Genomic DNA, 47063 nt, shown 5'->3' with positions numbered 1-47063 from the left:
CTTCACCAACACTAGTTGACGAAGAGCCTATCTTTCCTGTTAAAATAAATATTTCACATGATACCATACACGTTAGGCGGTACATTCAACCTCCACGCATGCGTGGATATTTTCGTATTTTACTAATAAGCGGTTTTGTAATTCGATGACCGCTGCACGATCAGATGGTGCACAAGAAACAACGTTGATTAGCACCGTATTGTTATAAAGCTGTTCAACAACTCCCACAACTTCCTTTTCTATGCCAATTGCCTGGCATTCATAAGCAAGACCAATTTCAATAGTTTCCATAATAAATCCCCCTTTAATTCTACGTTTTTATAATAACACAATGAGAATAAATTGAAAACGTTTTTTATTAGTTTTTTTGCTTTAATACCAAGGCAAAAGTCGCAATTGTTAGAAAATTCGCAAAACACAAACATAAACAACCTTGGTTATTTTTAATCTGACGTTCATTTTTTATTTATCTTTATTTGTTTAAAACCGATTTCATTTTCCTACCATTATGTTTTTTATCATTAATTTTGATTAGCTGTAAATTAATTTTACTATACCAATTAAAAAAAGAGCCCTCGCGATGCGAGAGCTCTTTCATCCATTTTATAGACGATCATTCAATTCTTTTGCTAAATCTTCAAATCCTGGTTTTCCAAGTAGAGCAAACATATTTTTTTTGTATGCTTCAACACCTGGTTGGTTGAATGGGTTCACACCCAATAAGTAACCAGAGATACCTACTGCGATTTCAAAGAAGTACATTGCATAACCTAAAGTGTAAGCATCCATTGTTGGAATGTTCAATACGAAGTTAGGTACGCCGCCATCAGTATGGGCTAATAATGTTCCTTCATAGGCTTTAGAGTTAACAAAGTCAACATCCTTGCCTTCTAAGTAGCCTAAACCATCTAAGTCAGATTCTTGTGATGGAATTGCCACAGATTTGCGAGGTTTTTCAACTTTCACGATTGTTTCGAAGATGTTACGACGGCCTTCTTGGATATATTGTCCAAAGGAATGCAAGTCAGTTGAGAAGTTTGCACTTGATGGGTAGATACCTTTCAAGTCTTTTCCTTCTGATTCGCCGTATAATTGTTTCCACCATTCGTTAAAATATTGCATACCTGGTTCGTAGTTGACCAAGATTTCAGTCACTTTGCCTTTACGGTATAGAATATTACGAAGTGCGGCATATTGATACGCTTCGTTTTCGTCTAAGTTTTCGCTTGAGTATGCTTCGCGTGCATCTGCTGCACCTTGCATCAACGCATCGATATCTGCACCGCTTGCTGCGATTGGTAGTAAACCAACAGCAGTAAGTACTGAAAAACGTCCGCCAACATCATCAGGAATAACAAACGTTTCCCAGCCAGCTGCGTCTGCTTCTACTTTAACAGCTCCACGTGCTTTGTCCGTTGTTGCGTAGATACGTTTGTTGGCTTCTTCTTCACCATATTTTTTAATCAATAGTTCTTTGAATACGCGGAATGCAATTGCTGGTTCAGTTGTTGTTCCAGATTTAGAAATTACATTCACAGAGAAGTCGCGGTCGCCGATTACTTCGATTAAGTCAGCGATATATGTTGAGCTGATTGAATTTCCTGCAAAGAATACTTGAGGAGCTTTACGATCTTCTTTATCTAATACATTGAAGAAACTTTGGTGCAAGAATTCGATTGCTGCACGCGCTCCAAGGTATGAACCACCGATCCCGATAACAACTAATACTTCAGAATCAGATTGAATTTTTTCAGCTGCTTTTTTAATGCGGGCAAATTCATCTTTATCATAGTTTACTGGAAGATCGATCCAGCCTAGGAAGTCATTTCCTGCGCCAGTACCTTCGCGTAATTCTTTGTGAGCTAGAGCTACTTCAGATTTGATGTAGTCCATTTCATGTTCGCTCACGAATGGTGCTACTTTCGAATAATCGAAATGAATGTGTGCCATTGTTTTTCCTCCTTGAAAATCACTTCGTAACAATCTATACTTTACGTTTCTTTTGCATATTTTTCAAGCTTAAACCATTTAAAAAATTAAACTGTTCCTTGAGCTAACATTGCAGCAGCGACTTTTTCAAAACCAGCGATGTTGGCTCCGGCAGCGAAATTATCTTTATCAGCATATTTTGCAGCTGTGTCACGGCAAGTTTCATAGATATTTTTCATGATATCATCTAATTTACCGTCCACTTCTTCCTTCGACCATACCAATCGTTGAGAATTTTGGCTCATTTCTAGTGCTGATACCGCTACACCACCCGCATTGGCTGCTTTTCCGGGACCGTAAAGTACACCTTTCTCATGATACAGCTTAATTGCTGCCATCGTACTTGGCATGTTCGCTCCTTCAGCGACTACTTTTACCCCATTTTTAACTAAGATTGCAGCTTTTTTATCGTCAATTTCATTTTGTGTGGCACATGGTAAAGCAATATCGGCAGCTTGTTCAAGCTCCCAGACAGATCCTTCATGGTATTCTGCTGAAGGACGCTCTTTCGCATATTCTGTTAGACGAGCACGACGAACTTCTTTGATATCTTTCAATAATTCAACATCAATACCATCTTTGTCATAAACATAACCATTTGAATCAGAACATGTGATAGCTGTTGCGCCAAGCGCTTGTGCTTTTTCGATCGCGTAAATGGCGACATTTCCGCTTCCAGAAACAAGAACTTTTTTGCCTTCAAAGGAATCATTGCGATCTTCTAATAAATGCTTCACGAAGTAAACCGCACCATAGCCTGTCGCTTCCGTCCGACCAAGACTACCATTAAAGCCTAAAGGTTTCCCTGTTAACACACCCATATCATATTCACGCAAACGTTTGTATTGTCCAAACAAATAACCAATCTCACGTCCGCCAACTCCAATATCACCAGCAGGTACATCTAAGTTTGGTCCGATATGTTTTGATAATTCCGTCATGAAGCTTTGGCAATAACGCATAACTTCTGAATCAGATTTGCCCTTCGGATCAAAATCTGAACCACCCTTACCGCCGCCAATAGGAAGACCTGTCAAACTATTTTTAAAGATTTGCTCGAAACCTAAAAATTTCAAGATACTTAGATTCACACTTGGATGGAAACGAAGTCCACCCTTGTATGGGCCAATCGCTGAATTGAACTGAACACGGTAGCCTCGGTTCACTTGCCAATTGCCTTCATCATCTTGCCAAGGCACACGAAATTGAACCAAACGCTCAGGTTCAAGGATCATGCCTAAAATATTCTTTTCAACGTATTCTGGATGTTCTTCTAAAAACGGAATCACCGTTGGTAAAAACTCATCCACCGCTTGTAAAAATTCTTCTTGATTCGGATCCTTTGCCTCTAAGTTCTTTTGAATCTGTTCAACATATTCTCGTACTTCCATCAAATTCCTCCTCACAGTTAATACTCATAGTTTACATCATTTTCTAATAGAAGTGAAAAAAAATTCATGCTACACTGCAAGTTGAACGTAAAATGTTCGTTTTTGAGGTATGATTATCCAAACTATCTAAACAAATTTATAGCTAAATGAGGGTTTGATGAAATGAGTAAAAACTTTGATGTGATTGTGATTGGCGGAGGGCCAGCAGGTATGATGGCTGCCATCACAGCTGCGATGAACGGCTCCCAAGTCGCTTTGTTCGAAAAAAACAAACGACTTGGAAAAAAATTATTAATGACCGGCGGAGGACGTTGCAACGTTACAAACAATCGTCCCGTTGAGGATCTGATTACTCATATTCCTGGCAATGGTCGCTTTCTATATAGTACCTTTTCTCAATTTGATAACCAAGATGTCATGAATTTTTTCAGTGAACGAGGCGTAGCTTTAAAAGAAGAAGATCATGGACGGATTTTTCCCGTCTCTGATAAATCAGCGACAATCGTCAATACTTTGAAGGATGAACTAGAAAAATTAAATGTCTGTCTTCATTTTAAAGAGCCGGTTGAAAAGATTATTACTGATGGCTCATCAATTCAAGGCATCCGCACCGCTGAGAGAGACTACTCCGCAAAAAGTGTAGTCGTAACAACTGGCGGGATCACCTATCCATCGACTGGCTCACAAGGAGATGGGTACCGTTTTGCGAAAAGCGTGGGGCATCACGTTACTCCTTTATACCCCACTGAATCGCCAATTTATCTAATCGATTCGTTTGTTGCAGAAAAAACGTTGCAAGGTCTTGCTCTTCAAGATGTGAAGCTCTCTGTTCTTGATGAAAAAAACAAGACAGTGACTAGCCACGAAATGGATTTACTTTTTACCCATTTCGGTATATCTGGTCCAGCAGCTTTACGCTGCTCAAGCTTTGTCAATCAATTGTTGCGTAGTCAAAAAACAGTCACTCTAACACTCGATAGCTTCCCTGAAAAAACAGTAGAAGAATTGAGCGAAATAATGCACCAGCGTGCAGCCGCGTCTACAAAACAACTTAAAAATGCGTTGACGGGGTTCTTGCCTGAACGACTATTATTATTCTTTTTGGAGAAAGCCGATATTGACGAACAAACATATGCGCAAACATCAAAGGAACAGCTAGAAAAATTTATCTCCTATTGTAAGAGATGGACGTTGACCGCAAACAAGACATTTGGATTAGAAAAGTCTTTTGTTACCGGCGGGGGTGTCGAACTGAAGGAAATCAATCCAAAAGAATTAGCCAGTAAAAAAATCCCCGGCTTGTACTTTGCCGGGGAAGTCTTAGATGTTAACGGATATACAGGCGGCTATAACATCACCACCGCTTTTTGTACAGGGTTTGTCGCAGGTACGCATGCCGCCTATTATGCGTTTACTTAATGAGTTAATTCAGCAAATTGTCCTCGTGTCAGCTCTTTGATGGCACTGGGGGCAATTTCCATTTGAAGCCCTCTTTTTCCTGCTGATATCGCTATCTGCTCATATTGTTCTGCTGAAGCATCTATAAAAGTTGGAAAAAGTTTTTTCATCCCAATTGGTGAACAGCCGCCACGAATATACCCCGTAGTCGCTTCTAGATCACGCAAGTGCAGCATTTCTACCTTTTTATTGCCACTGACCTTTGCAATTTTTTTCAAATCCAACTCATGATCACTAGGAATCACAGCCACTACAGGACCCGTCTTGTTTCCTACTGCGACTAACGTCTTAAAAATTCGTGCTGGCTCGATCCCCACTTGTTCTGAGACATGGCCGGCTCCAAGATCATCTTCGCTCCAAGAATATTCATGTTCCTTATATGAAATCTTTTTTTGTTCGACTAAACGAATCGCATTGGTTTTTTGTATTTTCTTCTTCGCCAAGTCTATCCCTCACTTCTTTTATTTTCTAAAGTCTAGCAAAAAAGCAGAGAGGAAACAAATTGGTCGTTTTGTTTGGTCTTTTTTCTTAAAAGTTCTACACTGATTATGTAATGGAAAGGATGTAGTCATCATGAAAAGAATTTCAAGAGGAAAGTTTGAAAAGATGCAACAATTGTCAAATGATCAAGGGGTCATTGCAGCCTTAGCAATCGATCAACGTGGCTCTATGAAAAAGATGATGCAAGCCGCTGTTGGCGAAGAAAAATTTTCTATGGATCAAGTTTATGAATTCAAGGAATTGGTATCTCAAGAATTAACCAAGCGAGTCAGCGCGATTTTATTGGATGAACAATACGGATTTAAAGGCATTCAAGCGAAGGACCCAAATTGTGGATTAATTTTATCCTATGAAAAAACTGGCTACGATGCCAATACACCTGGTCGTTTACCTGAACTTCTACCAAACGAATCCCTAGATCGCCTGCTAGCTAAAGGCGCAGATGCGGCGAAGGTGTTGGTTTACTATGATCCAGATGAATCACAGGAGATCTTAGATGTAAAACATGCTTTTCTCGAACGTCTAGGCACAGAAGCATTAGCTGCTGATATTCCAGTATTCGTAGAACCCATCGTCTATGATTCAAAAATCACTGACGACCATTCTCCGGAGTTTGCCAAAATAAAACCACAAAAAGTAATCAGTACAATTAAGGAGTTTACTAAAGAGAAATATCATATTGATGTATTAAAAGTAGAAGTGCCCGTTCTATTTAAATATGTTGAAGGGTTTACTAAAGACGTCGACCCCGTTGTTTATACACAAGAGGAAGCCGCAAGCTACTTTAAAGAAGCGGGTGAAGCTGCTACTCGGCCTTTCATTTATCTAAGTGCAGGGGTTCCAGCAGATATCTTCCGTGAGGAATTGAAATTTGCTGGCGAACATGGCGCGAATTATTGCGGAATTTTAGGCGGACGTGCCACTTGGCGTGATGGTGTACAAATTTACGCAGATGAGGGCAAAGACGGGCTAATCAAATGGTTGGATACACAAGGTCGTGAAAATGTCGAAGAATTAAATGATATCCTTGCGAAGTATGCAAAACCTTGGTATGAAATCTACGGGGGATTGGATAATATCGACGTTTTTGATATTGATGTAATGGACTAACCGACAGGCTATCATAAATAAACAAAAACAGGCATCACTCCCGAAAGTTGAGATCGATGCCTGTTTTACTTTGAGTTCATTTTTCGTTCATTAAGTAGAAAACTCTTCCTATTTTAACTCATTGATCATCATTACTAATTTCTCAGCCTCAATCTGAGCATCCTCATAAGGTTTCCCCTCTAAACAACCATAGGTCATACAGGAACCATCTAAAGAGCCGCTGATTTGCGAGAATTTTCCGAGACGTCCTAAAGAGACTGAAACGACGGGTAATGTAACAAAAGTCTGGGCTTTCATTATAATATCCATTTGACGTAATACATCCGCCTCGTTTTCTGGATACACAACAATTTTCGCGATGTCCGCTCCCCAATGCTCCATTAAATTCAAACGGAAAAGTACCACAGCATCTTCCGGTGTTTCCTTAAAATTATAATAGCTTAACATCACACGTACATCTAAAGCTTGCATCCATTTGATAAAGGTCGTCGATAATTGATCAATAATAGAAACTTCAACATCTGCTAAATCAATTGCTCGTGAAGAAACTGCAAACTCATATATATGTCGATATTGGTTCAGAGAAATTTCGAGCTGTCCGCCAGCTTCCATTGTTCGCAGATTGAAAATCAACGGGATATCTCGAATTTCATCCCTTAAGGCTAGTAGGGTTGAATTAAGGCAATCGTCATCAAAGATATCCTCATAAAAATCAGCACGCCACTCGATTACTTCGGCAACCTTCTTTGCTTCATTCGCTTGTTCAATGATTTCGTCGAAAGTCTTTCCAACAATCGGTACGCAGATTTTCGGTTTTCCTGCATCAAATCGCACCTCTCTTACTTGAACATCCATCATACGCATCCCATCCTATTTTCTTCTATTTTTTTATTGAATAAAACAATACCTTCAAATAATTACTCTCTTCAAAATGACTAGCTGGAAAATCAGCTGGCAAACGGTAGCTTTCAGTCAGTCGGTAACTCACGTTCTTGTTGTTTAAAGCCGTTTCGATTGATTTCTTAAATTTTTTGAGGGGGAGATTTGCCGCATTAGTTGAGGCGATAATCATTCCTTCTTCAGTAAGGATATCTACACTATCTTCAATTAAACGTCCATAATCCTTTGTCACAGAGAAAGTTTTTTTCTTATTGCGAGCAAAACTAGGTGGATCTAGGACAATCAAATTATAACTTAAATTCTTCCTTGCTGCATAGCGGAAATAGTCAAATGTATCCATTACGATAATTTTTTGTTGTGCCAATGGCAGACCATTCACTTCAAATTGCTCCTGTGTCTTTGGTAAACTACGTTGTGCTAAGTCCACACTTGTCGTCTCTAACGCACCGCCATATGCTGCTGCAACAGAAAAAGCGCCTGTATAGCTAAACATGTTTAACACCTTTTGGCCTGCAGCGAGACCTTCTGTCAGTCGTCCGCGAACTTCTTTTTGATCTAAGAAGATGCCTGTCATGTACCCTTCATCTAAGTATACGGCATATGAAACGCCATTTTCCAGTACAATTAGCGGTTCTTGAGGTTTTTCACCAGCTAACCAACGACTTTCAACTAGTTCACTCTTAAAGCGGATTTTTTCAACTACTCCCTTTGCATTTGGAAACACTTGAAGCAGACTATCCACAATCATTTTTTTGAAATAATGGATTGTTTCGTTATACCAGGAAATTACTAGGTAATCTGCGTAATAGTCGATGGTTATGCCGCCAACTCCGTCTCCTTCGCCATTAAATAAGCGAAAGGCGGTTGTCGTCTCATCTGCAAAAAAGGACTGACGTTTCGCAATCGCCTGTTGAAATTTCTCCATAAAAAAAGCCTGATCAATCGGACGCTGCGTTTGATCAATAACCCAGCCAAACCCTTTATTTTGTTTCCCTAAATAACCTGTCGCAATATATTTATTCTTATTATCAACAAAGTGAACCCATTCTAAGGGAATTTTTTTTATATTCACTTTTAGATCTTCTGCTTGGATCAATGGATTGCCTTGCTGAATTCGTTTGATTCCATAATTTGTTAATTCTATTTTCACTCTCATCCCTGCTTTCTTCTATAGTATATCAAAAAAAAATAGTATTTTTCGCTTATAAAGTTTTCTTTAAGCATGATTGCTCAAATTTCAATAAGAATTGACTGCATTGGTGTAAGCGAGTAAACTGTTAACAAGTGAACATATCGCAATTTTTTTGCGGCAGAAAGGAAGTTACTATTGAAAAAACTAAAAGCTCCTGCATTTTTGAATAAACGTCTCGGCTTTTATGCGTTACTGACATTCTTATTATGGGCGAAAAGTGTTTTTGCATACCTATTTGAATTTAATTTAGGGATCGAAAGTATGACTCAATACTTCATCCTGTTTATCAATCCAATCGCGTCGACGATGTTCTTATTGTCGATCGCTTTATATGTGCGTCGGTCGAAGGCCTCTTACATCACGATGATGGTCATCTATGCACTGGCAAGTTTCTTACTTTTCGCCAATGTTGTATATTATCGTGAATTTACTGACTTCATTACGGTCAATACCTTCTTAGGTGCTGGGAAAGTTGCCAGTGGTTTAGGGGAAAGTGCTGTTCGGCTTTTCCGTCCCTATGACGTGTTATATCTAATTGATATTGTTATTTTACCGATTCTTTTATGGAGAAAAGGGATTAAGCGTGAGGAGCGTCCCGTTCGTGCCCGTATGGCCTTTGCAATGACGGCTCTTTCAATCATGATTTTCTCAGGAAATCTGTTCTTAGCAGAAGCAGATCGTCCAGAATTATTGACTCGTACCTTCTCTCGTGACTACTTAATTAAGTACCTAGGTGTTAATGCCTTCACTGTATATGATGGCATCCAAACCTATAAAACAAACCAAGTTCGTGCAGAAGCGAGTCCCAATGACTTAAAAGAAGTTGAATCTTATGTGAAAGATCATTACGCTGCCCCAAACAGTGACTACTACGGAATTGCTAAGGGACGTAACGTAATCACGATTCATTTAGAAAGTTTGCAACAATTTGTGATCGACTACAAACTAAAGGATGAAAATGGACAAGAGCATGAAGTCACGCCTTTCTTGAATAGCATTTTCCATAGCAATAGTACCTTTAGTTTTGATAATTTCTTCCATCAAGTAAAAGCTGGAAAAACATCCGATGCTGAAACACTGATGGAAAACTCATTGTTCGGTTTGAATCAAGGTTCATTGTTCTCACAATTAGGCGGCAAGAACACATTCCAAGCTGCGCCAGATATCTTGAAACAAACTGAAGGCTATACAAGTGCTGCCTTCCATGGAAATTCAGGAAGCTTCTGGAACCGTTCAGAAACCTATAAGAACCTTGGGTATGACTATTTCTTTGATTCTTCTTATTATGATGTAAACGATGAAAATTCATTCCAATATGGTCTGCATGATAAACCATTCTTCCAACAATCGGTGAAGTATTTGGAACGTCTGCAACAGCCTTTTTATTCTAAGTTTATCGCTGTATCGAACCATTACCCTTACAGTGAGTTCAAAAACGATGAAGCAGGGTTTCCAATGGCGAATACGGGCGATGAAACAATCAATGGATATTTTGCCACAGCAAACTATTTAGACAAAGCGGTTGAAGAGTTCTTCAACTATTTAAAAGCTTCTGGTTTGTATGACAATTCAATCATCGTCATGTACGGTGACCATTACGGGATCTCAAATTCAAGAAACTCTGACCTAGCACCATTACTTGGTAAATCAAAAGAAACATGGTCAAACTTTGATAACGCGCAAATGCAACGGGTTCCTTACATGGTTCATATTCCCGGACAAGATAAAGGCGGAATCAACCATACGTATGGTGGTGAAGTTGATGCTCTCCCTACTCTATTACATCTTTTAGGTGTAGATACAAGCAAATATATTCAATTAGGACAAGATCTCCTATCCGAAGATCATGACCAAATCGTGGCCTTCCGTGATGGAGATTACGTTACTCCAGAATATACGTATTATAGCGGAAGCTTGTATAATAATAGCAATGGTATGGCAATTACAGAACCAAGCGAAAGCTTACAGCAACAAACCGAGAAATGGAAAGAAGCAGTCTCCACTCAATTAAGCACGTCAGATAATATTAATAACGGAGACTTATTACGCTTCTATTCAGCAAGTGGTTTGAAGCCGATCGATGCTTCTCAATACGACTATAAAGATGGTCTGAATAAGATGGAAAAAATCGAAAATAAATTGGGGGATAAATCAACCAGTCTGTATGATCAGAATGGGAAGAAATCCACTCAAGAGCTATACAAAACTGAAACATATAAGCAATATCAAGAGCAAAACCAACAATAAGTTGAAAGGCCAATCTTCATTTATTCCGTGAAGATTGGCCTTTTTTTCTACATTTATTTCTTCCGATAGAATTCATATTTCTTTCAAATTAGGATTCTATACTTAATAGTAAGGGGTGGAAATTCATGGAACTTATTTCAACAACAATTACAACAATTAAACGGCATCGCATTCAATTCTCGATTTCATGGGTGATCTGCTTGATCGCTCTATTTGCCTTGACCAGTTTGAGTATGTTAAAACTTGTGTTGAATCAATTGGATTCCTCCAAGCAAATTCAATTATTTACATCAAAGGAAATTCAACAATTGCAGCACTATTTTTCCGAACGATTACTAGTTTGTGCGGTCGGACTGTTTATTTTGCTGGTGGTCTTCTTTGTGTTTAGAATTCAACGCCAAAGAAAAGCGGCGATCTCAATGAAACAATTAATTTATTCTACAGGTCTAGAATTTTTTATAGGGTTAATGGTTGCCTCTATTTGCTTAATTCTATTGTATACACTTTTTGAACCTGCCTATGAAGCGATCCTTCAATCCTTTTATCATCAAGGATTGAATCAATTTAAGGAACTCCCAAATTTTGTTCTGAGTAATGGAACTAGTGGAATCGCCTACTCCGTTCGTTCTTCGATTTCCTTTGAACTTTCTTCAACAACCCTGCTTGACTTGTTTTTTGTTTCTTTAATCAAAGCCGTTGCCTATATCTTTTTCTGCTTATGTTTGTTAATTATCTGTTTTCGCCTGATTAACTTCGCCTTTAAAAAGAAGAATGTTCGCTAAACACGAACATTCTTCTTTTTGTTCGTTCTTTTGTTAAACTAATTCTTGAAAGTCGATCGTTCCTTCATTATACTTAACAAGTATTCGGTTTTTGCCGATATAATGAACTTATTTTTAAGGAGCGTTTAATTATAATGGAGAAATTCTTTAAATTAAAGGAACAAGGTACCAATATTTCTACTGAAGTAATGGCTGGGGTTACTACATTCTTTGCCATGAGTTATATTTTATTTGTTAACCCAACGATTTTATCAGCTTCAGGGATGCCCTTTCAGGCGGTGTTCTTAGCAACCATCATCGCGTCTGTTATCGGAACTTTAGTTATGGGATTGTTCGCAAATGTCCCTTATGCGCAAGCTCCAGGTATGGGACTGAATGCATTCTTCACTTACACTGTGGTGTTCGGATTAGGATATTCTTGGCAACAGGCTTTAGCAATGGTATTTATTTGCGGGATCATCAATATTTTGATCACTGTTACTAAAATTCGTAAATTGATTATTCACGCTATTCCAGAAAGTATGCAGCATGCAATCGGAGGCGGAATCGGAATCTTTGTCGCTTATGTAGGAATTAAAAATGCCGGCTTGCTTTCTTTTAGTGCGGATTCTTCTGCTATTACTAGTAGCGTTGTTGAAGGCGGCAAAGCAACCAACGTAACCATTAACAGCGGAATCGTCCCAGCATTGGCAAACTTTAACAATGCGCCAATTTTATTGGCTGTTATCGGTTTGGTACTTACTACCATTTTAGTCGTTAAAAATGTTCGCGGAGCCATTTTGATTGGTATCGTGATCACTACTTTATTAGGTATCCCTATGGGCGTTGTTCAATTAGGCTCGATTGATTGGCACGCAAATTCATTGGGGAGTTCGATTCAAGAATTGGGAACAACATTTGGTGCAGCCTTTGGTCCAGCTGGAATGGGATCTCTGTTTTCAGATTCCTCTAAATTGCCTCAGGTATTAATGACAATTTTAGCATTTAGCTTATCTGATACGTTTGATACGATCGGAACCTTTATTGGCACTGGTCGCCGAACAGGTATTTTCTCTAAAGAAGATGAACAAGCATTAGATGATGGTTCTCGAGGATTTAAAACAAAAATGGATAAAGCTTTATTCGCGGATGCCATCGCAACTTCAATTGGTGCTATCTTTGGTACATCAAATACAACCACTTATGTCGAATCCGCAGCAGGAATCGGTGCTGGCGGACGTACAGGCTTAACTTCTGTTGTTGTTGCTGCCCTATTTGCTCTAAGCAGCTTGTTTTCCCCGTTAATCGCTATTGTACCTGCTCAGGCAACGGCGCCTGCTTTGATTTTGGTCGGTGTAATGATGTTAGCGTCTTTCGCTGATATTAACTGGTTGGATCTAGAAGAAGCTGTCCCTGCATTTTTCGCAAGTGTCTTCATGGGGCTTTGCTACAGTATTTCTTACGGAATTGCTGCCGGATTCATCTTCTATACCATCGTTAAAGTAATCAAAGGAAAAACAAAAGAAATTTCACCTATTCTTTGGATTGTAGATCTTTTATTTATTCTAAACTTTATTATTCTAGCTGTTTTATAATAGTAGAAAAAGAAGCGTAAAACCGAAAAATGGTTTTACGCTTCTTTTGGTTCTTCTGTAGATTCATCTTTTTCAGGCTTATCTGGAAATACAACAGTAAATGTCGTCCCCTTCTCTAACTCACTCTCCACTTTAATTGTTCCGTTGTGCAGCCGCACTAATTCTTGAACAATCGATAGTCCTAATCCGGATTCTCCGTACTTTGTATTCTTTCTTGACGGATCAGCTTTATAATACCGATCCCAAATATTCTTAACTTGCTCTTCTGACATACCGATACCCGTATCGGAAATTTTTATCTCAGTAGCCTGCTCTAATTTATTGATTGCTACTGTAATTGTACCATCATTAGTAAATTGAATCGCATTTTGAATTAGGTTTACCATGACCTGTACGAATCGATCATAGTCAGCGTACACATCAATCGGTTCTTCCGTCTGCAGTATCAATTGGTCCTTTGAAGCCTCGGCTTTCCCTTGCAATTGTGAGACTAATGTAGAAACGGCTTCTGTAGCATTGAACGTTTGCAACAGGATACTGATTTGGTTCGTTCGGATCTTTTCGTAATCTAAATTTTCATTTACCAATCGAATCAAACGTGAGGTTTCATTTTGCATCAGCTTGATCGCTTTTTCCTTTTGGTTTTCCGGGATCGCATTATACTGCATTCCCTCAAGCAAGCCATTAATTGTGGTTAAGGGGGTACGCATCTCGTGAGAAGCATCCGCCATAAATTGCTTTCGCCGCTCTTCCTGTCTTTCAATTTCATCCTGAGATTCCTTCAGTGATATGGTCATTTTATTGAAATCCTCTGCCAAATCATCAAATTCATCACGGTTTCGATTCGGCACAATAACATCGAAATTCCCCATGGCAACTTCTTTAGTTGCTGAGCGCATACGATTAATTCGTTTTACTTGTTGCGTAGCAAAGAAATAACTGACAATAATCGCGATAATCGAAGCAATGATAAATGCCTTGAATAAATCAGTGACAATCGAGTTTACACTCGTCTCGACATTCATAGCTGGCTGACTAACCAGCAAGACACCGAAGAAAACACCATCTGTAAAAAATGGAACCATGGCGTAAGAAGTCGTTTGGTTTTGTCCCATCACATTTTTTGAGCTTGTTTCCTTTTGCTGCTGTCCAGCTTTCAATGCTCGCCATTGTTCATTGCTAACTAGATGCTGATTCACTTTTCCTGATTTATCAGGATATTGAACATTCTTGTCCTTATCAATAAAGACAAAGGAAACGTCCTGTTGATTTAGACTGGACTCAGTCACATTAATAGCAAAAAGAAAAATTTCATTACTAGACATCCCTTCAAATCGAATATCTCGACTCAAAGAAAGATTGTTTTTTTCCATCGACTGCGCGTATCCGAACAGTTCCTTATAGTTATTGTCCTCTAAAGTCTTCCGTGTAAATTGGGTAAACGACAAACCCAATGTTAGTAGAATTAATAAAATCAACCCGCCAAAAGCCAGCAACTGTTGATAAAGGTATTTCATCGACCAACCTCAGTGTCATCAAATTTATACCCTACGCCCCAAACCGTTTGAATAACTTGTGAACCTACCTTTTCTATTTTTTGACGAAGTTTTTTAATGTGAGCATCTACTGTCCGTTCATCACCAAAATATTGATAATCCCAAACTAGCTCCAGCAGCTGCTCACGAGTGAACACTTGACGCGGCTTCTTCGCCATCGTGTACAGTAAATCAAATTCTTTTGGCGTTAATCCTTCGATAGTTTTCCCATCTAAATAGGCTTCACGTGTTTTCAAATTCATTTTGAAGTGATCTGTCTGAATATCAAAGCTTTCATTACTAGACACTCCCTCTTTTTGCGGTTCAGCAGTCAGTTCGCTGCGACGATGTAACGCTTTAATTCGCGCAATCAGCGTCAGCGGTGAGAATGGCTTGGTTACATAATCATCTGCACCCATTTCCAAACCTATAACTTGGTCACTTTCAGAGTCCCTAGCTGTTAACATAATGATGGGTACGGTCTTCGAGATTTTTCGAATCTCACGTCCGACCTCCATCCCGTCCATCGTTGGTAAGTTTAAATCCAATGTAATCATATCCCATTTTTCAGGGTCCGCCTTAAACGCGTCTAATCCTTCTTGTCCATCATACTTAAACTCAGCTTCCCAGCCTTCGTTTAAGAAAAACATTTGCATCATCTCGGAGACTGATTCATTGTCTTCGATCATTAAAATATTCATAGTCTAACCCCCTGATATCGTCTAATTCTCATTCTTAGTATACTCTATTTCATTTTTTTGAACCATTACCTTACCCGTATCTTCATTAACAATTTGTTTTTTCTTCAATTTTTTCAGCAATTCATACAAATTTTTTCATTTCTCATTTACTTCTTTGCTTTTTTTATAACGGAATGGTATACTTTTTTCTGCAATAAAAATATTTATTAGGGGGACGTTACGGATTCGACAGGCATAGTTTGAGCTTGAATTGCGCTTCGTAGGTTACGTCTACGTAAAAACGTTACAGTTAAATATAACTGCTAAAGAAAACAATAACTCTTACGCTTTAGCTGCCTAAAAACAGTTAGCGTAGATCCTCTCGGTATCGCCCATGTGCTCGAGTAAGGGTCCTATTCTAAGTGGGATACGTTTCAACTTTCCGTCTGCAAGTTGAAAAAGAGTTCATCAGACTAGCAATGTTCGCGGCCTGTCATGCGGCAGAGGACAAAGCGAAATTCAAATAGTATGACTATGAGCGTAGATTTTTAAGTGTCGATATGTTTGGACGCGGGTTCGACTCCCGCCGTCTCCATAATCCTAAAACCGCAGAAAAGGCCCCAATGCTAAGTACTGAAGCATTGGGACCTTTTTTTAATTTATTAAAAGATGCAGCACTTGAACCTAGTTTTCAATACCACCTTTACTTCCCTTGATCAAAAACCTCTTGTTCCAACTCAACAAACACGAATTCTATCGATTCTGGGTATACATATACAATCAAACGTTCCTTCCGTATGTCGGCCACGACTGCTGGATGTACTTGTTCTGTTGAGACATTGTCGCGAAAAAGTTCTTTTAAAGCAATTTCCAGACCCGGATTGATAAATGGATTCAACATTCAGCTCGCTCCCTTTCCTTGGACAACTTTGCTTACTTCTATTATACGCGCTGAGTATAAAGATAGGTAGTTTTCTTAAAAATCGTTCGTTTTATTAAGTAAATGGGCTTTTTCTTATCATGCGGAACTATTCTAATTTGATTAACGTTATTTTTCATCTAATAAAATAAAAATAATTCTGTTTTGAGCATATAAGTAGGGACGGCTAAACAACTATGGTACGGTTAGACCAATCAGAAAGGAGGGGTTACAGATGAAATACCTTGATATTATCGCGCTTATTTTGTTGATTGTCGGTGGAATTAATTGGTTATTAGTAGGTCTTTTTGAATATGATTTAGTTGCTGCGATATCTGGTGGAAGTACAGCGATTCTTGCTAAAATTATTTATATCGTTGTCGGAATATGTGCTCTTTACTGTTTAAAATTCATTCCAGGAATTGCAAATCGTGCTGAATAGTTAAGTAAAATAGATTTACAAAATCAAAAGCATTTAATATATAAAAAAACGAAGCCCTCATAATTGAATAGAAGGCTTCGTTTTTTTAACGAAAAGGATTGTAAAATCGTCCACCATTGACAAAAAGCAAAAGAATTCCTGCAGAACACAAAAAAAGGACCATTGCTAAGGCTAAATAATCATTTTGCTTCAAAGGCTTAGCCAACAACCATGTTCGACTTTTTTTCTTTCCAAAACGACGTAGCTCCATAGCCGAAGAGATCGTTTCAATTCGTTCCAAGCTAGAAAAAATCAATGGGATTGCGATCGTTAAATTTCCCCTCACCCGTTTCACCAAGGAAGCCTTTTTAGAAAGTTCGTTTCCGCGAGCTTGTTGGGCTTTAGAAATTGTTCGAAAGTCTTCTTGAATATCTGGGATATAGCGTAGTGCCAAAGAAAAGGCGTACGCAATCTTATAAGACCCGCCAACTCGATGAATGCTTGAAGCTAGTTCACTTGGATTGGTCGTTAGAATAAAAATCAACCCCGGTGGGATCGTGACAAAATATTTTATCAATAAATTAAATTCGTAAAACAGTTGTTCTTGAGTAAGTGTATAGCGGCCGATGCCTTCTAAAATTACATGACGTGTTCCATAAATGGTTACACCATATTCTGGAGCAAATAGATAAACTGTCAGTAGATTCAGAATTGAAAAGAAGGCGATAAACTTTACCACAAAGGAAATCTCCCGATAGCTGATTTTTGCTGTCTTGAATAGAATCACTGAAAAGACTGCAAGCGCGAGTAAGAATCGCGTATCATAGGAAATCATTCCAACCACGGAAATCATCAAAAAGCATAATAATTTCGAAAATCCGCTAAGCTGATGGATCGGTGTCGATTTTGGCAAATAGCCAATTAGATTATTTCCTGCCATAAGGCCCCTCCTCATGTTGGATAAATGCCGACACAAAGCCAGTTGCATCCGTTAGATGATTGTTTTGCGCCAACGTGTACAAGCTGGTCTCACGCAAACTCGCCGAGGCAACAAGCTTTGCTGAAGATAGGACATCCGCAGGTGTTTCGTCAGCAATCAACTGGCCTTCCTTCAAGACAAGCGTCCGTTTTGTATGTTCTAACATTAAGTGCATGTCATGTGTAATCATCAAAATCGTTATTCCTTGTCGATTCAACTTTCGCAAGAACGTCATCATTTCATTATAATGGTAATAATCTTGCCCCGCTGTCGGCTCATCAAGGATCAACAGTTCTGGCTCCAATACTAAAATGGCAGCAATAGCTACCCGACGCTTTTGTCCGTGACTCAACGCTGAGATTGGCCAGTTACGAAACTCATAGAGTCCGCAGACTTTCAAGGTATCAAATACCTTCTCTTGAATTTTATCAGGCGCAACTCCACGATTTTCTAATCCTAAAGCCACTTCCTCAAAAATCATATTTTTAGACAACATTTGGTTGCTGTTTTGCAATACGTACCCAATTTTATCCGCCCGCTCCTTGATACTCTCATTTGCAATAGATTGTCCCTTCCACAGAAGTTGTCCTGTCTGAAGAGGATAAAAGCCGGTAATCAAATTAGAAAGAGTGGATTTTCCAGCACCGTTATGTCCTACTAGACTGACCATTTCACCTTGATAGAGCGTAAGATCCATGTTTTTGATGACTTCTTCATTTCCAAAACTAAATGAAAGATTATTTATGGACAATAAGGGTGTTTTTGATTTTTCAACTGCTTTAAACTTCCCTTGCGATTTCGCTAAAGCTGCAGAAATCTCCGGTGAAACTAATTGATCTACTTGCGTTAAATCAGGGAAACCTTCTAATGAAATACCTGCACGTTTTAACGCGGAAATATAGAGTGGCTCACGAATACCGTAGGTCGCTAACAAATCACTTTTTAGCAATTCCGTTGGTATCATATCCGCAATAATCTTTCCTTCATCCATCAAAACAACACGATCAATTGGCGCAGCCAATACTTCTTCCAAACGGTGTTCAATGATAATCGTCGTAAATTTTTGTGACAAGTATAATTGATTGATCATTTGAATCGCTTCATAGCCTGTTTGCGGATCAAGATTGGCTAAAGGTTCATCAAATAAAAGAATTGGTGTCTCATCGATCAGGACACCTGCCATCGTCACCCGCTGCTTTTGTCCACCAGAAAGATCCTGCGGACGTTTTTCAAGCTGTGCCAGTAGATGGGTCTTTTCCGACCAATATTTTACCGCTTGACGCATGGCTTCCTGCTCGACCATCTCATTCTCTAAAGAGAACGCAATATCTTCGGCAACAGTCAAGCCGACAAATTGACTGTCAGTATCTTGGAGCACCGTACCAACATCCAGCGAAAGATCATAAATTGATGCCTCGCTGAATAGTTGGCCGTTGATGCTTAAGCTGCCGGTAAAGCTGCCCTTCTCGTTTTGGGGAATGATCCCATTCAAACACTTTCCCAACGTCGATTTCCCTGAACCACTGGGACCCATGACTAATACCATTTCACCTTGTTTAATTGACAAATTGATGTTTTTCAAAGTAGGTTCAGCTTGACTGTCATATTGAAACGTAAAATCACGAAACTCGATCATTTTATTTCCTCACGTTCTAAGCTTCTTTATTTAAACTTCCCTTTTTAGTTTTTGTCTGTGCATAAGCTTTTAATAGAATAAAACCTATAATTCCCGTTACAACAGAATTTGTAATACCCGCAACAACGCCTTGAGTGAAAACCTTGCTCGGTGCTTCTGCATAAATCAAAATATCTCCAATGGGTGCAATAACAACCCAGGTCACTAAGTTTGCAATCGTTTCACCAACCAAAAAGGTCCCAATTTCTTTTTTACCGAAAATTCCTTGTTCGATCGGAATACGTTTTGCCAAGAGTCCGAAGAAAACACCCAGAATACCTGAAGCGACGATCCATGACCACCAGGCGCCGTACGTCGTTAAATCACCTAAAGCATGTCCGATGAAGCCTGCTAAACCGGCAACAATTGGTCCGTATACTACACCTAATAGCGCCAAGAAAGGATAGGCTGTTGCAATATCCGTATTTGGAATCCCTGTAGGAATCGTCACAAATCGCTTCAAAATGAAGAAGACTGCCGCACCGATACCAATTGCTACAATGTGTTTTACTGTAAATTTCTTATTCATAGTTTTACCCCTTTTTCATTTTTTGTGTTATATTCGCTAAATTTTTGTTAGTTCAATTGTCCAATCATTGCCCGTTCCTATTTTATAAACTGTAGAAAACGAATCTAGATTAATCCCTAAACCAACATTTAATAATGAATTAATATATAATACCGCTTCTTTTGGAGAGACTTGAGCAAAGGAACGCCCAAAAACAACCTCATCCTGATAACGAACCACACCTTGATAGTATATTTTTACTAGCAAGCTTTGTCCATATTCAATCTGCCAGTTTTTGAAAAAGTCCACAGGAATGTTCGTCCATAGTGAACCAAAGCGAATATCTGTGATATCTATCGTACCATTAATTTTACTTTCATTTTGTGTAGGGGCAATCAAAGGAAAAGTCACTAACTCACTTACAGGAATCACGGTTCCTAATTCTGCAAAGCTAACCTTCCCACTAGCAAGCCGCGCACCATTATAAACGTAAACATCACGGCCATGAAATGTATGACTCTCAGAGGATCCCGGCAAGCGTTGCGACTCCTCGTCTATTTGACGGACTTCTTTGATTCCCACATACTGTGCTAAGTATGTTAATGTACCATTATCTGGTGTGATCACGTATTGTCCGCCTCTCAGCTCTGCAACGACACTGCGACGGGTCGAACCTACTCCAGGGTCAACCACTGAGACAAACACTGTTCCTGCCGGCCAATAAGTAACTGCTTGTAATAATCGATAGCTAGCATCATGAATATTATAGGGTTCGATTTCGTGCGTTAAATTATTAATATTCAATGTCGGATCCACCTGATAAGCCACTCCATACATTGCATTAACCGCACCGTCTTGTAATCCAAAATCCGTCTGTACCACTAAAAATCCTGCCATAAATCTTCCACCTTCCGCTCTTACATCATTTTAAAGCTCGTCTTGTAAGTTCTTTTAGTTGTCAAGATCGTCACCTTAACAAAAAAGCAGACACAAAAAATGCCCTCAGCAAAAAAATTGCTAAGGGCATGAACATGCGTTACCACCTTTACTCGTAAAATCCTCACAGACTTCACCTCAATCAGTACCCAAAAATCAACTTCTTGGAGACTGTGCCTTGTTAACGGGGGCATCCGTATTTCCTTAAACATTCGGGAAATCCGCTCAAAAGCCATTTTCAAATAATCAAGCTGCATCCCTTCTCACCAAACAGGAACTCTCTTTCGCAGATTTAATTATTTTACTTTCTTTCTCATCGCGTTTTATTGATTGCTAATAAAATAGCAAAGAAACTACGACTTGTCAATCTAAGAGACAATTTGATCACTCATCAATAAAAAAGAGAGCGGTTTGACTACTTTGCTTAACCTTGCCCGTAATATGAATGGTCTCCGTGTTTACGGTAATAATGCTTATCCAGCAAATACTGTGGAATCTCACAGATGCCTGGATTGATTTTTTTATTTTCCTTCGCCATCAGACAAATTTCATCCAAAATCAAACTGTTTTCCACTGCTTTCATCGGTGAATCGCCCCAAGTAAATGGACCATGCCCATAAACTAACACCCCAGGTACTTCATCTGAATGGATTTTCCTTTTCTTGAATGTCTCAACAATTACCTGTCCAGTGTTTACTTCATACGCTTCTTTCACTTCTGCTTCCGTTATCTGACGTGTACAGGGAATCCTACCATAAAAAGCATCGGCGTGCGTCGTTCCATAAGCGGGCAGATCACGTCCAGCTTGAGCCCACATGACCGAGTTTGTTGAATGAGTATGAACGATGGCATTGATTTTTTCAAATGCTTGGTATAATACCACATGTGTTGGCAAGTCAGAGGATGGATTAAGACTTTCTTCATCCAACACATGCCCAGCTAAATCCGTAACGACCATTTGATCTGCCTGCATCTTTTCGTATTTTACTCCGCTTGGTTTGATCACAATGATCCCTAGTTCCCGATTGATTTCACTGACATTACCCCAAGTTAATTTGACTAGACCGTAATGAGGCAGTTCTAAATTCGCCTCAAAAACTCGCTGTTTCATTGCGGCAATGACTTCATTACGCGACATCATAGCCTGCCTCCTTTAATTTTGCATAAAGATATCTTTTCGCTTGCTGAATTTCTGTCACAAAATCCTGACTCTTTTCACTCCACATCTCGATTAGAAACGTCCCATCGTATTCTAGTCGTTTCAAATTTCTTAATAACCCTAGAAAATCGACACAGCCTTCCCCAAATGGAACATCCCGAAACTGTCCACTGGAGTCTTCGGTTACAGGATAGGTATCCTTCAAATGAATGGACGTAATACAGTCGATTCCTTTTTCCAATTCTCGAGCTGGATCATTTTCCGGCCAAGCAGATAAATTACCTAAATCTGGATACACTTGAAGGTAAGGTGAATGGATTTGTTTTTTGATCTCTAAAAATTTTGATATAGAGTTCATAAAAGGATCATCCATAATTTCAACAGAGAGAATCACACCGTAATTTGAAGCTTCCTTCACACTTTCCTTCATTCCTGCGATAAAGTCTTCCCTAGAACTTATGGATTTTTTTTCATAGTATACGTCGTATCCTGCTACTTGAATAACATTAATACTTAAATTGTGAGCTAATTGAATGGCTTTACTCATAATCTCTTTTGCGATTTTTTGCTTATTTGGATCAGAAGAGCCAAAAGGAAAGCGTCGATGTCCACTTAGGCAAATAGAATTAATTCGCACGCCTGTCTCGAACATATCGTTTCTCAGCTCCGCAATTTTTTCTTCAGGCCAGTCTAAACGCGCCAATCGTTCATCGGTTTCATCGATGGACATTTCTATAAAATCAAAGCCCATTTCCTTTACCAAGTAAAAACGTTCTTTCCATGAAATATTTTGAGGTAAGGCTTTTTCGTAAATTCCGACTTGAGCCATTTTATTGCCCCCAAATTCGGATGATTTCATCCTTGAAGTTTTGAGCGGCTTGTACTGGATCGGGAGCCGCTGTAATTCCTCGTCCTGTGATAAAGGTGTACACATCAATTCCTTCGAATAATTTTAATGTATCTACATCTAACCCACCAGTAACTGAAACGTTGAAGCCCATTTCAATCAACTTTTTGACTTTGGATAGATCTTTTTCGCCCCAAGTTTCACCAGATAGCAAAGCATCACGGCTTTGATGGTAAATTGCTTGTTTGATTCCAATCTCACGCCAAGCTTCAGCCTGCTGGTAGGTCCAATCCCCATACAGCTCTACTTGTAATTCTTCCACTTCTTTTTTCGCTGCTTTCATCGTCGGAATCGTCGCACAGCAGATAACCGTCATGAAGTCTGCCCCAGCCTTCGCGACATTTTTCGCAACTGTTCCACCAGCATCCGCGCATTTGGTATCAGCGACTAATTTTTTTTCTGGAAACATTCCACGAATACAGCGAATTGCTTTTTGTCCTTCTTGTAAACACAAGATCGTGCCTACTTCAATAATATCAACGACAGCTCCTACCTTAAAAATATCTGCTAATGCGTGTTCTAAATCATTATGATCCAATGCTATTTGTAAATTTGGTCTACTCATTATGAAATTCCTCTTCTACTTAGTTTTTTGATATAACTCTGATTCCGAAAATTTTTCGCCGATTTCTTTAGCGGACATTACGTTCTTAATTCCGATTACTGTCACACCTTTTTTTCTGCTTGAGTAAACATATTTAAAAAGTTTACTGGAGTAAAAACGACATCGTATTGCGTTGCGGAACTTTTCCCTTCAGAAATCGCACAATGGTGAATCTTTGTGATTGGCACATTCAATTCTTTCATTGCCTTTTCCACACTTCTCATCATCATCAAGCTAGTACCAGACCCGTTCGCACAAGATACTAAAATTCTCATTATTACTTCCTCCTTATTCGTTTTAACGATTTATTTTTTTATTAATTTTGCTCTTGATATTTCTCTGCATATTGTTCGTAATCATCCACAATCATAAAGTAGCCTTCTGGATTTTTCCGATATTGCAGTTGCGGAATGATCAGTAGCCCCACCACAACGACAGCGATTCCAATATAACCTAAGACTTTCATGATGACTGTAAATACTGGCCAAGCTGTCGCCCAGTCGAACATTCCGATATAGCCGCCGTATTTTGACATACCAATCCACGTTGCAAATAGCGCCGACCCTCCGACTTGGATAATCCCCGAAAGAAACAGAAATAGACAAGCGGCTTTGAACCCTCCACGGTTATTTGCGAAAACAGCAATTACTGCATTATCAAAGAATAACGGGATAAATCCTGCAATAACAATTGTTGGAGATTTTAATAGAATTAGCAATCCGATCATTAAGAACTGGCCTAAAGCACCAAATAAGAAACCAATTGTCACTGCGTTAGGTGAGCCAAAACCAAAGGTAGCAGCCACGTCAATCCCAGGAACCGCGCCTGGCAAAATCGTATTGGAAATTCCTTGGAAAGATTGAGTCAGTTCATCAACGAAAGTTCGTACTCCTAATTGCAAGATAGCCAGATAAACAGCAAAGTTCAGCGATGTAGTCATAATATAGAATAGGAAGCTTTGTCCTTCTTGCATGAATTCTGCCTGAATTAAGTAATCCTTACCTAACACCAATAAAATGATTCCAAAAAAGAAAAGCATCAGTAAAGATGTTGCTACCATATTTTCATTGAAGATTGACAAAAAACCTGGCAATTCAATATCTTCTAACTTTTTATCCATTTTTTCAGCTTTATTTTTCTTCTCATCCCGTTTTTTCATCCATTCAGCTAATTTTGCGAAGATAAAAATCCCAAACATTTGTTGATGAGCAACAGCAAAACCTGCCCCCTCCGTTAATTCCTGTGTAATTCCTACCGTCAAGTTTGAAGCAACTGCCCAGTAACAGCCTAAAATTAATCCCATAAAGATCAACACTTGAATTCTTCCTAAATCTGGAAAGCAGAACAATAAGATCCAAAAGGCAGTGGCCGACTGTTGAATTTGCACATTCCCTGTTGTAAAAACGGAGCGTAATTTCGTGTATTTTTGGAAACGAACCAATAAAATATTCATAACGAAAGCGATCAATAATAAAATCATAACGTCTCCAAATGTTCGGCCGAAGGTTTCCATCAGCCCAGCATCCACTGCGTTTTGTCCAAAGTATGGATCGGTTACCATTGCATCTAAGTTAAAGCGTTCTTTTAATCCAACTAAGATCGGGCGAAAGTTATTTACTAGGCCCCCTGATCCAACAGTTAAAATAAAGTAGCCAACAGTCGCTTTTAAAAAGCCCGCGACACATTCATAAAGAGGCCTTTTCAGTAAGATATACCCCAGCAGCACAATAAATCCGATCAGATAAGCTGGCTGTGTCAAAATGTTTGTTGCAAAATATGTCCAAATACTTAACAAAAAGTCACCCATTACTTCTTCCTCCTATAAGTTATACTCTTGCATCACAGTTTGATAATCTTCGATCGAATTTGTCGCAACAAGACGCTCTATTAGACCTTCTGTCATCAGTAATTCAGACAAGTTCTGAATGTTTTCCATATGTTCTTCAGCATTTTTTGCGGCTAGGGTAAAAAATAAAATAGCAGCTTTTTCTTCGTCTTTACTATCGAATTGAATCGGCTTCTTCATTTTCGTAAATGAGATCGCTGTTCCAAAAACCCCTTCGCTGTCCTCAGAAGAATGTGGCATTGCTACTCCTGGAACAATGACTATATAAGGACCATGATCTTCTACACAGCGTATAATTTCATCCACATAGGTTTGATTGATGATCTTTTTATCCAACAATAAATGGCAGCTTTCAGCAATCGCCTCTCGCCAATCCGTTATTTCTTTTTCGGAATAGTTGATTAGTTCATTATCAAAAAAATATTTAAGCATGTTGCTGCTCCTTTCTTCTATAGGAATGATGGAAATGGCGTGTCATTTTCTACTGAGAAGGCATCTTCAAAACCGCGATAGAAGTTAAATTCAAGATCATCTCTATCTGTTGGATAAATGAATTTCCCGCCAACTTGCCAAATATATGGTTTAAAATCATATTTCAAACGATCTTTTTTGAATTTCCATATTTCAGTGATTTCCTTTGGATCTGCCATGAAGTTTGCCCAAATGTCGTAATGAACTGGAATAACCACTTTTGCATTGAGCAATTCCGCCATCCGAAGCATATCCACAGAAGTTACTTTATCGGTGATACCTCGTGGATTTTCACCATAGGCACCAAGACAAACATCGATTTGGTGTTCATTTCCGTGCTTAGCAAACATATTTGAATAATGTGAATCTCCTGCATGGTAAAGATTGCCGCCAGATGTTTCGAATAGATAGTTCACAGCGATTTGATCCATGTCTTGCGGTACTTTCCCTTTTAATGTTACTTCTGGGTCTTCACAAGTTACTAAGGCCGTCCGGTCAAAGGCTTCTAAAGCAACTACATTAATATCTTTGATTTTGACTTCATCTCCTGGTTTTACAATGATTGTCTTTTCTTTTGGAATCCCCCATTTCAACCAAGTGTTAACGACTTCTGTTGGACCGACAAATTTTGCTTCTGGACAATTTTGATGAACTGCTGCAGCTGTATTGATATCAAGATGATCGGAATGGATATGTGTTACGACAAGAGCATCGACATTTTTCACTTCAAAAGGATCGATGACAAATGGCTGTGTCCGTAAGTTAGGCTGCATCTTTTGTACACCGCTCATTCGCATCATTTGATGGCCTTTTTTCATCATACCGTTACCATGACTACGTTTCCCCGTTCCGCACCATAAGTCACACAAGATATTGGTTCCTTCATGGCTCTTCAGCCAAATTCCTGTACAGCCCAACCACCACATAGCGAAAGTTCCTTCTTTAACTACTTCTGATTCAATTTCCTCATTTAAATATGTTCCCCATTCGGGAAAGGTATCTAATACCCAGCTTTCTTTAGTAACTTCATTGATGTTTTTACTCATTATGATTGCTCCTCACATATGTTTGTTCTGACTTACATTTAAAGCTTAAAGTGTTTTCGAAGCTATGAAAACCCTTTTATATGACTTTCTACTCTTTATATGATTTTCTTTCCATTTTTAATGATTTTCTTAGTATAATGTAAGCGGTTAAAGAATTTTAAACGAACTTCTCGATGATTAAAATCATTTATACAGACTAAGTGTCCTATAGGAGGTAAAACAATGAAGAACTCACTCATAAATATCGATAAACGTCAAAAAGAGATTCTAGAGCTACTCCAGCAATCGGAACAAATGACGACTCTTGAACTGGCGCAGTCTTTAGGCGTATCGATTAGTACGATTCGGAGAGATTTAAACTTATTGGAAGAAAAGAACGATATTATCCGTAATTATGGTTACTGCTCCTACAATTATGATAATAAGACCGACTTTGATCAATCTGGTCCAGAAAGAATCAAGCAAGCGATTGCAAGAGAAGCTAGTAAATATATTAACGATTACGATACACTATTCATTAATTCAAGCTCGACCGCATTAAAAACCTTAGACTTTATTCATTCCAATCATCTAACGATTGTTACCAACAATGTAAAAGTCAATTACTCCCCTCACAAAGATAATTGCAGTTATATTCTGACAGGGGGAGAAATGCGATTTCCAAAAGAAGCATTAGTCGGTGATATTGCATTAAATACAATCTCTTCAATGAATGCAGATGTTTGTGTCATCGGCTGCAGCGGTGTCAGCGTAGAAGATGGGGTTACAACTAAAATCCTAAATGAGTCTACTATTAATGAAATGATGATCAATAAAACAACTAGATGTAAAATTCTAGTTGCTGATCATCGAAAAATCGGACTGACCTCAAAATTCAAAATTGCGGATATATCTGTCTTTGATTACTTGATAACCGATCAATTTTGCTCACAAAAAGGATTGAGCGAAATCATGAATGCCGGAGTAAAAGTAATTCAAATTGAGTAAAACAAATACCCTTCAAACACTGTTACGATGTTTGAAGGGTATTTGTTTTACTATTCAGCTTCTAAGGTATTGCCTTTTCGTTTCGGTATTTGCATTGAAAATATCCAAGTGAACATTGTAATAATCGTTAAAGCAATCAGTAATTGCCAACCTGTTTGATAGGAACCTGTTTTGTCATAGATATTCGCTATTAATAAAGAACCGAATGTTAAGCCAACCTGTGAAATACTACTAATTAATCCATAAACGTCAGCATAATGTTTTCTGCCGTAAATACGAGCCGTAATTAGTGGTGGCGATACGGTCCCAATAGGTGTTCCTAATCCGAAACAGACTGCCATCAGATAGACCATCACAATCTGATGCCCATTTAGTAACAAAATAAAAGCTAATGTCATGAAGCTACATCCAAATATTGTACTTTTTACTGTTCCAAACCGATCATCAATCCAGCCTAATATTAATTTCCCAAAAACTCCGACTAAAGAATACAACGAAATGATAGAGGATTTTACAACTACCCCATGCATTTCTTCAAGAGCTGGCGGAAACTGCCCTAATGATCCAGAATTCAGCAACCCATTACAGAAAATACCAATCACCAGCATTAAAAAGACCGGCTGTTTGATTAGTTGATTGATCTTTAGCGTTTCTTTGCTTTCTGCCCTTTCCGCTTGAATGGACTTATCACTGGCACCATAAGCCTGTAAGCCCATTTCTGTCGGCGTTTTTTTCAGCACAAACAATGAGACGGGAATGGTAATGACCAACAATAGAATTGCGATAATTCGATAGGAAGCACGCCAGCCGAAATTTGCTAACAAGTAGCTCAGTACGGGACTGAAAATGAATCCCCCCAATCCTATGCCTGCCATAGCAATACTCATCGCCAATCCACGCTTTTCCTCAAACCAGTTCGTAATAATCATACTTACAGGAATCAATGTACTGCTTGTGTAAGCAACTCCCAATACAATTGCCAATAGATATAGTTGCCAGACAGCCGTGGCAAATGAAAAGCTAAAATATGCCACAATGAATAACAGTAACGCGATCGTTTGAATCCTTTTTAGATTTCCAGTTGCCAATTTTCGTGCCACAAATGGAGAAAATACTATACCCATCGATTGTGTAATGGTATTTACTAAAGTAAAAGCACTGCGAGAAATCCCCATATCTTCTGTGACAGATAGAAGATAAACGTTAGCTAGTGACATAACCATTGGAACAACTGTCGCGGTAATACATACACATCCGATGACAACTTTCCATCCGTAGAAAATCTTTTTATCCCCCATAACTAAGTCTCCTGACTAAAATAGCCTGAAACAATAGTCGCCATTGATTTAGCAGCAATCAGCATAGATGCTTCATCAATATCAAATTTGGGATGGTGATGAGGATAAGCAGTTTGTCCTTCTCCTGTTGCCCCTATATAAAAGAAACAGCTAGGCCTTTCTTGACAATAATAGGCAAAGTCTTCAGAAGGTGCGATTGGTCCACTGTCAATAACATTTTTTAATTCTGTAAAAGGATGTTCCTTTAAGCAGTTTGCAACAAAACCAGTCAAGTCTGGATCATTCATCAAAACTGGATAATCGTCAACATAATCTAGCTCGAAAGAAGCACCATAGGCTTCACAAACACCCTTAACTACAGCTTCAAAAGCCTCTTTAACAGTTGATCGACTCGCCTCATTCATCATGCGAATGTCCCCTTCAAGAAAAACAGCATCTTTCAGAACATTCGCAGAACCTTTTCCGTCAAAAGAGCCAACAGTTAAAGTCGTCATATCAAATGGATTCACACGTCTGCTGACAATACTTTGTAGATTGACAACAATCTGGCTTCCGACTAATACAGCATCGATTCCTGCATTTGGCATCGATCCATGGCTCCCTTTCCCTTGGATTTTTAATTTGAATGTTGCACGTCCGGTTTGTGTTGCTCCAGCATGATAATAAACAGTTCCTAAATCAAATCCAGACATTACATGACAACCAAGCACATGGTCCACCCCTTGAAGACAACCATCTTGAATCATTTGGATAGCTCCTCCAGGCGGTGTTTCTTCTGCAGGTTGATGAAGAATTGTAATTTTCCCATTCAATCGATTCTTCATTTCGATTAGACTCTCTGCTAAGATCAGCATATAAGCCGTATGAGCGTCATGACCACAAGCATGCATTACCCCAGGGATTTCTGATGCAAAAGGCAACCCTGTTTCCTCTTGGATTGGTAACGCATCAAAATCAGCTCGCAACGCTACATTCTTCCCCGGCTTTCCACTGTCAATTTCAACAACTACTCCGTAACCGCCTACATTTTCTTCCACCTTACAATCTAGCTCTTGATAAAACTCAGCAATGTACTTCGCTGTTTTTTGTTCCTTGAAAGATAACTCAGGATGCGCGTGTAAATAACGTCGAATGTCAATCATACACTCTTTTTTACTTTCAAGAATCAGGTGGAGCTCTTCTTCAAAATTATTCATAATTTCCTCCTTTAAAGAATAAATTTCCTTAACAAAGAAATATTATCATATGTTTCCGCCTATTTACAAGGATTCTAGGAGAATATAAAATACAATTTTATTATTTTTATTTATAAAAATGAATAAATAATTGCAAATATTTTTGGTTAAAATGCGTATGCGTTTTGCACATAAAATTACGCAAGTTGTTTAATTTTATAAAAAAATTAGTTTTCTTGTCTATTTTTCAATAAACAAGAAAACTATCAAAAAAAGTATTAGCTATTTTGCCATTTTTCCAAATATTCTTTCGACGCATTTGTTACTTGAATAAAGCCATTTTCTTTTACATCCTTAAATAAATTACCGCCTACACCTACAACTACCGCACCTGCTTGTTTCCATTCTGATAAATTATCTAGATTAATACCCCCAGTAGGCATGATATTCACCTGGGGCAAAGGTGCTTTCGCTGCTTTGATCATTTGTGGTGTAAAATTATTAGCTGGAAATAGTTTTACAATCTCTGAGCCGCTTTTCATTGCCTGCTGCATTTCTGTCACAGTCATACACCCGGGAATATATGGAACTTGATATAGGTTGCAAAGCTCAGCGGTTGTCTGATCAAAACATGGGCTAACAATGAATTCTGCTCCCGCTTCAATCGCTAAACGAGCAGTTATCACATCTAAAACGGTTCCTGCGCCTATGACAACCTCGGAATCACTTTCAACCATTTTTTTCAGATTGGTGATTAGTTTCGCTGCTTGTGGAACAGAAAAGGTTACTTCAATTCCTTTTATTCCTCCCTTTACAACTGCTTTGGCAGCGTTATAAGCATCTTCACTAGATTTTTCTCTTATTACAGCGACGACACCAGCTTTTTCAATACGTGTAAGTACTTCAGACTTTTTCATTGTTTTCACCTACTCTACATTCACATGTTCGTGAAGCGCATCTTCATTTGATGTTTGATCTCTCTGAGCAAGTTTCAACGTTAATGCATCTAAGGTGATGTGTACCGTTTGATCGAACAGAGTGGACAATAGTTGAATAGATTTTACACCCGCGCCTGTTTTAGTCGCTCCTGGTACTATAATCACTCGATCAGCTAATTTTGCCAACGGCGACTCTTTATCACTTGTCAAAACAATAATAGACAAGCCCATTTTTTTTGCTGCTTCAGTATCTGCCACTATACCCTTTGTAGTTCCTGATCCTGAAATGGCAATCCATGTATCCCCTTTTTGAATAGACGGAGTGATTGTTTCACCCATAACATAATCTGTATAGCCTATATGCATCAAACGCATAGCAAACCCTTTTGCCTGAAAGCCACTTCGACCCGCACCGATAACAAAAACTCGTTTGTTCTTTTGGATCAGTGGCATTGCTTGATCTAATTCTTGTTCATCTACTAATTCCATAACTTGATTGATTTCTTGCATAATTGTTTCGATTGTTTTCATTAGTGAACAGCTCCCATAAATTCATTTACTGCTTGTAAAGGATCTTTAGCTTTGGTAATTTTTGATCCTACTATGATGATTTCAATAATCCCTTGTTCTGTTAAAGACTTTGCCTGCTGTAAATCAATGCCACCCGCAATTGCCAGTCGTTTAATTTCTGGAAATCTTTTTCGAAAAGCTGCAACGCCAGCTGTTGTATCAAACTGATCTTTACGATCAATAGAATGGTGCAGCGCGTAAATCGCATTTGGAAAGCCCTTGATTTTCTCAATCTTATCCTCTTCAACTTCTAACAGATCAATCATCATCGTTTTCTTCTCCTGCTCCGCTACTTCATAGCATGCTTTCAAAGTTTCGACAGATGCTGCCCCCATCGCAGTAACAATATCAGCTCCGTGACGAAATGCCTGTGTAAACTCATAGGCACCTTCATCAATAGTTTTACTGTCTACCAGTAAACTAGTTTCTGACAATGCTTCTCTCAATTTTTCTATCGCTAAATTACCATAATCCTTCACTAATGACGTGCCCATTTCTAAAATGTCTGTTTTACCATTTAATTGTTCCGCTAAATGGACTGCATCTTCCATTGAGACACGGTCAATTGCTGTTTGTAATCTCATGCTTCCACTTCCTGTTTTTGTAAAAATTCTTCTAACTCCTGCGGTGTTGGGTAACCGTCATTATCTCCAGGTGACTGAACAGCCATCGCACCGATTGCATTGGCTCGAACAACTGCCTCTTCTAATGTTTTTTCTTCCATTAAAGCAGTGATTAATCCCACCGCAAATCCATCCCCTGCGCCAACAGTGTCCACAACCTTTTCAACTGTAAAGCCTGGTACAGTATAACTCGTTCTGTCTTTCTGTTTTACATATGCGCCATCAGTGCCTAATTTTACGATGACTGTTTGAGTAGCCTCACCATTATTTAGATAAAAATCTGCGATTGCTTCAGGCTCACGGCTACCCATTAAAATTTCACCCTCATTGATGCCTGGTAACACAATCTCAGCATGTGACGCTAAATCATTGATTGTTGTTATCATTTCTTCTTGGCTCGCCCAAAGTTGAGGGCGCAGATTAGGATCAAACGTTGTTCGAATTTGATTTTTTTCTAATAGATTGATTAAGTACCTGAACGCTTTTTGCGCTTCTTTTGAAATCGCTGGGAAAATACCCGATAGATGCGCCATCTTTACTTCCGAAAAATCAATTTTATCCAACACAGCCTGATCAAAATGCGCTGCCGCGGATCCTTTACGGAAGTAGAAAATACTTGGATCTCCTTGACTGACACGATCCTTTAATTGAAATGCTGTCCAAAAATCAGCAGTTTCAGAAATATAATCGGTTCCAATTTTATTCTCATGCAAGCGGTCAATGATAAATTCACCGAAAGGATCTTTTCCGACCTGTGTAATGTATTCGCTGCTATGCCCTAAACGTGATACTCCGACGGCAACATTTACTTCTGCACCAGCAAGAAATTTTTGAAAGTGGCAAGCGTCTTTTAGAGACTTGTCGACCTCTTCCGATCCAAATAATGCAATAGGTTCTCCGATAGTCAAAAATTCACTCATGTTTATTACTCCTTTTCAAATTTAATGTATTTTCAAGTCATTTAAATAATGAAACTAATAGTTATTTGTTACAGCAAGATATATGCAGCGACTAAATTTAGAACAGTCGCAGCCCAAGCCCATGGCATTCCTGTCAATAGGAAGGTTTTGGTGTCTAACCCAGCATATTGGACAGACCATAAGTTCCATGATTGAGTAATACATGCAGATACCCCCATCATGGACGGTACAACTAGCAATCCATATAAGAAGTATTGGTCAAACATCCCCGTTCCTACCAAGATTGCCGCAGTAGCAGCACCTGCACCATACAACATCAATGGTCCTCTGAAGTACGAAAGTGGTGCGATAATGGCCACAATAATGATTAGAACAAGCTTGCTGCTTGGAATGATCTCTTGGAATACACTAGTGAAACCACTCATTGCATGAACTGCGGCGGATTGGAACATCGTTAAGACAAACAGCATAATCAATAAGCCAGCAATGTCACTAATTGCATGTTTAGCGGTTTCATTCATCATAGTGACAAATTTGCTATAACGTTTCATATTACCAGTAGCAGCGAAGGCAATAATTGTAGATAATAAGAGTGCTGGTACCGCATCCCATTTAGCAAAAATACTTAATGCCACAGGCATGACTGGCAACACATAGGTCCAGACAGGGACTTCAACAATTTCTTCTTCACTATCACTTTCAATGATCTCAGGCTTGCCATTTCGAATTTTCTTCGCATTAAACAAGATAAATAGGATCAAAATCACCATTTGGAGGCCCATCGCTACAAAACCAAAACGTTGATAGTGCGGACCCCATTCAACTTTTGGAAAAAAAACTTGAAATTGAACGAACAATACATTATTGACATACATCGCTGCACCAATTGCGATAGTAAAAATAGATACTGCAATATTTTTTGGTACACCGATTGAAAACATGATTGGGAATAAAATGACTCCAACTGCTATAGCAGAACCCACACCATATGAACTAGTGAATATTAAAGCGATTACAAGAGCGATTAAAATCGTAGCTAAGACTGGACTCTTCTTTCCAACCTTTTCTGTACGGCGACTGATACTACCAGCAATCCCCGTATCAACCAACACTCGGCCAAACCATGAACCGAAGATGATATATGAAGCTGTTTTCCCATAATTCAATACGGGTTCAGTAAAGATTTCTTTAACAGCCGTATTAAAGGGAACCATTCCGATGATTGTCCACAGAACAGCCATTACAAAGAAACCAACAGTTAAGTTCCCGCCCTTCATAGCATAAAGAACAAAAATGATAAAAGTTACTGCTAATAGTATTCCAGTTATTGCACTCCCCACGGTGGTTCACCTCCTAATATTTATTTAACTCACTTAAGATACGTTGATATTTTGAGATTGGTTTCCCATGATCTTCAACAAAAAAATCATTTTCCATATGATTAAATTTTTGAATTAAATAGTAACAAGTCAAGTATGCTGCCAATGCTTCTTTTGCGGCACCCTCCATATTTTCTTTATCAATCTCTGGTCGATGAATCGTTTCCATAAAATGATACGCAAATTTTTCTGGATCAATCTTTGTTTGTTGCTCGGTCATAATACTTCCTCCTAAACTATATGAATGAATTTGTTGTATTTTGTTTGACCTTTCGACAATCCGACACAACTCAAAAGAGCGACGCGCCAGTTTGTCATCTAGACACTTTTACTTACCGTTTTCTTCTAATAATTTCTTTGCCTCTAAAATTTCAGTAGTAGTAATTGTTGGATACTCAATTGCGACAGGAACGTCTTGTGGTAAAATTTGTAAAACTTTTCGCCAATCAATTTCCCCATGATCAAGCCCAATAGCCTGTGGTTTTTGGTCTACCAATTGAACATCCTTTACATGGATATACTGTACATAATCTTTTAGTAATTCAGCAGCCGCTCTTTCATCTTCTCCAACAAATCGCCAATTTCCAAGATCATAAACATACCCAATGTTAACGCCTGCTTTTGTCACAGCCTTCATATAAGTGTCAATTGCAACGATTGTTCCAGATGTTTGGGTTTGATCATTTTCAATTGAAATAGCTATACCCCTATCAAGAAGCGCTTTCAATTCGTTCAGATAGAGTTCACCATTGTAGTCGCCAATGTTCCATTTAATATGCTTAACACCCATTTGTTTTGCTTCAATCACATATTGTTCTAACTTGGGATTGATTTTTCCATTAACGTAGACCTCATCAGGAACACTGTAAAACAAGTCTAGCCCCAAGCGCTTCGCTTCTGATTCAATAACAGTTTTTTCTTCGTTAATATCTCTAAAATACTCTCTTCTAATTTCAACCTGTGTAAATCCTAAGTCTGCGGCTTTCTGTAATAAATTAGCCTGAAGTGCTCCATCTTTAACTTTATCAGCAAAAACTAAAAAATTTAGAACTAATTTTTCTTTCTTCATAATTTCGCTTCCCTTCAATTGGTTAACCGGTTTCTATATACGTATAGTAAACCGGTTTCCAAACAATGTCAACGGTTTCATTTTAAAAAAACATTTTTTTGAACAAAATAAAATAAGCTATGTTTAGAAATCGGTTTCCAAACATAACTTATCTTAGAAAAACATCTTTTTTAAAATAACTAAATTAAACTGATTTCCGCCAACGAATAACTGAAGGCACGATAATTTCCCGCTGTATTTCACGTTTAATTAACAGATCCATCAAATATTGACCAGCAATTTTCCCAATTTCTCTAGATGGCTGTTCGATACTCGTTATTCCTGGTCCAACGAGCTCTGTTAAATTCCAATCATCGAAACCAGTAATTCCCACATCCTCTGGTATTTTGATTCCATGTTGGATCAGCCAAGCAAGAACATCCATTAAAACTCGGCCATTTGATGCAAAGAGTAAATTTTTTCTTGTATCAGCGATAATCGGTGGCAAAGATTCAGTTAATTGATCTTCATCTGTTACTTCAAGCAACTTCCATCCTTTACCAGCTTTCTCCATTGTTTTCTTAACCGTCTCATAACGGAGTTCTCTGGTACTCACATCTTGTACGGGTTCGCTAATAACAACTACATTTTCATACCCTTTAGCTAGCGCCTTCTCTATAACTTCTTGTGTCGAGTCGATATTATTGGTCATCACGGAAGACCACTTTTCTGGCTCAGTTTGTCGATCAACTAATAATAATGGAATATTACGTTCAGTAATGAAATCATAATTGGCCGTTTGTCGTGAGGATGGTTGTAAAATAATTCCTTCGACGTTTTGATCAATCAGTTTTTCCAAAAGTTCTTTTTCTTGTTTTACGGAATTTGCAGCATCCACAATAATCATTTGGTAGCCGCTTTTTTCAAGAATCGATCCGATTCCTTTTAATAATAAGGAGGAATAAAGATTGGAAATATCGGCAACCACAACACCAATCAAATAGCTGTGTTTTGATTTTAATGCTTGGGCCTGCTTACTAGGACGGTAATTCAACCGTTCAATTACTTCCGCTATTTTTTCCTTTGTCTCTTTAGACATATTGCCATAGTTATTATTTAAAAATCGAGAGATCGTTGTTTTAGAAACCCCTGCTTCTTCGGCAACCTCTTTGATTGTAATTTTTTTCATTTCGTACGCTCCAACTATCTTTTTTATTATTGTAGCGAATTTCTAAGCAATTGGAAAGATTAGCCTTTTGCTGAAATTGTTTTAATTTTATTTTATACTTCTAAACGTTTTTTTATGCAAATCATTAGTTACTTTGCTATCGAACTCATTACGTTCACATTAACAGAAGGGTTTTAAAAAGTTTCGTGCTGTATCGCCTTTTTTCTTTTATAATTAGTGTAATCGAATTCATTAAGGAGGAAAACGTATGAATGATTATCATGTGGCCTTTTTTGACATTGACGGTACACTAGTGGACCATCGATTACCACATCACTTATCTTTTCTGGATCGCATTCCGGATTCTGCAAAAAAAGCACTAAAGCAGCTAAAAGAAAATAATATTGAACCTGTGATAGCTTCGGGGCGGCACTACCAATTAATCGATGAATTTGCTTCTGACTTAGGAGTAAGTAGCATTATTTCTTCTAATGGTAATTGTGTTCACTATCAGGGAAAGATGATTCACAAAAATGTATTGTCTCCCAATTTACTAAATAATGTGTTAGATCATCTACAAGAACGAGAAATTGACTGCTTGATTGAAACACCACACAATTTATATTGCTTTGAATCGAATAAAACAATGAAGCATCAGATTGCAGATAATAATATTTTAAAAAGTCATGATCCATTACCCAATGATGTTGTTCAGCTTCTTGTTCCTTGGAATGAGACAATTGATTACCAGCTACCCAAAGACTCCATTCTAATTGCTGAAAAGGTAGCTCCTGTCGCAGCAAGCATTCATTTGAGGAGCGGAACAAAAGCAGAAGGGATTCAGAAAATATGTAACGCCATGAACATTTCGACAGAACAAGCTTTAGCCTTCGGTGATGAAGAAAATGATTTCACTATGTTTGATGTGGTAGGCTTCCCTGTTGCCATGGGTAATGCCGTATCTGCTTTGAAAGAAAAGGCTGCTCATGTGACATCATCAGTATCTGATGATGGGATTTGGAATGCTTGTATAGAGCTAGGGTTAATTACGGATTAGAAAAACCGTCAGAAATATTCTGACGGTTTTTTTATCGTTTGATCAGTTCTTGGTACACACGGTCCTCTGAGACTTCCATATAAGCTGGACGAATAATCTTTTGTACGTTGATTAGTTCTTCAATTCGATGAGCGGACCAGCCGACAATCCGAGCGATTGCAAACATTGGTGTATACAACTCCTGCGGCAAATCGAGCATATGGTAGACAAACCCGCTGAAGAAATCAATGTTCGCACTGACTCCTTTATAGACTTTACGTTTTTCAGAAATAATCTCTGGTGCTAAGCGTTCAACCTTGCGGTACAAATTAAACTCGGCAGATGCTTCTGATCCCTTTTCTGCCGCTAATTTTTCAACATATCGTTTAAAAATTTCTGCGCGCGGATCAGATTCAGCATAAATCGCGTGCCCCATCCCATAAATCAGCCCTTGTTTATCAAAGGCCTCTTTATTCAGTATTTTTTCCAAATAATCTCTAATTTCGTTCTCGTCTTCACAATCGTTGACAGTCGCTTTCAAATCTTCCATCATTTGTGTAACTTTGATATTTGCGCCACCGTGTTTAGGTCCTTTCAATGAACCTAATGCTGCTGCAATCGTTGAATAAGTATCTGTCCCGCTGGAAGTTACTACTCTGGTTGTAAACGTTGAGTTATTTCCTCCGCCATGTTCCATATGTAAAACAAGGGCCATATCCAATGTCTGTGCCTCTTGGAAAGTATACTTTTTATCTGGCCGTAACATTGTTAAGATTGCTTCTGCTGTGCTAAGATTTTCATCTGGCCGATGAATATACATACTATCTCCTTTTGTATAATGATTATACGCATGATAGGAATAGACCGCGATCATTGGAAATGTAGCAATAAGAGACAAGCTTTGATCCAGTACATTTTCTATACTAACATCATCAGTTTTTTTATCATAACATCCTAATGTTAGAACGCTTCGAGCCATCATGTTCATGATATTGTGTGATGGCGCCTTCATAATAACATCTCGCACAAAGTTTGTAGGAAGTGTTCGCCTTTTACCAATCTGAGATCTGAATTCTTCAAGTTCAGCCTGTGTCGGCAAGGTACCAAATAATAACAAATAACTGATTTCTTCAAACCCTAAACGCTCTTCCGAAACAAAACCGTTTACCAATTCATTGATATCTATTCCACGATAACGTAACTCTCCATACTTGGAGATGATCTTGTCCCCATCCATAATTTGGGGATGAATCGTAGAAATATTGGTTAAACCAGCTAAAACACCCTTTCCATCGAGGTCACGCAAACCCTTTTTAACATTGTGTTTCCTATATAAAGAAGCCTCTAAATAATCTTCTTTTCGGCATACCTCAGCCATTTGGTTCAAATCTAACATCTCTGTGTCCTCCTAACCATTTTTATTTTACAATCGGGTTAAGAAACATTATAACACCATTGGCGTAAAATGAAATACTTTTAATAATTTCATTTACTTTCTTTTTTTTTATTCGTATAATAAACCCATCTGATTTTAAATGATAACGTATTTAGGAGGGATTTTGTATTGAATTGGAAAAAAGAGCTTATTGTGAATGACGAACATTATACATACTACGATCTTTCAGAAATTGTCAGTGCTTATCAGAAAAAAATTGCTGATTATCCATTTAGCATAAGAGTCTTACTAGAAAGCTTAGCGCGGCATAATGAATTAGCTGATTTAGAGAATTTAATCGCTTTTGATGCAAAGAAACCAACAGGCGTTGTTCCTTTTCGTCCGTCACGAGTCGTTTTACAAGACTTTACAGGTGTGCCGGCAGTAGTGGACCTCGCTGCTATGCGTGATGCTGTTGTTAAACTAGGGGGAAATCCTAGAGTAATCAACCCTGAAATTCCAGTCACATTGGTTGTTGATCACTCTGTACAGGTGGATTGCGCAGGTACAAAAGACAGTTTAGCTTACAATACTGAAAAAGAGTTTGAACGAAACCACGAACGCTATCAATTTCTTAAATGGGCTCAACAAGCTTTTGATAACTTTGAGGTGGTTCCTCCAGAGACAGGAATCATCCATCAGGTTAACCTTGAATACCTTTCAGATGTAATTTTAAAAAATGATCAGAATCTACTTTATCCCGATTCTCTCGAAGGAACAGATTCTCATACCACAATGATTAATGGATTAGGAGTACTGGGTTGGGGGGTCGGAGGGATTGAGGCGGAAGCTGCTATCCTAGGCGAGGCCTCCTATTTCCCTACTCCTGAAGTCATTGGAGTAGAATTAACTGGAACGTTAAGCCCAGGAGTAACAGCAACAGATTTAGCGCTTTATTTAACTGAACTCCTGCGTAATGAAAAAGTAGTAGGTAAATTTGTTGAATATTTTGGATCCGGCTATAAAACACTCAGTCTTTCCGACCGAGCAACAATTGCAAATATGGCACCTGAATATGGTGCTACCTGCGGTTTCTGTCCGATTGATGAAGAAACCTTAAACTACCTTCATTTAACAGGTCGTTCCTCTGAGCAAGTCGAGTTAGTCGAAGCGTATGCAAAGCAAAATCAGCTATTTTATGATGGAAGTGAAACTCCTGTATATACACGTATCATAGAATTAGATCTGTCAACAGTACACTCTTCTGTCGCTGGCCCTAAAAGACCTCAGGATCGTATTCCGTTAGCAGATGTCGCTGACAATTTTGAATCATCGTTAACAAACCCAAGTGGACCGAAAGGCTTTGGCCTAACACCGGAAGAATTCACTCGGAAAGAAACAATTCAAGGGACCGATCAATTTATTGAAACTGGCGATTTAGCTTTAGCGGCTATTACTAGTTGTACAAATACTAGTAACCCGTCTGTCATGGTAGCTGCTGGCTTGTTAGCTAAAAAAGCGGTTGAACTGGGACTAAAAGTTCCGTCAACTATCAAAACTTCTTTGGCCCCAGGTTCAAAGATTGTGACGCAGTATTTAGAAAAAGGCAACTTGCTAGATCCTTTAGCTAAACTAGGCTTTGATATTGTGGGTTATGGCTGCACGACATGTATTGGTAACTCCGGCCCTTTAGATGATGAGATTGAAACTACTTTAAAAGAAAGTGAGCTCGTTGTTTCCGCTGTTTTGTCGGGTAATCGAAATTTTGAGGGACGTATTCATCCATTAATCAAGGCGAACTATTTAGCCTCACCGCCATTAGTAATCGCCTATGCTTTAGCTGGCTCTATCAAAAAGGATTTAACAAAAGAAGCACTTGCTGAAGTTAACGGAAAAGAAATTTATTTAGCTGACTTATGGCCTTCTCAAGAAGAGGTAAATAATTATATCAATAATTTTTTAAATCCCGAAGATTTTAGAGAAGCATATAAGAATGTTTATCAATCAAATGAACGTTGGAACAAAATCGAAACCTCAGATGGTGATTGTTACGACTGGGATGATACGTCGACTTATATCGCTAATCCCCCTTTCTTTACAAATCTCGATCAAGAAAATAAGAATAATTCATTGATAAATCTCCAAGTATTGGCTAAATTCGGAGATACAGTAACAACGGACCACATTTCACCAGCGGGTAACATTGGACTTCAATCACCTGCCGGTAAATACCTAAAAGAACATGGATTGACTTATAAAGAATTTAACTCTTTTGGATCAAGACGTGGAAATCACGAGGTAATGATGCGTGGTACATTTGGAAATATCCGTATTCAAAACCAACTAGTCCCTGATACAACAGGGGGATTTACGAAGCTTTCTACTACAGGAGAGGAGCTTTCGATTTACGATGCTGCTATGCGCTATCAAAACGAAGGTATTGGGACAATTATTCTTGCTGGTAAAGATTACGGCATGGGTTCTTCCCGCGACTGGGCTGCTAAAGGAACAAATCTTTTAGGTGTCAAAGCAGTACTGGCAGAGAGTTATGAACGAATTCATCGTAGTAACCTTGTCATGATGGGCGTTATTCCTTTTGAATATCTTCCAGGTGAATCAGCAGAAACACTCGGTTTGAACGGTTTGGAAAGCTACAGTTTTGCCCTTCCTGCAGAACCAGAGATCAATCAAATCATTCATGTGACTGCCAAAGGCGAAAAAGATATCGCCTTCCAAGTAAAATTACGTTTCGATTCCGAAGCAGACATTGCTTATTGGAAAAATCAGGGTATTCTACCACTTGTTATCAACAAAAAAATGCAAAAGGAGCAAGCTTAATGACATACACATTCAATCCAGTCATCCCCTATATTGAAGGCGATGGAATCGGCCCAGAAATCTGGCAAGCTACAAAACAAGTTGTTGATGCAGCGGTCTCCTCAGCATATTCGGATGAACGCAAAATTGATTGGCTAGAAATTCTTGCTGGCGAAAAAGCTTTCAATGAAAAAAGTACTTGGCTTCCAGATGAAACACTGGAAGCTATCAAAAAGCATAAGATCGCTATAAAAGGGCCATTAACGACTCCAATTGGAGAAGGCTTTCGCTCATTGAATGTCACTTTGCGTCAAGAGTTGGATCTCTACGCTTGTGTTAGACCCGTACGCTATTTTAAAGGAGTTCCATCACCTTTGAAGGAACCTGAGAAAACGAACATGACCATTTTTCGTGAAAATACGGAAGATGTGTATGTGGGTATTGAATTTGCTAAAGATTCCGAAGAAGTTGAAAAGCTTATGAATTTTTTGACAGACCAGTTCTCTGTCACCAAAGTTCGTTTCCCTGCGACAAGTGCGCTAGGAATCAAACCGATTTCCCAAGAAGGCAGTGAACGATTGGTAGCCGCTGCGTTAGACTATGCGATTGAACAAGGAAAAAAACGCGTCACATTAATTCATAAGGGAAACATTATGAAATTTACTGAAGGTGGGTTTAAAAATTGGGGTTATGATTTTATTGAAAAAAATTATCCTCAAGCCTTCACTATGAATCATTATAAAAATATCTCTGCAGATTCAACAATTGAAAAAGCAGAGAAAGCATTAGCAGATGCCCAGGCTTCAGGAAAGATTATTGTCGATGATGTAATTGCTGATAACTTTCTGCAACAAATTCTGCTTTATCCCGAGAAATATCAAGTAGTAGCTACTACCAATTTAAATGGTGACTATATTTCAGATGCTTTAGCTGCTCAAGTTGGTGGTATAGGCATTTCCCCAGGTGCCAACATTAATTACAAAACTGGGCACGCTATTTTTGAAGCAACTCACGGCACTGCCCCAGATATTGCTGGGAAGGGCTGGGCTAATCCTTGTTCTCTACTTTTGTCAGCAACGATGATGCTAGATCACCTTGGGTGGTTTGAAGCAAGTCAAAAAATTGTGAAAGCTATTGAACAAGCACTCCAGAAACAAAAAATGACTCATGATTTCGCTCAAATGCTGAATATCGATGAACTGTCTACAACTGAATTTGCGAATTACTTAACTTCCTTTATCTATGAAAAACTATAAAATAAAGCAAACACCCATGATATCACGTTCGTCATGGGTGTTACATGCGTTTATTTCTAAGTAATAAGCCACTTAAAAAAGGATTTTAGCTCCGTTATTCTCTTTTTTTATAGTTTATAATAAAAAAGGTGCCGTTATTTAAATAATGTGGCCAAAATAGTTTTATTATGACACATCAAAAAAGCACTCAGAAAATCATTCTGAGTGCTTTTTTAACAGGACGGTCTTTTTAACTAAAGAAACATTCTTTAGAAATGATTCCGGCAACTTCACTATATTTGATCAACACTTGCCCGTTTACTTGGTCAATCTTATCTGCATCCAACCCGTAAAAGCGTTCAACATTTACGATACAGCCGTTACTCTCTTTACGGATTACTTCTCCAATGATCGGCCGAGCAAAATCAGTTTTACGGCACTCATAGCTTTCCCCTACAATAATCGCTTCTTTATTCATTCAACCACCTCATTAATGTTTTATACTACACTTATATAGTAGCATTAAGCGGATTAAAAAGCCACATTAAGGGTGTTATTTATGAAATAAGCGTGTTTTTAAGCAACATTCGTAATTTTAACCGATATTTTCTAATAATAATGAGACATATTGCTCTAAATAAAATCTGTCAATTTGATCGTACATACCAATTTCCGAACTGTCTAAGTCTAATACACCAATTAAGCTATTCCCCTTCTTCATAGGTACAACAATTTCCGAACGAGCAGCAGAATCACAGGCAATGTAATTTTTGTGTTCTAATACATTATCAACAATTAATGTTTGATTTTTTTCAGCTGCTTCTCCACAAACTCCTTTTCCCATCGCGATATGGACACAGGAAACATTCCCTTGAAATGGCCCCAAGATCAACTCATCATTTTTGAACAAATAGTACCCAGCAAAAACTGTGTCTTGCAACGTTTGATTTAATAATGCAGATGAATTTGCTAAGTTTGCTATTAAATCTGTTTCACCTTCCAATAATGCTTTTTGTTGTAATAGCAACAGTTTATATGCTTCCTCTTTCGCTTCCTGATTTTTCCAAGTCATAAAGTAACCCCATTTTTATACAAATATATTTAGTTAATAGTTTATTCGAAATATCGAATCCTTAGTAAACTAATAACTTTTGGTTTATTCTACCCTAACTTAATGAATAACTCCATTAACTGAAAAGAGCCATTCGAAAATAAAATTTTATCTCGCTCACCAAATTGACATTCTGTCAAGTGAATTATTGCTTATTTTCCCACTTAAATATTTCATTCTCGTTACAAACTATACGGTTAGATAAAAATTCAAATACTTTAAAGTTTTTATTCATATCTTCTTATATAATTGAATCCGAAAGATGAAAAAAGTGAGGGAATCCATTGATTAAGTTGAAAAAATATACGGCGCTAACTTTATGTGCCTTAACATTAACTAGTACTCCATTGAGCGTCTTGGCAGATGAATATGATCAAAAGATTGCCGATCAAGATAAAAAAATCTCTGAGTTGCAGCAAACAGAGCAATCTGCTGAGGATCAAAAAGCGGCTGTAGAACAACAAGTTGCAGCTGTAGAAAAAGAAGTTAGCGAAGTCTTGAAAGAAAAAACCAATGAAGAAAAGAAAATGAGTGACTTAACTGCTAAGATTGGTGTCCTTCAAGAAAAAATTCAAAAACGTGAAGAACAGATTCGTAATCAAGCAAGAGATGTTCAAACCAAGCATGATTCTGCTTCTATCGTGGATGCCGTAATCAACTCTAAATCAGTTGGTGAAGCTGTGAAGAAAACCATGGCTGTCTCTACTATTTTAACAGCTAGTAAAAATATCATGGAACAACAAACAAAAGATAAAGCTGAGCTTGAAAAGCTTGAAAAAGAAGCGGAGCAACGTTTAGCAGTAATTAATAAGAAAACTGCTGAATTAAAGGAAAAACAAGACCAACTGGTACAAACGAAATTGGATCAGCAAGTGAAAATCAATGAGATTCAAGCAAGCATTGCAACAGAAAAAGGTCAAAAAGAAAAATATGAAAAACAAAAAGAAGAAGCAGAAAAAAAACGCCAAGAAGCATTGAAGGCTTTAGAAGAACAACGCAAGAAAGAAGAAGAAGCGCGTGCTAAAGCACAAGCCGAAGCTGAGAAACAAGCGAAAAAAGCCGCAGAAGAAGCTCAAAAAGCAGCGGAAGAAGCGGAAAAGCAAGCTGCTGAGGCTGAGACTGCTAAACAAAAACAAGAAGCGGAAATCGCTCAATTAGAAGCTCAACAGCAAGAACAGCAAGCGAAACAACAGCAAGAGCAAGCTCAAACAGTGACAGATACAAGCGCAAGTCAAGTAACAACGAATCCAACGGCTACAACAGAAACAGAGTCAAAACCCACTACAAACAGTAGCGGCTGGGCTTCTCCTCTATCAATTGGTTTAGTAGTTACTAGTCCATTCGGACCTCGTCAAGACCCTACTGGAGCTTCTGGTACCCAGCATGACGGTATCGACTTCGCTGGTTCTGCTGGCACACCAATCATGGCCTCTAAAGGTGGAAAAGTTGTTGAAGCTGGCTTCCACTGGTCTGCAGGGAATCATGTAGTCATTCAACATCCAGATGGTTACTACTCTTATTACATGCATATGGTCTCTGCGCCTAGTGTTGGTGTTGGTTCTGAAGTGAGTGCCGGCCAAGTATTAGGCGGCATGGGAACAACAGGCAACTCAACTGGTGTTCATCTACACTTTGGAGTTTCTACTGCTTTATGGTCAGGCTTCGTTAATCCTGCCCCACTATTAGGTATTTAATATGATTTAAAAAGTGTGGAACAAGAATGGTCAGACTGTATCTGATTCTTGTTTCACACTTTTATTTGGTCAGAAAGGAAGATGTGCGTGACTATTGATGAGATTCTTACTTTTTTACAGAAGTCTTCTTCTGAAAAATTCAAAACAAGTATTACTAAGCTAGGAATCCCTTCCGAAAATACAATTGGAGTTGCTACTCCGGATTTACGTAAGTTAGCCAAGAAACTTCCAAAGGAAAAGGAATTTCTGATGAAGCTATGGCAAACCAATTTTCACGAATGTAAAATACTTACAATCTTAGCAATAAAACCTACCGATTGCACTGTTCAAGATATCGATTATTTTATGAAAGGAATTTTTTCTTGGGATCTCTGTGATTTATTTTGTAAAAATATTTTGATCAAGCAGGATGATTTTGATTGTTTTATTCTTAATTGGATTGATTCAGATAAAATATTTTATAAACGTGCCGCCTTTTCCTTAATCGCCAGCACTTCCACACATGCTTCTTTATCTATCGAAGAAATCAAGAGATACTTAAAACTTATTGAAGGTAATTCGGATGATGAACGAATTTTGGTAAAAAAGGCTGCTTCGTGGGCATTGAGAGAGTTAGGAAAAACGAGTGAAGAAGCAAAAAGTCTAGCAATTGAAACTTCAAATGCGATGAAATTACAGGAATCAAAAGCAAAGCAATGGATCTCAAATGATGCATTGAAAGAACTGATCCTTTTAGTTCAAGCACCAGGACGCTCACGCCTCATCTCATCCAATTCTAAAATGGGGAGAAATAGATAAAAATACCGCACCTGTTCAAGTGCGGTATTTTTATGGCTCTATAATTTCTAGGACTGATAGA

The 47063-nt window shown here is 38.4% G+C and carries 44 protein-coding genes, 1 other RNA gene, 1 pseudogene and 1 other annotated feature; of the genes and pseudogenes, 13 read left to right on the top strand and 33 right to left on the bottom strand.

Annotated features, from left to right (window positions below):
* Positions 1 to 72 precede the first annotated feature (72 nt).
* The 3 genes from RV13_RS15690 to gdhA form a co-directional block, all read right to left on the bottom strand.
* Positions 73 to 291 carry a hypothetical protein gene (locus tag RV13_RS15690; RefSeq protein ID WP_010746284.1) on the bottom strand — a complete coding sequence of 73 codons (219 nt, stop codon included), beginning with the start codon at positions 289 to 291 and terminating at the stop codon, positions 73 to 75.
* 312 nt (positions 292 to 603) lie between these two features.
* Positions 604 to 1950, bottom strand: coding sequence for a glucose-6-phosphate isomerase (locus RV13_RS15685; RefSeq protein WP_028020642.1), 1347 nt, complete (start codon positions 1948 to 1950; stop codon positions 604 to 606).
* Positions 1951 to 2036: 86 nt separating this feature from the next.
* Positions 2037 to 3380, bottom strand: coding sequence for an NADP-specific glutamate dehydrogenase (gene gdhA, locus RV13_RS15680; RefSeq protein WP_010746196.1), 1344 nt, complete (start codon positions 3378 to 3380; stop codon positions 2037 to 2039).
* Between the two features lie 162 nt (positions 3381 to 3542).
* Here gdhA and RV13_RS15675 point away from each other — a divergent pair, with 162 nt between their 5' ends.
* Positions 3543 to 4799 carry a BaiN/RdsA family NAD(P)/FAD-dependent oxidoreductase gene (locus RV13_RS15675; RefSeq protein ID WP_010746195.1) on the top strand — a complete coding sequence of 419 codons (1257 nt, stop codon included), beginning with the start codon at positions 3543 to 3545 and terminating at the stop codon, positions 4797 to 4799.
* Here the strand turns inward: RV13_RS15675 and ybaK are convergent.
* Positions 4796 to 5281 carry a Cys-tRNA(Pro) deacylase gene (gene ybaK / locus RV13_RS15670; protein ID WP_010746194.1) on the bottom strand — a complete coding sequence of 162 codons (486 nt, stop codon included), beginning with the start codon at positions 5279 to 5281 and terminating at the stop codon, positions 4796 to 4798. The genes RV13_RS15675 and ybaK overlap by 4 nt on opposite strands.
* Positions 5282 to 5411: 130 nt before the next feature.
* On the opposite strand from ybaK, the gene RV13_RS15665 reads away from it, so the two are divergent.
* Positions 5412 to 6449: a tagatose 1,6-diphosphate aldolase gene (locus RV13_RS15665; RefSeq protein ID WP_010746193.1), complete on the top strand. Its 1038-nt coding sequence runs from the start codon at positions 5412 to 5414 to the stop codon at positions 6447 to 6449.
* Between the two features lie 108 nt (positions 6450 to 6557).
* Here the strand turns inward: RV13_RS15665 and aroD are convergent, their stop codons facing one another.
* Positions 6558 to 7307: a type I 3-dehydroquinate dehydratase gene (gene aroD, locus RV13_RS15660; protein WP_010746192.1), complete on the bottom strand. Its 750-nt coding sequence runs from the start codon at positions 7305 to 7307 to the stop codon at positions 6558 to 6560.
* 22 nt (positions 7308 to 7329) lie between these two features.
* Positions 7330 to 8499, bottom strand: coding sequence for a class I SAM-dependent rRNA methyltransferase (locus RV13_RS15655; RefSeq protein ID WP_174520517.1), 1170 nt, complete (start codon positions 8497 to 8499; stop codon positions 7330 to 7332).
* A 177-nt stretch (positions 8500 to 8676) separates the two neighbouring features.
* On the opposite strand from RV13_RS15655, the gene RV13_RS15650 reads away from it, so the two are divergent.
* The 3 genes from RV13_RS15650 (at position 8677) to RV13_RS15640 (ending at position 13144) form a co-directional block, all read left to right on the top strand.
* Positions 8677 to 10788 carry an LTA synthase family protein gene (locus RV13_RS15650; RefSeq protein ID WP_010746190.1) on the top strand — a complete coding sequence of 704 codons (2112 nt, stop codon included), beginning with the start codon at positions 8677 to 8679 and terminating at the stop codon, positions 10786 to 10788.
* Positions 10789 to 10913: 125 nt separating this feature from the next.
* Positions 10914 to 11570 carry a hypothetical protein gene (locus tag RV13_RS15645; RefSeq protein WP_010746189.1) on the top strand — a complete coding sequence of 219 codons (657 nt, stop codon included), beginning with the start codon at positions 10914 to 10916 and terminating at the stop codon, positions 11568 to 11570.
* A 134-nt stretch (positions 11571 to 11704) separates the two neighbouring features.
* Entirely contained in the window at positions 11705 to 13144 is a 1440-nt protein-coding gene (locus RV13_RS15640) for an NCS2 family permease (RefSeq protein WP_010746188.1), read from the top strand.
* A gap of 35 nt (positions 13145 to 13179) precedes the next feature.
* Here the strand turns inward: RV13_RS15640 and RV13_RS15635 are convergent, their stop codons facing one another.
* Together RV13_RS15635 and RV13_RS15630 are read right to left on the bottom strand one after the other, a co-directional pair.
* On the bottom strand, positions 13180 to 14661 hold the full coding sequence (locus RV13_RS15635) for a sensor histidine kinase (RefSeq protein WP_010746187.1): 1482 nt from the start codon (positions 14659 to 14661) through the stop codon (positions 13180 to 13182).
* The gene (locus tag RV13_RS15630; protein WP_010746186.1) at positions 14658 to 15380 is read right to left on the bottom strand and encodes a response regulator transcription factor; all 723 of its coding nucleotides are present in this window, start codon (positions 15378 to 15380) and stop codon (positions 14658 to 14660) included. The genes RV13_RS15635 and RV13_RS15630 overlap by 4 nt, the downstream gene beginning before the upstream one ends.
* A gap of 210 nt (positions 15381 to 15590) precedes the next feature.
* On the opposite strand from RV13_RS15630, the gene ssrA reads away from it, so the two are divergent.
* Positions 15591 to 15957: a transfer-messenger RNA gene (ssrA, locus tag RV13_RS15625) on the top strand.
* Positions 15958 to 16062: 105 nt separating this feature from the next.
* Here ssrA and RV13_RS15620 read toward each other — a convergent pair.
* The gene (locus RV13_RS15620; protein WP_010746185.1) at positions 16063 to 16260 is read right to left on the bottom strand and encodes a hypothetical protein; all 198 of its coding nucleotides are present in this window, start codon (positions 16258 to 16260) and stop codon (positions 16063 to 16065) included.
* 253 nt (positions 16261 to 16513) lie between these two features.
* On the opposite strand from RV13_RS15620, the gene RV13_RS15615 reads away from it, so the two are divergent.
* Positions 16514 to 16720, top strand: coding sequence for a DUF378 domain-containing protein (locus tag RV13_RS15615; RefSeq protein WP_010746184.1), 207 nt, complete (start codon positions 16514 to 16516; stop codon positions 16718 to 16720).
* An 85-nt stretch (positions 16721 to 16805) separates the two neighbouring features.
* Here the strand turns inward: RV13_RS15615 and RV13_RS15610 are convergent, their stop codons facing one another.
* The 11 genes and pseudogenes from RV13_RS15610 to ulaG all read right to left on the bottom strand — a co-directional run bounded on the left by RV13_RS15610 (position 16806) and on the right by ulaG (position 26830).
* The gene (locus tag RV13_RS15610) at positions 16806 to 17639 is read right to left on the bottom strand and encodes an energy-coupling factor transporter transmembrane component T family protein (RefSeq protein WP_010746183.1); all 834 of its coding nucleotides are present in this window, start codon (positions 17637 to 17639) and stop codon (positions 16806 to 16808) included.
* Entirely contained in the window at positions 17626 to 19314 is a 1689-nt protein-coding gene (locus RV13_RS15605; RefSeq protein WP_010746182.1) for an ABC transporter ATP-binding protein, read from the bottom strand. Before RV13_RS15605 ends, RV13_RS15610 begins: the two co-directional genes overlap by 14 nt.
* A 16-nt stretch (positions 19315 to 19330) precedes the next feature.
* The gene (locus RV13_RS15600) at positions 19331 to 19882 is read right to left on the bottom strand and encodes an ECF-type riboflavin transporter substrate-binding protein (protein WP_010746181.1); all 552 of its coding nucleotides are present in this window, start codon (positions 19880 to 19882) and stop codon (positions 19331 to 19333) included.
* Positions 19883 to 19918: 36 nt separating this feature from the next.
* Complete coding sequence (locus RV13_RS15595) at positions 19919 to 20758, bottom strand: SAM hydrolase/SAM-dependent halogenase family protein (RefSeq protein ID WP_028020644.1); 840 nt, start codon at positions 20756 to 20758, stop codon at positions 19919 to 19921.
* Positions 20759 to 20877: 119 nt separating this feature from the next.
* Positions 20878 to 21123: a binding site (T-box leader), on the bottom strand.
* 98 nt (positions 21124 to 21221) lie between these two features.
* Entirely contained in the window at positions 21222 to 21935 is a 714-nt protein-coding gene (gene araD, locus RV13_RS15585) for an L-ribulose-5-phosphate 4-epimerase AraD (RefSeq protein WP_010746178.1), read from the bottom strand.
* Complete coding sequence (locus RV13_RS15580) at positions 21925 to 22785, bottom strand: L-ribulose-5-phosphate 3-epimerase (protein WP_010746177.1); 861 nt, start codon at positions 22783 to 22785, stop codon at positions 21925 to 21927. Before RV13_RS15580 ends, araD begins: the two co-directional genes overlap by 11 nt.
* Before the next feature lies 1 nt (position 22786).
* Complete coding sequence (locus RV13_RS15575) at positions 22787 to 23428, bottom strand: 3-keto-L-gulonate-6-phosphate decarboxylase UlaD (protein ID WP_010746176.1); 642 nt, start codon at positions 23426 to 23428, stop codon at positions 22787 to 22789.
* Between the two features lie 15 nt (positions 23429 to 23443).
* Positions 23444 to 23742: pseudogene (locus RV13_RS15570) on the bottom strand (PTS sugar transporter subunit IIB).
* 41 nt (positions 23743 to 23783) lie between these two features.
* Positions 23784 to 25274 (bottom strand): PTS ascorbate transporter subunit IIC, encoded by a 1491-nt coding sequence (gene ulaA / locus RV13_RS15565; protein WP_060789487.1) that lies wholly within the window; start codon positions 25272 to 25274, stop codon positions 23784 to 23786.
* Positions 25275 to 25286: 12 nt separating this feature from the next.
* Positions 25287 to 25745, bottom strand: coding sequence for a PTS sugar transporter subunit IIA (locus RV13_RS15560; protein ID WP_010746173.1), 459 nt, complete (start codon positions 25743 to 25745; stop codon positions 25287 to 25289).
* A gap of 17 nt (positions 25746 to 25762) precedes the next feature.
* The gene (gene ulaG / locus RV13_RS15555) at positions 25763 to 26830 is read right to left on the bottom strand and encodes an L-ascorbate 6-phosphate lactonase (protein ID WP_010746172.1); all 1068 of its coding nucleotides are present in this window, start codon (positions 26828 to 26830) and stop codon (positions 25763 to 25765) included.
* A 222-nt stretch (positions 26831 to 27052) separates the two neighbouring features.
* Here ulaG and RV13_RS15550 point away from each other — a divergent pair, with 222 nt between their 5' ends.
* Positions 27053 to 27817 (top strand): DeoR/GlpR family DNA-binding transcription regulator, encoded by a 765-nt coding sequence (locus tag RV13_RS15550; RefSeq protein WP_010746171.1) that lies wholly within the window; start codon positions 27053 to 27055, stop codon positions 27815 to 27817.
* 50 nt (positions 27818 to 27867) lie between these two features.
* Here RV13_RS15550 and RV13_RS15545 read toward each other — a convergent pair whose 3' ends face one another.
* The 10 genes from RV13_RS15545 to RV13_RS15500 all read right to left on the bottom strand — a co-directional run bounded on the left by RV13_RS15545 (position 27868) and on the right by RV13_RS15500 (position 36957).
* The gene (locus RV13_RS15545) at positions 27868 to 29115 is read right to left on the bottom strand and encodes an MFS transporter (RefSeq protein WP_028020647.1); all 1248 of its coding nucleotides are present in this window, start codon (positions 29113 to 29115) and stop codon (positions 27868 to 27870) included.
* 2 nt (positions 29116 to 29117) lie between these two features.
* On the bottom strand, positions 29118 to 30311 hold the full coding sequence (locus tag RV13_RS15540; RefSeq protein WP_010746169.1) for an amidohydrolase: 1194 nt from the start codon (positions 30309 to 30311) through the stop codon (positions 29118 to 29120).
* 257 nt (positions 30312 to 30568) lie between these two features.
* Positions 30569 to 31207 (bottom strand): bifunctional 2-keto-4-hydroxyglutarate aldolase/2-keto-3-deoxy-6-phosphogluconate aldolase, encoded by a 639-nt coding sequence (locus RV13_RS15535; protein ID WP_010746168.1) that lies wholly within the window; start codon positions 31205 to 31207, stop codon positions 30569 to 30571.
* Positions 31208 to 31216: 9 nt separating this feature from the next.
* Positions 31217 to 31759 carry a 6-phospho-3-hexuloisomerase gene (gene hxlB, locus RV13_RS15530; RefSeq protein WP_010746167.1) on the bottom strand — a complete coding sequence of 181 codons (543 nt, stop codon included), beginning with the start codon at positions 31757 to 31759 and terminating at the stop codon, positions 31217 to 31219.
* Entirely contained in the window at positions 31759 to 32382 is a 624-nt protein-coding gene (locus RV13_RS15525) for an orotidine 5'-phosphate decarboxylase / HUMPS family protein (RefSeq protein WP_010746166.1), read from the bottom strand. The genes hxlB and RV13_RS15525 overlap by 1 nt, the downstream gene beginning before the upstream one ends.
* Positions 32379 to 33341 (bottom strand): sugar kinase, encoded by a 963-nt coding sequence (locus RV13_RS15520; RefSeq protein ID WP_010746165.1) that lies wholly within the window; start codon positions 33339 to 33341, stop codon positions 32379 to 32381. The genes RV13_RS15525 and RV13_RS15520 overlap by 4 nt, the downstream gene beginning before the upstream one ends.
* A 68-nt stretch (positions 33342 to 33409) precedes the next feature.
* The gene (locus RV13_RS15515; RefSeq protein WP_010746164.1) at positions 33410 to 34681 is read right to left on the bottom strand and encodes a hypothetical protein; all 1272 of its coding nucleotides are present in this window, start codon (positions 34679 to 34681) and stop codon (positions 33410 to 33412) included.
* Between the two features lie 13 nt (positions 34682 to 34694).
* The gene (locus RV13_RS15510; RefSeq protein WP_010746163.1) at positions 34695 to 34940 is read right to left on the bottom strand and encodes a hypothetical protein; all 246 of its coding nucleotides are present in this window, start codon (positions 34938 to 34940) and stop codon (positions 34695 to 34697) included.
* 108 nt (positions 34941 to 35048) lie between these two features.
* A complete protein-coding gene (locus RV13_RS15505) occupies positions 35049 to 35789 on the bottom strand; it encodes a sugar phosphate isomerase/epimerase family protein (protein WP_010746162.1) in 741 nt (246 codons plus the stop codon).
* A 184-nt stretch (positions 35790 to 35973) separates the two neighbouring features.
* Positions 35974 to 36957 (bottom strand): LacI family DNA-binding transcriptional regulator, encoded by a 984-nt coding sequence (locus RV13_RS15500; protein WP_010746161.1) that lies wholly within the window; start codon positions 36955 to 36957, stop codon positions 35974 to 35976.
* Between the two features lie 247 nt (positions 36958 to 37204).
* Here RV13_RS15500 and RV13_RS15495 point away from each other — a divergent pair, with 247 nt between their 5' ends.
* A complete protein-coding gene (locus RV13_RS15495) occupies positions 37205 to 37993 on the top strand; it encodes a Cof-type HAD-IIB family hydrolase (RefSeq protein WP_010746160.1) in 789 nt (262 codons plus the stop codon).
* A 31-nt stretch (positions 37994 to 38024) separates the two neighbouring features.
* Here the strand turns inward: RV13_RS15495 and RV13_RS15490 are convergent, their stop codons facing one another.
* Positions 38025 to 39368, bottom strand: a complete 1344-nt coding sequence (locus tag RV13_RS15490) for a citrate/2-methylcitrate synthase (RefSeq protein WP_010746159.1) — start codon at positions 39366 to 39368, stop codon at positions 38025 to 38027.
* Positions 39369 to 39536: 168 nt separating this feature from the next.
* Between RV13_RS15490 and acnA the strand changes: the two genes are divergently transcribed.
* Positions 39537 to 42185 (top strand): aconitate hydratase AcnA, encoded by a 2649-nt coding sequence (gene acnA / locus RV13_RS15485; protein ID WP_010746158.1) that lies wholly within the window; start codon positions 39537 to 39539, stop codon positions 42183 to 42185.
* Positions 42185 to 43420, top strand: a complete 1236-nt coding sequence (gene icd / locus RV13_RS15480; RefSeq protein ID WP_010746157.1) for an NADP-dependent isocitrate dehydrogenase — start codon at positions 42185 to 42187, stop codon at positions 43418 to 43420. The genes acnA and icd overlap by 1 nt, the downstream gene beginning before the upstream one ends.
* Positions 43421 to 43649: 229 nt before the next feature.
* Here icd and RV13_RS15475 read toward each other — a convergent pair whose 3' ends face one another.
* A complete protein-coding gene (locus RV13_RS15475) occupies positions 43650 to 43877 on the bottom strand; it encodes a hypothetical protein (RefSeq protein WP_010746156.1) in 228 nt (75 codons plus the stop codon).
* Between the two features lie 117 nt (positions 43878 to 43994).
* The gene (locus RV13_RS15470) at positions 43995 to 44471 is read right to left on the bottom strand and encodes a GAF domain-containing protein (RefSeq protein WP_010746155.1); all 477 of its coding nucleotides are present in this window, start codon (positions 44469 to 44471) and stop codon (positions 43995 to 43997) included.
* A 323-nt stretch (positions 44472 to 44794) separates the two neighbouring features.
* Between RV13_RS15470 and RV13_RS15465 the strand changes: the two genes are divergently transcribed.
* Both RV13_RS15465 and RV13_RS15460 read left to right on the top strand, forming a co-directional pair.
* Positions 44795 to 46204, top strand: coding sequence for a peptidoglycan DD-metalloendopeptidase family protein (locus RV13_RS15465; protein ID WP_010746154.1), 1410 nt, complete (start codon positions 44795 to 44797; stop codon positions 46202 to 46204).
* Between the two features lie 87 nt (positions 46205 to 46291).
* Complete coding sequence (locus RV13_RS15460; protein WP_060789488.1) at positions 46292 to 47002, top strand: DNA alkylation repair protein; 711 nt, start codon at positions 46292 to 46294, stop codon at positions 47000 to 47002.
* Positions 47003 to 47063: the final 61 nt, after the last annotated feature.

Origin of the sequence: Enterococcus raffinosus (genome assembly GCF_001886185.1) — a bacterium.
Classification (GTDB): Bacteria; Bacillota; Bacilli; order Lactobacillales; family Enterococcaceae; genus Enterococcus_A; species Enterococcus_A raffinosus.
Note: the sequence above shows the minus strand (reverse complement) of the source record. Positions and strands in the feature narration are given on the sequence as shown.

What these genes read in the sequence shown, in the direction of transcription:
- RV13_RS15690 (WP_010746284.1), bottom strand. Translation starts at nt 291, where the DNA reads ATGGAAACTATTGAAATTGGTCTTGCTTATGAATGCCAGGCAATTGGC.
- RV13_RS15685 (WP_028020642.1), bottom strand. Translation starts at nt 1,950, where the DNA reads ATGGCACACATTCATTTCGATTATTCGAAAGTAGCACCATTCGTGAGC.
- gdhA (WP_010746196.1), bottom strand. Translation starts at nt 3,380, where the DNA reads ATGGAAGTACGAGAATATGTTGAACAGATTCAAAAGAACTTAGAGGCA.
- RV13_RS15675 (WP_010746195.1), top strand. Translation starts at nt 3,543, where the DNA reads ATGAGTAAAAACTTTGATGTGATTGTGATTGGCGGAGGGCCAGCAGGT.
- RV13_RS15665 (WP_010746193.1), top strand. Translation starts at nt 5,412, where the DNA reads ATGAAAAGAATTTCAAGAGGAAAGTTTGAAAAGATGCAACAATTGTCA.
- aroD (WP_010746192.1), bottom strand. Translation starts at nt 7,307, where the DNA reads ATGATGGATGTTCAAGTAAGAGAGGTGCGATTTGATGCAGGAAAACCG.
- RV13_RS15645 (WP_010746189.1), top strand. Translation starts at nt 10,914, where the DNA reads ATGGAACTTATTTCAACAACAATTACAACAATTAAACGGCATCGCATT.
- RV13_RS15640 (WP_010746188.1), top strand. Translation starts at nt 11,705, where the DNA reads ATGGAGAAATTCTTTAAATTAAAGGAACAAGGTACCAATATTTCTACT.
- RV13_RS15635 (WP_010746187.1), bottom strand. Translation starts at nt 14,661, where the DNA reads ATGAAATACCTTTATCAACAGTTGCTGGCTTTTGGCGGGTTGATTTTA.
- RV13_RS15630 (WP_010746186.1), bottom strand. Translation starts at nt 15,380, where the DNA reads ATGAATATTTTAATGATCGAAGACAATGAATCAGTCTCCGAGATGATG.
- RV13_RS15620 (WP_010746185.1), bottom strand. Translation starts at nt 16,260, where the DNA reads ATGTTGAATCCATTTATCAATCCGGGTCTGGAAATTGCTTTAAAAGAA.
- RV13_RS15615 (WP_010746184.1), top strand. Translation starts at nt 16,514, where the DNA reads ATGAAATACCTTGATATTATCGCGCTTATTTTGTTGATTGTCGGTGGA.
- RV13_RS15610 (WP_010746183.1), bottom strand. Translation starts at nt 17,639, where the DNA reads ATGGCAGGAAATAATCTAATTGGCTATTTGCCAAAATCGACACCGATC.
- RV13_RS15605 (WP_010746182.1), bottom strand. Translation starts at nt 19,314, where the DNA reads ATGATCGAGTTTCGTGATTTTACGTTTCAATATGACAGTCAAGCTGAA.
- RV13_RS15600 (WP_010746181.1), bottom strand. Translation starts at nt 19,882, where the DNA reads ATGAATAAGAAATTTACAGTAAAACACATTGTAGCAATTGGTATCGGT.
- RV13_RS15595 (WP_028020644.1), bottom strand. Translation starts at nt 20,758, where the DNA reads ATGGCAGGATTTTTAGTGGTACAGACGGATTTTGGATTACAAGACGGT.
- araD (WP_010746178.1), bottom strand. Translation starts at nt 21,935, where the DNA reads ATGTCGCGTAATGAAGTCATTGCCGCAATGAAACAGCGAGTTTTTGAG.
- RV13_RS15580 (WP_010746177.1), bottom strand. Translation starts at nt 22,785, where the DNA reads ATGGCTCAAGTCGGAATTTACGAAAAAGCCTTACCTCAAAATATTTCA.
- RV13_RS15575 (WP_010746176.1), bottom strand. Translation starts at nt 23,428, where the DNA reads ATGAGTAGACCAAATTTACAAATAGCATTGGATCATAATGATTTAGAA.
- ulaA (WP_060789487.1), bottom strand. Translation starts at nt 25,274, where the DNA reads ATGGGTGACTTTTTGTTAAGTATTTGGACATATTTTGCAACAAACATT.
- RV13_RS15560 (WP_010746173.1), bottom strand. Translation starts at nt 25,745, where the DNA reads ATGCTTAAATATTTTTTTGATAATGAACTAATCAACTATTCCGAAAAA.
- ulaG (WP_010746172.1), bottom strand. Translation starts at nt 26,830, where the DNA reads ATGAGTAAAAACATCAATGAAGTTACTAAAGAAAGCTGGGTATTAGAT.
- RV13_RS15550 (WP_010746171.1), top strand. Translation starts at nt 27,053, where the DNA reads ATGAAGAACTCACTCATAAATATCGATAAACGTCAAAAAGAGATTCTA.
- RV13_RS15545 (WP_028020647.1), bottom strand. Translation starts at nt 29,115, where the DNA reads ATGGGGGATAAAAAGATTTTCTACGGATGGAAAGTTGTCATCGGATGT.
- RV13_RS15540 (WP_010746169.1), bottom strand. Translation starts at nt 30,311, where the DNA reads ATGAATAATTTTGAAGAAGAGCTCCACCTGATTCTTGAAAGTAAAAAA.
- RV13_RS15535 (WP_010746168.1), bottom strand. Translation starts at nt 31,207, where the DNA reads ATGAAAAAGTCTGAAGTACTTACACGTATTGAAAAAGCTGGTGTCGTC.
- hxlB (WP_010746167.1), bottom strand. Translation starts at nt 31,759, where the DNA reads ATGAAAACAATCGAAACAATTATGCAAGAAATCAATCAAGTTATGGAA.
- RV13_RS15525 (WP_010746166.1), bottom strand. Translation starts at nt 32,382, where the DNA reads ATGAGATTACAAACAGCAATTGACCGTGTCTCAATGGAAGATGCAGTC.
- RV13_RS15520 (WP_010746165.1), bottom strand. Translation starts at nt 33,341, where the DNA reads ATGAGTGAATTTTTGACTATCGGAGAACCTATTGCATTATTTGGATCG.
- RV13_RS15510 (WP_010746163.1), bottom strand. Translation starts at nt 34,940, where the DNA reads ATGACCGAGCAACAAACAAAGATTGATCCAGAAAAATTTGCGTATCAT.
- RV13_RS15505 (WP_010746162.1), bottom strand. Translation starts at nt 35,789, where the DNA reads ATGAAGAAAGAAAAATTAGTTCTAAATTTTTTAGTTTTTGCTGATAAA.
- RV13_RS15500 (WP_010746161.1), bottom strand. Translation starts at nt 36,957, where the DNA reads ATGAAAAAAATTACAATCAAAGAGGTTGCCGAAGAAGCAGGGGTTTCT.
- RV13_RS15495 (WP_010746160.1), top strand. Translation starts at nt 37,205, where the DNA reads ATGAATGATTATCATGTGGCCTTTTTTGACATTGACGGTACACTAGTG.
- RV13_RS15490 (WP_010746159.1), bottom strand. Translation starts at nt 39,368, where the DNA reads ATGTTAGATTTGAACCAAATGGCTGAGGTATGCCGAAAAGAAGATTAT.
- icd (WP_010746157.1), top strand. Translation starts at nt 42,185, where the DNA reads ATGACATACACATTCAATCCAGTCATCCCCTATATTGAAGGCGATGGA.
- RV13_RS15475 (WP_010746156.1), bottom strand. Translation starts at nt 43,877, where the DNA reads ATGAATAAAGAAGCGATTATTGTAGGGGAAAGCTATGAGTGCCGTAAA.
- RV13_RS15470 (WP_010746155.1), bottom strand. Translation starts at nt 44,471, where the DNA reads ATGACTTGGAAAAATCAGGAAGCGAAAGAGGAAGCATATAAACTGTTG.